Below are 51,951 nucleotides of genomic sequence, written 5' to 3'. Positions count from 1 at the left end.
TCACGGCGGCCCGGCCGTCCGCGCCGAATGCCTCGCCACTTCCAGAACACCAAGTTCGAGCTGGCCGCCTGCCAGGCCGAGGTGGACGCCGCCGAGGCCGTCGCCGACCGCGCCCTGGAGGCTCTCGACGCGGGCGAGCTGACCGCAGCCGAGGCCGCCAGCGCCAAGCTGTTCTGCACCGAGGTGGCCCACCGCGTCATCGACAAGTGCCTTCAGCTGCACGGCGGCTACGGCTACATGAACGAGTACCCGATCGCCCGCCTGTACGCGGACAACCGCGTCAACCGTATCTACGGCGGCACCAGCGAGATCATGAAGACGATCATCGCGAAGGACATGGGTCTGTAACGACCGCGGGGACGGGCGCCCATGCATGAAGGCATGCATGGGCGCCCGTAGCGGTCTCTGACGGCAGTAGAAGGGCCAGGTCACCGCCGCGTGACGGATGACACGCGATCGTCAGGTGATCTTCACCCCAATATCTACTCGCGGGTAACATTCGGGGGCCCGGCGTAACAAGAGGCTGGGAGACTCACAGCATGAGTCAGGCACTTCAGTCTCTCCTCGATCTGCTCGACCTCGAGCGGATCGAAGAGAACATCTTCCGCGGCCAGTCCCGGTCCGCCGTCGTCCCACGTGTCTTCGGCGGACAGGTCGCGGCACAGGCGCTCGTCGCCGCGGGGCGGACGGTCCCCGAGGACCGGCTCCCCCACTCCCTCCACGCGTACTTCCTGCGCATCGGCGACCCCGGCGCGCCCATCGTCTACACCGTCGACCGCATGAACGACGGCCGCTCCTTCACTGCGCGCCGCGTCGTCGCCGTCCAGCACGGGCAGCCGATCTTCGCCCTGTCCGCGTCCTTCCAGAAGTACGAGGAAGGGCTCGACCACCAGGCCCCGATGCCGCCCGCGCCCGACCCGGCCACGCTGCCCACGGCCGAGGAGCGGCTGCCCGTGTACGGGAACCTCGACCCCGAGGTCGTGGAGAGGCTCCTGGAAGCCCGGGCCGCGGTCGATCTGCGCTACGTCGACGATCCGCCGTACGGCAGGTACGGCGAGCCGCGTGCACCGCGCTCCCAGGTCTGGTTCCGCACCAACGGCAAGCTCGACGACGATCCTCCCCCGAACTCCGTCTGGGGGGACCCCCTGCTGCACATCTGCCTCGCCACGTATGTCTCCGACATGACGCTGCTCGACTCCGTGCTGCTCGCGCACGGGCGTGGCGGGTGGGCCGTCGGCGACGTGGTGGGAGCATCGCTCGACCACGCGATGTGGTTCCACCGGCCGTTCCGGGCCGACGAATGGCTCCTGTACGACCAGGAGTCGCCGACGTCGTCCGGCGGGCGGGGGCTCGGGCAGGCCCGGATCTACACGCAGGACGGGCGGCTGGCCATCTCGGTGATTCAGGAAGGGGTCATGCGGGTGCCGAGGCCGAGCTGACCCGGCGGGGGCGGGGCTGTGTCCCGCTCCGCGGCGTCGCTCACATCGTCTCGGTCAGGCCCGCCTGTGCCAGCAGGTACGCCGTCATCGGGTCGTAGTGGCGCGGGCTCGTGACATGGTCGTCCAAGGGGACCGTGACCTGGACGGTGCCCTCGGCCTCGCCGATGAACAGGGCCGGGTCGTTGCAGTCCGCGTAGCCGACGGAGTCGAGGCCGCGCTGGCCCGCGCAGCCCGCCCAGCCGTGGTCGGCGACCACCAGGTCGGGCAGCGGGCGGCCCTCCCGCTCCAGGCCGTCGAGGATCGCCGCCATCGGTTCGGGGGAGTGCGTGTGCCAGAGGGTCGCACCCCGTTCCAGCACCGCGACGTCCGCGAACTGCCAGACGTAGCCCCCGTCCGCCTCAAGCCCCTCAGGGATCACCACGATCTCGCACCCGGCGGCGCGCAGGGCGTCGGCCGTCGCACGGTGCACGTCGAGCAGGCCGCCCGGGTGACCGGTCGCGAACAGTACGCGCTGCTTGCCCACGGCGGCCTTGCGCAGCCGCGCCGCCATACGCTCCAGGGCGTCGACCGTGAGCTCCGGGTCGATGGTGTCTTGCCCGTGCCGGTGATGCGGGTCGTCGATGACGCCGCACCGCTCGGCCATCACCGCGAGCACGTCCTGCTCGTCGGTCCAGCGGTCGCCGAGCTCCAGGCCGAGCCAGTAGTGGCGGTCGCCGTTCGCGAGCTTGCGGTAGTGGGAGAGGTTGTTCTCGCGGGGAGTGGCGACGTCGCCCGCTATACGGGTGCGGACGAGGTGGCCGACGATGTCGGCGCGGCTGGGTGTCCCGGGTATCGGCATGGGGCCCATTGTGCCGTCGAGGGGCCGGATCGGCGGCGATGTCCCGAGCGCTGGGACGCGCCTCACGTCCGGGCCGCGCCCAGCTCAGCTCTGGCCCGTCTGCCGGAGCGCGAACCAGAGCTCCATGCGTACGTCCGGGTCGTCCAGGTCCCTGTCCAGCAGTGCCGCGCAGCGGGCGATGCGCTGGCGGACCGTGTTGCGGTGGACCGAGAGGGCGACCGCCGTGCGGTCCCAGCTGCCGTGCAGGGAGAGCCAGGTGCGCAGCGTCTCGGTCAGTGCGGGGCCTTGCGGGGTGCCGGTGAGCGGGGCGAGCAGCACGCGCGCGTGGGCGTCGGCTTCGTCCTGAGGGACGAGCGCGGCGAGCCCGGAGCGGTCGCTGTGCGGCACGAGCGCGGAACGGGTGGCCAGGGCACGGGTCAGCGCCCTGGCTGCCTGCGTGTCGGCGACGGCGAGTTCGTGTGCGCCGGACGGCGCGCTCACCCCGAGCGTCCAGCCGGGTTGCGCGGTGACCTGGTGGTCGGCGGGGACGAGGAGCCGTACGACGTCGTCGTGGGCGTCCACGAGGGCGGTGCCGAGCGCGGCGCCCAGCGCTGCGGCGCTGACCGGGTCGGTGGCTGCGCCCGCTGTGGCTGTGCCCGCTGGGGCTGTGCCGATCGCGCCTGGTGCGGCCATCGCGCCCGCTGCGCCGATCGTACTGATCGCGGCTGCCGTGTCTGCTGCGCGGCCGCCGGGTTCGCTTCCGGTAGCGCCGCACGCGCCTTCCGTACCGCCGCGTCGGCCGCTCGTACCGCTGCCTTGGCCCCTCGTACCGCTGCCGCTGTCCGGTCGCGCGTGCACCACCACCCACCGTTCGCCACCGAGCAGCGGCGCCACTTCCTCCGCTGCGGCGCCCAGCAGCAGTCGGACCAGCGCCGTCGAGCGGGCGGTCCCCGTGGTGCCCTCGTGTTCCCCGGTGAGCAGGGAGAGGAGGACCACGGCGACGCCCGCGATCGTGTGGTCGCCGGGTTCGCGGCGGTCCGTGGCGATGCCGAGCGTGAAGCCCTGGCCGCCGCCGAGCGCGTACGCGGTGAGGTGCGTGCCGGACACGGTGTCGGCGGCCGAGGACGGGCGCGTACCGGGGCTTCGTTTCCCGGGAGACTCCCCGGGCCCCGACGCCGCCCTGCCGGTGCCGGTATCGACCGCCGGCCGTACCACTCCGGCCAGCTTGGACAGGGCGTGCAGCGCCTCGCCGGTGGGCGGGCGTCCCGCCGTCGCCGCCTCCGTCCCGTCCGGGGCGAACAGCACGGACCAGCCCCCGAGGCGCTGCGCCAACTGGCGCAGAACCGCCGGTACCGGGTCGGGTCGGGCCGCCGCGACCGCGAGGCCCTGCTGGGCCTCGGTCACCCGGCGCAGTTCCGCGTGCCGCACCTGGGCCATCAGGCCCCACACGGCGCGGGCGACCGCACTGAACGTCGTCCGCGGAGGCACCTCGATCAGCGGCAGTCCGTACCGGTCGCAGGCCGCGATCAGGGCGCGCGGCACGGTGTCGTGCACCGGCGCCACGCCGAAGCCGAGCGCCGCGCCGCCCGCCTCGACGATCCGCGACACGTAGTCGTCGAAGTACGACCCCGTGCCCGCAGCCTCCGTGGCGTGCACGCCCGCCGTGAGCAGCAGCTCGCCGCCGAGCAGATACGGATAGGGGTCGGCCATCTCGGAGGTGTGGGCCCAGAGGATCATCGTCGGCTCGTCAGCGGGCGCGGGACCGGCGATCTGGCGCAGCCCGAGGTCCTCGCGGGCCAGCAGGGCGGCGAGCGGGACGGGCGGGGTCGGTGGGGCAGCGGGGTCCGGCACGATGGACGTTCCCTCCATTTCGTTTCGGAGGAATGGATGAAACGTACACTTCAGCGTCGTGTTCCGCCCACCTAAGGTCAACCCACGAACGACCCAAGCCATTAATTGAGGAACCACCGCGGCGCGTGACCAGGTCCGCGAGAGCGGGTGGGGGTACCTCCCAGCGGTAGCTGGGGGAGGGTTAGCCGCAAAGGAGTGTGGGCCGCATGGCCGTCGACTACACAGTGATCGTGGTCTATCTGGCCGGGATGCTGGCCATGGGCTGGTGGGGCATGCGCCGTGCCAAGTCCAAGAGCGAGTTCCTGGTGGCGGGCCGCCGGCTCGGCCCGACCATGTACTCCGGCACCATGGCCGCGATCGTTCTCGGCGGCGCGTCCACCATCGGCGGCGTCGGCCTCGGCTACCAGTACGGTCTTTCGGGCGCCTGGATGGTGTTCACCATCGGGCTCGGCCTTCTCGCCCTCTCGATCTTCTTCTCGGCCCGTATCGCGCGGCTGAAGGTCTACACCGTCTCCGAGATGCTCGACCTGCGCTACGGCGGCCGGGCCGGGGTCATCTCCGGCGTCGTCATGTGGGCGTACACGCTCATGCTCGCGGTGACGTCCACGATCGCCTACGCAACGATCTTCGACGTCCTCTTCGACATGAACCGGACGCTTGCGATCATCCTCGGCGGCTCGATCGTCGTGGCCTACTCGACGCTCGGCGGCATGTGGTCGATCACGCTCACGGACATGGTGCAGTTCGTCGTCAAGACCATCGGCGTGCTGCTTCTGCTGCTGCCCATCGCGGTCGTCAAGGCCGGCGGCTTCAGCGAGATGAAGGCCCAGCTGCCCACCGAGTACTTCGACCCGCTGGGCATCGGCGGCGAGACGATCTTCACGTATGTCCTGATCTACACCTTCGGCATGCTGATCGGGCAGGACATCTGGCAGCGCGTTTTCACCGCGCGCAGCGACAAGACCGCCAAGTGGGGCGGCACGGTCGCGGGCACGTACTGCCTCGCGTACGCGCTCGCCGGTGCCGTCATCGGTACGGCGGCCAAGGTGCTCTACCCCAAGCTGGAGAGCGCGGACGACGCCTTCGCGACCATCGTCAAGGACGAGCTGCCCATGGGCGTGCGCGGCCTGGTGCTGGCCGCCGCCCTCGCCGCCGTGATGTCCACGTCCTCCGGCGCGCTGATCGCGTGTGCGACCGTCGCCAACAACGACATCTGGTCGTGGCTGCGCGGCGCGGTGTCCCGTAAGGGCGAGGACCACGACGAGGTGAAGGGCAACCGCGCCTTCATCCTGATCATGGGTGTCGCCGTGGTCTGCATCGCGATCGCCCTCAACGACGTCGTCGAGGCGCTGACCGTCGCGTACAACCTGCTCGTCGGCGGGCTGCTCGTGCCGATCCTCGGCGGGCTGCTGTGGCGCCGCGGCACGGTGCAGGGCGCGCTCGCGTCCGTCGTGGTCGGCGGCCTCGCGGTCATCGGACTGATGTGGGGCTACGGCATCCTCGCCAACGAGCCCGTGTACTACGGCCTGCTGTCCTCGCTCGCCGCGTACGTCGTGGTGTCCCTGGCCACGAAGCCGACGGACGCGGCGGTCCTTGCGCACTGGCGTGAGCGGCTGGCGGGGCGGGGCGGCGAGGCCCCGGCGGAGGCCGAGGCGGCCGCGCCGAGCGCTGCGGGCGCCTGACCGCCCGACCAGTACGGCTCGCACCCCGCGGCCCCTGGTGCCCGATCCGTGCCGACCGGGACCGGCACCGGGGACTGTCAGTGGGCCGCGCAACACTTGACCAAGCAGATCCGTAAACCCGGATCCGCACGACCTGGATCCGTACCCCTGGGTCCGTACCACTTGGAGGAGTTCGACCGATGAACAGCACCGACTACCCGGTAATCGGCGGCGACGGCCAGCCCCGCGGCCCCGTCGACTCCTCCCGTGTGCCGCGGTACGCCGGGCCCGCGACCTTCGCGCGGCTGCCGCGCATCGACCAGGTCGAGGCCGCCGATGTGGCCGTCGTAGGTGTGCCGTTCGACACGGGTGTCTCCTATCGGCCGGGCGCCCGCTTCGGCGGCAACGCGATCCGGGAGGCCTCGCGCCTGCTGCGGCCGTACAACCCGGCGCAGGACGCGTCGCCGTTCGCGCTCTCGCAGGTCGCCGACGCCGGTGACATCGCGGCCAACCCGTTCAACATCAACGAGGCCGTGGAGACGATCGAGGCCGCGGCCGACGAGATCCTCGGCACCGGGGCGCGGATGATGACGCTCGGCGGCGACCACACCATCGCGCTGCCGCTGCTGCGCTCGGTCGCGAAGAAGCACGGCCCGGTGGCACTGCTGCACTTCGACGCCCACCTCGACACGTGGGACACGTACTTCGGCGCGGAGTACACGCACGGCACGCCGTTCCGCCGGGCCGTGGAGGAGGGCATCCTCGACACCTCCGCGCTCTCGCACGTGGGCACGCGCGGTCCGCTGTACGGCAAGCAGGACCTGACCGACGACGAGAAGATGGGCTTCGGCATCGTCACGTCCGCCGACATCTACCGGCGCGGCGCGGACGAGGTCGCCGACCAGCTGCGCCAGCGCATAGGCGACCGCCCGCTCTACATCTCCATCGACATCGACTGCCTCGACCCGGCGCACGCCCCCGGCACCGGCACCCCCGAGGCCGGCGGCATGACCTCGCGCGAGCTGCTGGAGATCCTGCGGGGGCTGGCCTCCTGCAACCTGGTCTCGGCGGACGTCGTGGAGGTCGCCCCCGCGTACGACCACGCCGAGATCACCGCCGTCGCCGCGTCGCACACCGCCTACGAGCTGACGACGATCATGTCCCGGCAGATCGCGGAGGCCCGCGAGGAGGGTGGGGCGAAGTGACCCACGACCACGACCTGGAGCTGCGCCCCACCGCGGCCCAGACCGAGGCCGCGCTCAACCCTCCGGCGGGCCGCAACGGCGGTGACCTCGTCATCGAGACACTGCAGGGCCTCGGCGCCACCACCGTCTTCGGGCTGCCCGGCCAGCATGCGCTGGGCATGTTCGACGCGCTGCGCCGCTCCTCGCTCCAGTACGTGGGGCTGCGCGTCGAGAACAACGCGGGCTTCGCCGCCGACGCGTACGGCCGGATCACGGGCGAGGCGGCGCCGCTGCTGCTGTCGACGGGTCCGGGCGCGCTGACGTCCCTGGCCGCGCTTCAGGAGGCGGCGTCGGCGAGCGCCCCCGTGCTGGCGATCAGCAGCCAGATCCCGGTGGCCGGGCTCGGCGGCGGGCGCCACGGCTATCTGCACGAGCTGCCCGATCAGCAGGCGTCGTTCCGCGGGATCGTGAAGTCGGTGCACACGGTGCGTACGCAGTCCCAGATCCCCTCGGCGATCGCCGAGGCCTGGGAGTCCGCGCTGACCGCCCCGCACGGGCCCGTCTGGGTGGAGATCCCGCAGGATGTGCTGCTCGCCGAGACGGCTCTGCCCGTCGTCACGGCGGTCGACGCGACGCCGCACGACCTGGTGCCGCGTCCCGAGCTGACCGCGGTGGCGGCCGACCTGCTGTCGCGCGCAGAGCGTCCCGTGATCATCGCGGGCGGCGGTGTCGTACGGGCCGACGCGTCCGGGAAGCTGCGCGCCCTCGCGGAGAAGATCCAGGCCCCGGTGGTGACGACCTTCGGCGGCAAGGGCGCCTTCCCCTGGGAACACCCGCTCTCGCTCCAGTCCTGGCTTGAGGACCGCCACACGACCGACTTCCTGGAGGACGCTGACGTCCTGCTGGTGGTGGGCTCGGGCCTGGGCGAACTCTCCTCGAACTACGGCACGTTCAAGCCGCGCGGCCGCGTCATCCAGATCGAGGCCGACCTCGGCAAGCTCGAGTCCAACCACCCGGCCCTCGGCATCCACGCGGACGCCCGCCTGGCGCTGTCGGCACTCCTCGAGACGGTGGAGGAGCGCCACGACCCGTCCGCGCCGGAGCGCGTGGCCACAGTGCTGGCGAAGGTCCGCGACCGGATCGCGTCCCAGGACCTCACCCTGGAGCAGCAGACGCTCGCCGCGGTGCGCGCCGCCCTGCCCGATGGGGCGCCCTCCTTCTGGGACATGACGATCCTGTCGTACTGGGCCTGGTCCGCCTTCGACGCCCGCCGGCCGAACACCATGCACTCGGCGCAGGGCGCGGGCGGCCTCGGGTACGCCTTCCCGGCGGCGCTCGGAGCGGCGGTGGCCGACCCGACACGCCCGGTCCTCGCTGTCTCGGGTGACGGTGGCGCGCTGTATTCCATAGCCGAACTGGCGACGGCGAAGCAGCACAACCTCAACGTCACGTGGCTGATCGTCGACGACGGCGGCTACGGCATCCTGCGCGAGTACATGACGGACGCCTTCGGCGAGGCCACGGGGACCGAGCTGACGCGCCCGGACTACGTGGCGCTGGCGGAGTCGTTCGGCGTCACGGGCATACGCACGACACCGGCCACTCTCGCGGACGACTTGGCGAAGGCCTTGTCGACCCCCGGCCCTTCGGTGGTGGTGCTCCCGGCGCTCCTGAGGATGTTCGCGCCGACGCATCTGTGACGACGCCAGGGCGGTTCCCCGGGGCGGAATCCACACCTAGGGGTCACGCGGCGGAGTGCGCCTTGAACTCGACGACGGAGGTCTCCCCGTCGAGTTCAAGGCTGAGCGCAGCGTCGAGCGCCCTGGCGAGCCGGGCCAGCAGCGGCAACGTCGGCACGGTCCCGCCCAGCTCCAGCTTGGAGACCTGCGGCTGGGTCATACCGGCGCGCCGGGCGAGCTCGGTCTGGGAGATACCGAGCGCGGTGCGGCGGTCGTAGACGGCCTGGCCGAGGTCGAACGCGAGCCGGATCTCCTCGCGCATGCGCTCGGTCTCGGGGCCCTCGGCGATGCCTTGGGCGATCTTCTTGTCCCTGCTGAGCTTCCACTGTGAGTGGCCGACCATCGCAGCTCTCCTTCTCGAAAGTCGCGGCTGAATTCCTCGTGGGCGGGCGGGTGCTCGGCTTGGCAGATCGACTTCACATGCTTCGCACGAGCCACCTCGGATACCTCGCGTTGCCTCGTCTTACGGAACACCGTCAGCAGAACGATCCTCCGCCCTGGCGCGATCCAGTACGGGATCCGTACGGCATCGCGGTTGTTCCCGAGATCGAAGCGCAGCTCACGCAATCCCTCGCCCAAGTGGCGCGAGTATGGCTCACCGAGGGTTGTCGGGTGTTCCGCAAGCCGCTCAACGACATGCTCAGCAGTGCGGTAGTCCCGTTCGTTCAAGTTCATCAGCCACAACCGGACCTCCGGTTCGATCTCGATCACGTACGGCTCGTTCATACAGCTGAACGTATATATCTCCGAGTGTATGGTGGATGGGTTCGACTTGGAAGCCGTCCGATCTGGTGAAACCGGAGATACAAGCTGACTCGGACGTGTCCGGACGGCCCGGGCCACTCGCCAACGTTCACGAGGAGTCCGCTCCCGCTCAACCCGGGCCGCCCTACCGTGCCCCCATGCGTCTGAGATCCGTACTCGCCACCGTCACCGCCACCCTGGCCGCGGCCACCTGCCTGACCGCCACCGGGCCTGCCGTCGCCGGGTCCGCCACCGCCGACCCCGGCAAGTCCCCTTCCAGCGCCGCCTGTTCGCCGTCCGTCTCCATAGACGGCTACTCCGACGCCCTCGACAAGACGACCTACAACGGCACCTTCGTCGGTAACTTCTCCGCGCTCGCCGTGGACCGTGACGGTGCGATCGCCGCGCTGTCCGACCGGTCCCAGCTGTTCGCGCTGGACCCGACGACATACCAGCCGCGTTCCGTGCAGGCCCTGACCACCGAGAGCGGGGCGGAGCTGGACTCCGAGGGGCTCGTCATAGACCGGGACGGCACCCGGCTCGTCTCCTCCGAGACCGAGCCGTCCGTCCGCAGGTACGGGCTGGACGGCGCGCTGCTCGACCGTCTTCCGGTGCCGGAGGCGCTGCAGGTCGCGCCAGCCGGGCGCGCCACCCGCAACGCGACCTTCGAGGGCCTGACCCTCCTCCCGGGCGGGCGCACCCTCCTCGCCGCCATGGAGGGCTCGCTGAGCGGAGACGCCACCGGCATCGTGCGCTTCCAGACCTGGCAGCGGCACGGCAGCGACGACTTCCGGCTCTCCGCCCAGTACGGCTACCGCGCGGACTCCGGGCTCGGCGTCTCCGAGACCACCGCCACGCCCGATGGCCGTCTACTCGTCCTGGAGCGCGGCTTCACGTCCGGCGTCGGCAACACCGTCCGGCTCTACCTCGCCGATGATGTCCGGCACGCCACCGACACGAGCGCCATCGACACCCTCAACGGGCAGGACGACGGCGTGCGCCTGGCCCGTAAGACGCTTCTCGCCGATCTCGTCGACTGCCCGTCCCTCGGCGCCACGGCCAGGCAGCCGCAGCCCAACCCGCTCCTTGACAACATCGAGGGCCTGGCCGTCACCGGCCGCACCCACGGCGGCGCGCTGAGGCTGCTGCTCGTGAGCGACGACAACCAGAATCCGGCACAGATCACCCGGTTCTACCGGATGACCGTCCGCCTGCCGCACGGCGGCTGATACCGCGGTCGTCCAGCTGCCCGAGAGCGGCACCTCCCACAGGGACGTAGGACCAAGGGCGGGGCGCCCTCGGTCCTTGGTCCCCTCTCGGCCCCGGAACTGTTGCGCCGGGATGAAATCCGCAGCCTCCGGCGTTGGGATCTTCCGGCGGGACAGGACGAACGAGAGGCGCCGGCGTGGCAGCGGACAAGGGTGCGGTCGGGCAGGGGCAGGAGCCCGGCTGGGCGCGTCGGCTTGCCGGGTATGCGTGGCGGTACCCGAAAGACGTCGTGCTGGCGCTCGGCTCTTCGCTCGCCGGTATGGCCGTCCTGGCGCTCGTACCGCTGATCATCAAGGTGATCATCGACGACGTCATCGAGGACAGGACGCGGTCCATGGGCGTCTGGGCCGGTGCGCTGGTCGGGGCCGCCGTCCTCGTCTACGTCTTCACCTACATCCGCCGCTACTACGGCGGCCGTCTCGCGCTCGACGTGCAGCACGACCTGCGTACCGAGATGTACGGGACGATCACCAGGCTCGACGGGCGGCGGCAGGACGAGCTGTCCACCGGGCAGGTCGTCGGGCGGGCCACCAGCGATCTCCAGCTCATCCAGAGCCTGCTCTTCATGCTGCCGATGACGATCGGCAACATCCTGCTCTTCCTGATCTCCCTGGGGATCATGGCGTGGCTGTCCCTGCCGCTCACCCTCGTCGCGCTCGCCGTCGCCCCCGCCCTCTGGTACATCGCCAGGCGCAGCCGCTCCCGGCTGCACCCCGCCACCTGGTACGCGCAGGCGCAGGCCGGGGCCGTCGCGGGCGTCGTCGACGGGGCCGTCTCCGGCGTGCGGGTCGTCAAGGGCTTCGGGCAGGAGGACCAGGAGACCGGGAAGCTGCGCGAGGTGAGCCGGCGGCTGTTCGCGGGGCGGCTGCGCACCATCCGGCTCAACTCCAAGTACACCCCGGCCCTGCAGGCCGTCCCGGCCCTCGGGCAGGTCGCGATGCTGGCGCTCGGCGGCTGGCTGGCGGTGCGCGGGCAGATCACGCTCGGCACGTTCGTGGCCTTCTCCAGCTATCTCGCCCAGCTCGTCGGGCCCGTCCGCATGCTCGCCATGGTGCTCACCGTCGGCCAGCAGGCACGGGCGGGTGTGGAGCGCGTCCTCGAACTCATCGACACCGAGCCGAGCCTCGAAGACGGCACCACGGAACTGCCCGCCGACGCCCCCGCGACCGTCGAGTTCGACGACGTGTCCTTCGCGTACGCGGACGGCAAGCCCGTCCTCGACGGGCTGTCGTTCGAGATCAGGCCCGGCGAGACCGTCGCCGTCGTCGGCGCGTCCGGCTCCGGCAAGTCCACCGTCTCCCTGCTGCTGCCGCGCTTCTACGACGTGACGCACGGCGCCGTCCTCGTCGGCGGCCGTGACGTACGCGAACTGACCCTGGACTCCCTGCGCGCCGCCATCGGCCTCGTACCGGAGGACAGCTTCCTGTTCTCCGACACGGTGCGCGCCAACATCGCGTACGGAAAGCCGGACGCCACCGACGAGGAGATCCTCCGGGCCGCCCGCGCCGCCCAGGCCGACCGGTTCGTCTCCGAGCTCCCCGACGGCTACGACACGAAGGTGGGGGAGCAGGGGCTCACCCTCTCCGGCGGCCAGCGGCAGCGCATCGCGCTCGCCCGAGCCATCCTCACCGACCCGCGCCTCCTCGTCCTCGACGACGCCACCTCGGCGGTCGACGCGCGCGTGGAACATGAGATCCACGAGGCGCTGGCGCACGTGATGGAGGGCCGGACCACCCTGCTCATCGCCCACCGCCGCTCCACCCTGGGCCTCGCCGACCGCATCGCCGTGCTCGACGGCGGCCGGCTGGCCGACATCGGCACGCACGAGGAGCTGCAGGAACGCTCGGCCCTCTACCGGCGGCTGCTGACAGACCCGGACGAGCTGGGCGGCGTCTCGCCCGGCCACGCCCTGCCCGCGGAGCAGCCCGAGGACACGACGGTCCGGGATGAACTGGACGCGGAGTTCGACGCGGAACGCGGCATCACCCCCAGGCTGTGGACCGGCGACCGCGAGCCGCAGGACACCGCGCTGTCCGGTACCCCCGCCACACCCGAACTCCTCGCCCAGGTCGAGGCGCTCCCCCCGGCCACCGAAACCCCCGACATCGACGAGGCCCGCGCGGTCACCCCGGAGGAGTCGTACGGACTGCGCAGGCTGCTGCGCGGCTTCGGCAGGCCGCTGCTGTTCGCGCTGCTCCTGGTCGCCGTCGACGCGGGCATGGGTCTGCTGCTGCCGGTGCTGATCCGGCACGGCATCGACGAGGGCGTCACACGGATGGCGCTCGGCGCGGTGTGGGCGGCGGCCGGTCTCGGCCTCGTGACCGTGATCGTCCAGTGGGCGGCGCAGATCGGCGAGACACGCATGACAGGACGGACCGGCGAACGCGTCCTGTACGCCCTCCGTCTGAAGATCTTCGCTCAGCTGCAGCGGCTCGGACTCGACTACTACGAGCGCGAGCTGACGGGCCGCATCATGACCCGGATGACCACGGACGTGGACGCGCTGTCCACGTTCCTGCAGACGGGCCTGGTGACCGCCTTCGTCGCCGTCGTCACCTTCTTCGGCATCATGGCCGCGCTCCTGGTGATCGACCTGGAGCTCGCGCTCGTCGTGTTCGCGACGCTGCCGCCGCTGATCGTCGGCACGTACTTCTTCCGCAGGCAGAGCGTGAAGGCGTACGAACTCGCGCGCGAGCGGGTTTCGGTGGTCAACGCCGACCTCCAGGAGACGGTGGCCGGGCTGCGGATCGTGCAGGCGTTCCAGCGCGAGCGGTCCGGTGGGCGGCGGTTCGCGGAGCGCAGCGACAGCTACCGCCAGGCCCGGATCCGCGGCCAGTGGCTGATCTCCGTGTACTTCCCCTTCGTGCAGATGCTGTCGTCCGTCGCCGCGGCCGCCGTGCTGATCGTCGGTGCGGGACGCGTCGACGCCGGCACCCTCACCACCGGCGCCCTGGTCGCGTATCTCCTCTACATCGACCTGTTTTTCGCGCCCGTGCAGCAGCTGTCGCAGGTCTTCGACGGCTACCAGCAGGCGACCGTCTCACTCGGCCGTATCCAGGAACTGCTCCAGGAGCCGACCTCCACGAAGGCCGCCGACGAGCCGCTCGAAGTGCTGTCGCTGCGTGGCGAGATCGCCTTCCAGGACGTGACCTTCGCCTACGGGGCCGCCGACGGAAACGGAGAGGCCGAAGAGGCCCTCAGCGGCGTCACGCTGCACATCCCGGCCGGACAGACCGTCGCGTTCGTCGGCGAGACCGGCGCGGGCAAGTCCACGCTCGTCAAGCTCGTCGCGCGCTTCTACGACCCGACGGACGGCCGCGTGACGGTGGACGGCACCGACGTGCGCGCCCTCGATCTGACCAGCTACCGCCACCGTCTTGGCGTCGTCCCGCAGGAGGCGTACCTCTTCTCCGGCACCGTGCGCGACGCCATCGCCTACGGCCGCCCGGACGCCACGGACGCCGAGGTGGAGGCGGCGGGCCGCGCTGTCGGCGCGCACGACATGATCGCCACGCTCGACGGCGGCTATCTGCACGAGGTTTCCGAGCGCGGCCGCAATCTCTCCGCCGGACAGCGCCAGTTGATCGCGCTGGCCCGCGCCGAACTCGTCGACCCGGACATCCTGCTCCTCGACGAGGCGACGGCCTCCCTCGACCTGGCCACCGAGGCCCAGGTCAACCAGGCCACCGACCGGCTCGCCGGCAAGCGCACCACACTCGTCGTCGCCCACCGGCTCACCACGGCCGCCCGCGCGGACCGCGTCGTGGTGATGGCCGACGGCCGGGTCGCCGAGGACGGCACCCACGACGAACTGCTCGCGCGGGGCGGGCGGTACGCGGAGCTGTGGCGGACCTTCATCGGGGAGCCGGAGGAGACCGTGGAGGTCGGTACGGCGACGTGAGGCCGGGCGATTTCCGGGGTTCCGGGGCCAGGCGGCTCCCGGTCCGCCCGTTCGGCGAGTGAACGCAACCAGGGCCCAGCGCGGCGCGTCCGTTCACCAGTACGGTGATGCAGACGTGACCAGAGGGGCTGCTGTGGACAATGGTGCGATATGCCGGATCTTCGGGCGCGGTAGCGCGCTCGGTACGGCCGTACTGACGGCGACAGTGCTGCTGACCCTCGCGGGTCCGGGCAGCGGCACCGCCGAAGCCGCCGCCCTCTGTCCCGGACGCAAGGTCCGCACACTCCCCTTCTCCACCGGTGACGTGCGCGTCTACAAGAGCCGCGGCTACCTCTGCGCCGTGACGTTCGCCAAGCGGCCCGGCACGCGCAAGCAGATGTCCGTCAGCGTGCAGGCACGCGGCAGCCGTCCGGTACGCGACAGCGGGCGCTACACCCATCACGCGGGCCCGGTCACGGTGCATGCGGGCCACCGCTGCGTATGGATCAAGGGAGCAGTCGGCTCGGGCTCGGTCAGCTCGGGCTGGATCCTCTGCTGAGGGTGATCCCTCTTCGTTCCCTCTCCTTCCCCATAAATCCCAACTTCCCCTGGTGTCAGGCCGGTTGCTCCGCTAGGTTCCGGCGCACATCCGTGTTCCACCAGGGGAGGGTGCATGCGCAAGGCAGTCAGATGGCTGCTGTCGCTCGTGGTGCTGATCGGCACCCTGAGCACGGCCGGTGCGGCCACCGCCGCAGAACCGGCGGCCGCCGACACCGACATCAAGGACCGGCTTCTCGCCGTTCCCGGCATAAGCCTCATAGAGGAGAAGCCGTACGCCGGCTACCGCTACTTCGTCCTCGACTACACCCAGCCGGTCGACCACCGGCACCCGTCCAAGGGCACCTTCGAGCAGCGCATCACGGTGCTGCACAAGGACACCAGCCGCCCGACCGTCTTCTCGACCTCCGGCTACAACGTCTCGACCACGCCCAGCCGTTCCGAGCCGACACGCATCGTCGACGGCAACCAGGTGTCGATGGAGTACCGCTTCTTCACGCCGTCCCGGCCCGACCCGGCCGACTGGTCCACGCTCGACATCTGGCAGGCCGCGAGCGACCAGCACCGCATCTTCAAGGCGCTGAAACCGATCTACGGCCAGAAGTGGCTGGCCACCGGCGGCTCGAAGGGCGGCATGACCGCCACGTACTACGAGCGGTTCTATCCGCGCGACATGGACGGCGTCGTCGCATACGTCGCGCCCAACGACGTGGTGAACAAGGAGGACTCGGCGTACGACGAGTTCTTCGAGCGGGTCGGCACCGAGGAGTGCCGCGAGGGGCTGAACGCGGTGCAGCGCGAGGCGCTCGTGCGGCGTGAGCCGCTGGAGGAGAAGTACGCCGCGTACGCCGAGGAGAACGGCTTCACGTTCACGACCGTCGGCTCCCTCGACAAGGCGTACGAGGCCGTCGTCCTCGACCTGGTGTGGGGCTTCTGGCAGTACCACCTCGAGGCCGAGTGCGCCGACGTGCCGGACGCGTCGACCGCGACGGACCAGGAGCTCTTCGACTACGTCGACGCCATCTCCGGCTGGTCCTTCTACACCGACCAGGGCCTCGAGCCGTACACGCCGTACTACTACCAGGCGGGCACCCAGCTCGGCGCGCCCACCATCCAGCAGCCCTGGCTGGGGGACCTCTCCCGCTACGGATACCAGCCACCGCGGAACTTCGTGCCGCGGTCCATTCCGATGACGTTCCAGCCGTGGGTGATGCGGGACGTCGACAGCTGGGTGCGGCACAACGCGCAGCGGATGCTGTACGTGTACGGGGAGAACGACCCGTGGGGTGCCGAGCCCTTCCGGCTCGGGAAGGGGGCGCGTGACTCTTATGTCTTCACGGCGCCCGGTGCGAATCACGGGGCGCGGGTCGCGGGGCTGAGCGAGGCCGATCGCGACGTTGCGACGTCGCGGATTCTCGCGTGGGCTGGGGTTCCGGCAGCAGCTTCGGCTGAGGCGAAGCCGCTGGCCGCGTACGACGCGAAGCTGGACCGCCAGCAGCTCCGGCGAGAGCCGGCACTGCGGCCGTAGGCGGCCGCGCCGCCGCCCCCTGTGGCGGCGGCGCCGCCGGTTTGTGGGCAGGCGTTCCGCAGGGCGATGGGGGTACCTCCCATGTCCTTAAGGCAATGGGGGAGGGTGGGCACAAAGCGGCCACTGCCCGCACCCGCCGACGAAGCCCCGCCCCCGGTCGTGGTGGGCGGGGGTCCGAGGGCGCAGCCCGGCGCCGCGGGGCTCCGCTGTGCCCACCCGTTCCGCCCTGGGGGCACCTCCCAGGCCCTTAAGGCACTGGGGGAGGAACGACTGCCCCCAGCGCAGCAGTGCGTCAGACGCGCTTCGCGCAGCCCACCGGCTTGGGCCCGCCCAGGTCGACGTAGAGGGACGTCGACGGTGGGCACTTGGGGCGAGATGTGACCGCCTTCGTCACCCGGTATTCGGGTGCCTCCTCGCCCTTGCCGTCGCAGGACGTCTCGCGGACCTCCCCGCGCCCCGCGGAGTACACGCAGTCGCCCACGATCGTGCGAGGCCCGCCCCCGCCCCCGGGATCCCCGGGATGCGGTGCCTCGAGGTTGCGCATGCAGGCGTACCCCTGCGGCACGGTCCCGTCGCCGTCCTCGTCCAGTGCCGGACTGTTCTCGCTGATGTGCAGCACGAAGTCCGTGCGCTCAGGACACGTCGGCCCCTCCGACACACTGCCGTCGTAGCGCGCGACGACCCGCGCCGCCGCCTTCTCGCTGGTGCAGGACACCTCGGTGAACGTCTCACGCCCCCGCGAGCTGCACTCGTCGAGGGCGAGGAACATCGCGCCGTATCCCGACGGCCGGGTCGGCGACGGTTGTCCGCCGAGCCTGCCGTCCTCCGAACCCGTCCCCGAAGACGGGGACTTCTGACATCCCGTGAGCGCCGCTGCGGCGATCAGCAGCGACGCGCACACCACCCCCGCGGTCCGCGCGTTGTGCATGCCCAACCCCCCATAGATCCACCCAGCGTGACCTGCCGGAACGGGCACACGCCAGATGTACAGGGGATTTGCGTCTCTTGGGGGTGGCGCGCCGGGTGTCCGGCGTACGTCGCGTACGCCGGACTGCGCAGCTAGTACGTCAACCCGTAGCCGATCGGATACAGCACCTGCGCCGGGTCGTCGGCCTGCTGCACCGGCACCGGCAGGGTGCCCTCGGGCCTGGCGCGGCCCGCGATCACCCGTACCGCGGCACGCAGTTCGACGTCCGTCCAGGAGTACGAGGCGAGGTACGCGCCGACGCCGGGCAGCTGTGCCACGTCGTACGGGTTGCGGATCGCCACCGCGACGACCGGCGCGCCTGTCGCGACCAGCGCGTCGACGAGGGTGCGCTGGGAGCTGGCGGCCGAGACGTTGTACGTGCCGACGACCACAGTGTCCTTGCCCCGGGCCGCCGCCACCGCCTCGTCGATCTTCGCCTGCGAGGGTGCCGTACCGGTGGAGAGTGCGGTGGCGGAGAACCCCAGCTCGGTGAGCGCGCCCGCCAACACGGCCGTGGGCGGGCCGGTCGTGCCGGAAGGGGAGGCGGGATCCGCGCCCACGACCAGCACGTTCTTGTGGGTGAGGCGCGACAGCGGCAGCAGGCCCTGCTCGTTGACGAGCAGCGTCGTCGTCTCCTCGGCGATCTGGTCCGCGGCCGCGAGATGCGCCTCGGTGCCCACGGCCCGGTCGACGCCCTCATGGGAGACGTACGGATCCTTGAAGAGACCCAGTTTCGCCTTGAGCCGGAGGATGCGAAGGATCGACTCGTCGAGCCGCGCCTCCGTCAGCTCCCCGCTCTTGACGGCGTTCAGGACCGCGTTCCAGGCGATGTCGAGGCTGGGCGGGTTCAGCAGCTGGTCGACGCCCGCCTTGAGGGCGAGGACGGGGACGCGGTCGTCGCCGTACTTCTGGCGTACGCCCGCCATGCCGAGCGAGTCCGTCACCACGACACCGTCGTAGCCGAGCTGTTCGCGCAGGATGCCCGTGAGGATGGGTCGGGAGAGCGTGGCCGGGTCGCCGGACGGGTCGAGTGCCGGGACCATGATGTGCGCGGTCATGATCGAGTCGATGCCGGCCGCGATGGCCGCGCGGAACGGCGGTGCGTCCAGCTGCCCCCACTGCTCCGTGGTGTGCTCGATGACCGGGAAGCCGTAGTGGCTGTCGGTCGCGGTGTCGCCGTGCCCCGGGAAGTGCTTGGATGTCGCGGCGATGTCGGAGGTCTGGTAGCCCTTGACCTGAGCGGCGACCAGTCCGGCCACGGCTTCCGGGTCGGCGCCGAAGGAACGTACGCCGATGACGGGGTTGGCCGGGTTGACGTTCACGTCGGCGACCGGCGCGTAGTTCTGCCGGATGCCCATCGCCCGCAGTTCGGCTCCGGCGATCTGCGCGGCCCGGCGGGCGTCGGACCGCGATCCACCCGCACCGAGCGCCATCGCGCCCGGGAGCAGCGTCGCGGGCTTGCCCACGCGCGCGACTATGCCGTGCTCCTGGTCGGTGGAGATGAGCAGGGGCAGGCCGTTGGGGAGCGAGAGCCCCGCCTGCTGGATGCCGTTGGACAGATCCGCGATCTGGTGCGGATCACGGGTGTTGTGCGCCCAGGCGAAGTAGATGATGCCGCCCACGCGGTACTCGGCGATGAGCTCGGCGGCCGTCCTGACCCCGATCTCCTTCAGGTTGGCGTCGATGTCGGCCTGGTCGGGTTCGGTAGCGGAGTGGCCGTACACCCGCATCACGAAGAGCTGGCCGACCTTCTCCTCGAGGCTCATACGGGATATGAGGGCCTTGAGCCTCTCGTCCTGGCCGCTTCCGGTGTTTGCGTCGGCGTCGGCGTCGGCGTCGGCGTCGGCGTGCGCCGTGCCGGCGCCCGCGGCAATGGCCGCAGCCGCGCCCGCGGTGGCGGCGAGGAGAGTGCGTCTGGAGGTTCCGGAGTGTCTGTACTGCACGTGCGCTCCTTCCGGAGGAGATCCCGGGGATCCATGGAGGGGCGTGGTGAAGAAGGCGATGAAGGAAACTTCCGCGACGCCACGGATATCCTGACAATTTCTTACAGTCAAGAGTGCGCGCGATCTCCCGGGCAGCACTGCACAGGTGTACAACTGCATTCGTGTGACTGCGCCAACGCGGCGCGGACTTACCTGAGATGAGGGGCCGTCACCGGCGCAGTTGGAGGGGGGCGCGCCGGTGACGGCGTGCTGCCGGCCGCAGGCGGTGGAGAGGGTGGTCAGCGATCGCAGCCAGCAGCGAGGCCGACACCGCCCTGCGGAGACTCATCCGTCAGCATGCCGTTTGGACGCGGGCGTGTGGGCACAGGTTCCCCGTATCACGGAGATTCCGCGAAGTTGGTGCGCCGGCGCTCACCGGGGCGCGTGTGCAGAGACTTTCGGCCAGTGGGCCTGCAGGGCGCGGACCGTCTCAGCGATCGCGGGCCGCCGGGCGGCCCCGGTCCGCCACAGTGCGTACAACCGCCGTACCGGCCTGGGGTCGAGCCGTACCTCGACGACACCGTCCGGCAGCGGACCGCGCCCCAGGCGGGTACGCCCGTGCGACGGGCGGTCGTCCATCCCGTGGATATCGTGGCGCGCGAGGCCACCGTCGGCCGATCATGAGGCATGCCCGTAGTCGACATCCCCGGTTCCAAGTCCATCACCGCCCGCGCGCTCTTCCTGGCCGCGGCGGCCGACGGCGTCACCACGCTCCGGCGTCCCCTCTGCTCGGACGACACCGAGGGCTTCGCCGAGGGCCTGGCCCGGCTCGGCTACCGGGTCGGCCGGACGCCGGGGGCCTGGCAGATAGACGGCCGCCCCCAGGGCCCGGCGGCGACGGAGGCAGACGTGTACTGCCGTGATGGCGCGACCACGGCCCGCTTCCTGCCGACGCTGGCCGCCACCGGCCACGGCACATACCGCTTCGACGCCTCCGCCCAGATGCGCCGCCGCCCGCTCCTCCCACTGACGCGAGCCCTGCGCGACCTTGGCGTGGATCTGCGGCACGAGGAGGCGGAGGGCCACCACCCGCTGACGGTGGAGGCGGCGGGCGTCGAGGGCGGGGAGGTGACGCTGGACGCAGGCCAGTCCTCGCAGTACCTGACGGCACTGCTGCTCCTGGGCCCGCTGACGCGCAAGGGCCTGCGGATAAGGGTCACGGACCTGGTCTCGGTGCCGTACATCGAGATCACGATCGCGATGATGCGGGCGTTCGGGGTCGAGGTGCGGCGCGAGGGCGACGTGTTCCTCGTACCGCCCGGCGGCTACCGGGCCACGACGTACGCCATCGAGCCCGACGCCTCGACCGCCGGCTACTTCTTCGCGGCCGCCGCCGTCACCGGCGGCGAGGTGACGGTCCCAGGGCTGGGGGAGGGGGCGTTGCAGGGCGACCTGGGTTTCGTGGAGGTACTGCGCCGCATGGGCGCGCACGTGGAGATCGGTTCGGCCGGTACGACGGTCAGGGGAACGGGGGATCTGCACGGGCTGACGGTCAACATGCGGGACATCTCCGACACCATGCCGACGCTGGCGGCCATCGCCCCCTTCGCCTCCGGCCCGGTGCGGATCGAGGACGTCGCGAACACACGCGTGAAGGAATGCGACCGGCTGGAGGCCTGCGCGGAGAACCTGCGGCGGCTGGGGGCAGAGGTGGCCACGGGCCCCGACTGGATCGAGATCCGGCCGGGTGCCGCTCCGTTGTCGGGTGCGGAGATCAAGTCGTACGGCGACCACCGCATCGTCATGTCCTTCGCGGTCACCGGACTCCGGGTGCCGGGTATTTCGTTCGACGACCCCGGATGCGTGCGGAAGACTTTCCCGGGCTTCCACGAGGCGTTCGCGGAGTTGCGAAGGGACATAGGGCGTTGAACTTCAAGCTGGAGGGGCCAGTCCTTGAGGGCGCGTTGGTGCGCCTGGAGCCGTTGGAGCATCGGCACGCGGCCGACCTGGCGGTGGCGGCGGAGGAGGACCGGGGCACGTACGAGTTCACCTGGGTGCCGATGGCCGACGAGGTCGCCGACTACATCGACGCGCAGCTCGCCCGCGCGGCGGCGGGGAAGCTGGCTCCTTACGCCCAGGTGTCGACGGCCACGGGACGAGCGGTCGGCGCCACGTCCTACTGGGAGCCGCGTTCGTGGTTGTCCGACGACCAACTCGACGCCGTCGAGGTCGGTTTCACCTGGCTTGCGGAGTCGGCCCAGGGCACCGGCGTGAACGCCGAGGCCAAGCTCCTGCTGTTCCGGCACGCATTCGAGAGCTGGGGCGTGTCCAGGGTCGACCTCAAGACGGACGCCCGTAACAGCCGTTCCCGTGCCGCGATCCAGAGCGTGGGCGCGCGCTTCGAGGGCGTGCTGCGGAACTGGTCCCGGTCGTGGGCGCCGGGTGAGGAAGGTCGGCTGCGTGACTCCGCGATCTACTCGATCACAGCGGCGGAGTGGCCTCAGTGCCGGGTGCGGCTGGAGGAACGGGTGGCCGGGTGCGTGAGGAAGGCGACCCAGGCTTCGGAGGAGACCGTGAGGTAGGGCCGATCTGGGGCCTTGGAGTCACGGATGTGGACGGCGGTGGTGGTGGCCACCTCTAGGCAATCGCCGCCGCTGGAGTCGCTGTAGCTGCTCTTGAACCAGTCGAAAGCCGCTTCGACGCAGTCGCCACCTCCCGAGTCGCTATAGCTGCTCTTGAACCAGACCAGATCGCTCATAGCTCACCCGCCAACTGCTCGATCAGCTCTACGGATTCCTCCGGTCGGAGGGCCTGGCTTCTGATCATTGCATAGCGGCGGGCAAGCACACCGACCTCTGCGGGCTTGGAGATGAGCAGGCTCTTGCCGAGCGCTTCCGTGTATACAAGCGTGGTTTGCTCGGGTGTTTCGACGAGCTTCATCGGGCCGCGCAGCCCGGCATGTGCACCTCGGTCTGCCGGCATGACTTGGACGACTAGGTTGGGCCGTTGTGAGCACTCAATGAGGTACTCGTACTGTCTGTGCATCACCTCGACCCCGCCGATGCGTCGCCTGAGTGCGGCCTCTTCGAGGATGACATTGATGACGCAGACCGGTTTCCGCTCGAACAGTGCCTTGCGCTCCATTCGCGCAAGTGTCAGTTGCTCGATTTCTGCTTCATCAAGGGGCGGGAAGTCGCAGCTCAGCAGCGCGCGGGCGTACGACTCGGCCTGCAGTAACCCTTCGATCAGCTGGCTGCAGTACGACGACACACTCAATGCCTCCTGCTCCAACTGCACGAACCCTTGGAAGTACTCCGGATACCGCTCCAACCGCAGATACTTCGCCGCCGCCGCGACCAACCCCCCGGCATCCAGCGCCTTCTCCGCCGCCTCGATGAACTCGTCGGTCGCGGGCTTGGCGCAGGTTTCCACGGCGCTCACTGCCGCGCCCGTGTAGTTCATGCGTTCGCCCAGCTCGTTCTGCGACAGCCCGGCCTTCGTGCGCAGCATGCGCAGCACTTCCGCGAAGTACTGCGCGGCGGGTGAGGACGAGTTCTTCTTGGCCTGCCCCAACGCAGCCACCCCTTCAACACGGCTCAACGCCAATCAACGTCCGCCCAGGGTGAATTGCCCGACTCGGGCGTCGACGCTCGGTCACTGGTGACGGTAGCGAGGTGGGCCGACAGTGTTCCCATGAACACGGAAAGTCACGGCGCATGCGCCACCTCGCGCTCCTGGCGGCGGAGATTCACGCCGGTTCCCCGGTCCGTACCCGCGGCCCGCCGGGAGGTGCTGGCCAGGCTGGCCGAGTGGTCCGTATCCGCCGACGCCTCCTACGCGATCGCGCTGATCGTCTCGGAGCTGTCCACGAACGCGGTGCGCCACGGCCGCGTGCCGGGCCGGCTCTTCGAGGTGGTCCTCGCCTACGACGGGGAGAAGTCGGTGGAGATCGAGGTCTCTGACGCCTCGCGCTGCCGCCCGGTCCTGCCCGTGCTGCCCGGGTCGCCGCCCGCCCTCGACTCGGAGTCGGGCCGTGGTCTCCCTCTCGTGGCGGCGCTGTCCGACGCGTGGGAGGTCCGGGACCGCGGAGTCGGTAAGACGCTGTGGGTGCGTGTGCTCACAGCGTAGGGGCACTACACCTGCTCGCCAGAATGTGACAGTCGCCGGTCAACTGTCACATTTCGGCGGCCAGGTGACATGCCCGCCGAGGGTCAGGCCGACTCGTTGAGCAACCGTGCCAGGTGTTCCCGGCCCGGCCTCAGCAGGCCGGGCAGCGGCGCAGCCGCCTCGTACCAGCGCTTCTCGTACTCCCAGCACAGCCAGCCGTCCCAGCCGTTCCGCATGAGTACCTCCACGCACTCGGTGAGCGGCAGGACGCCCGAGCCGAGCGGCAGCGGTGTCGTGTCCTCGGCGGACGCGATGTCCTTGACCTGGACGTAGCCGAGATACGGCGACAGTGCGGCGTACGTCTCGGAGGGCTGCTCACCGCCGAGCCAGGTGTGCATCACGTCCCACAGGGCGCCCAGGCGGCGATGGCCCACCTGGCCGAGGACGCGGGTGGCGGCGGCACCCGTGCGGTGCGAGTCGTGGGTCTCCAGGAGGATGCGTACGCCCAGGTCGCCGGCGTACTCCACGGCGGTGCCGAGCCGACGGGCGGCCGTCGCGTCGGCCTCCTCGGCAGTCTGCTTCGTGCCGCCGCCGGGGAAGACGCGGATGAAGGGCGCGCCGAGGTCCCGGGCGAGTTCCAGCAGTCCGCGGATCTCCGTGAGCACCGGCTCGTCGGCGCCGGGGGCCGCCACGCGCGCATACCCCGCGATTCCCAGAATCTGGATGCCGGCCGACTTGAACTCGGCGGCGACGTCGGCCCGTTCGGTCAGCCCGATGCCCGGGTGCACCGGCTCTTCCTCGTGGGCGCGCAGTTCGACGCCGTGATAGCAGTGCTCGGCGGCGAGCCGCACCACGTCGGCGATGGGAAGCCCCGGCACGCCGAGGGTCGAGAAGGCCAGTTTCACTGCTTTTCACCTCGCTGGGGCGGGCCGGGCGTGCGCGTCGACGGGCATGCCCGGCCGGAGTCCGTGAGCCCCGGGAAGGGCGGGCCCGGTGCGGACCCTACCCGTCGCCCGGCGTCCTCGTGCAGAGGCAGTCGCCAGTCCTGTCCGACCAGATCGGCCCCGAACGAGCGGTGCGGCTTCTCCGCGACAAGGACGAAGCCGTGCCGCTGGTAGATCCTGCGGGCCGCGGTCAGGACGTCGTTCGTCCACAGCACCAGGTCCCGGTAGCCCACGCCCCGCGCGAAGTCGACGCACGCGCGCACCAGCCGGTCGCCGATGCCGAGACCGCGCGCGTCCGGCTCGACGAGCAGCAGCCGCAGCCGCGCCGTGGCGGGCGCCTCATCGCGTACGCACATCACACAGCCCACCGGGCGCCCGTCGAGCTCGGCGATCCACACCCGCTCCAGATGCGGGTCGTGGTCCTCGGCGAAGTCGGCGACGATACGGGCCACCAGGCCTTCGTAGTCGGTGTTCCAGCCGTACTCGGCGGCGTACAGCGCGGCGTTGCGCTGCACGATCCAGCCCAGGTCGCCCGGGCCGGGCTCGCGCAGCACGACGTCCTCGGCCGTCGGCGGGCGGCCGCCGGACAGCAGCCCGCGGACGGTCCGCATCGCTTCGGCGAGCCTGGGCCGCTCGTCGGCCGGCACGGTCGCCAGCAGCGACGCCACGGCCTGGCTCGAACGCTCCTCCAGCATCGCGGCGGTCTCGCGCCCGCGCGCGGTCAGCGTCACCCGTCGGCGCCGCGTGTCCCGCTCCGACGGCGCCCGTTCGATCAGCCCCTCGTTCTCGAATCTGGCCAGGATCCGGCTCAGGTACCCGGCGTCGAGGGAGAGCTCGGCGCGCAGATCGGCGGCATCGGTGCGCGGGGAGTGCGCGAGCTCGTACAGCACACGGGCCTCGGTGAGCGTGTACGGCGTGTGCAGCCGGGGGCCGTAGTCCAGCGCGCCGATGAGGTTCGTGTAGAAGCGGTTGAACGAGCGGATGTCTTGCACGGTCATGGGACACCTGCCCTGCGAGGCACCGGTGGCCGGTCTGCCGTCGTCCCGGACGGCCCGGCCCGGCGAGAGAACAGTTGACTGAGTCAGAGATTACGGCGCCCGTGCCGCCGCGTCCATGCGACCCGGACGCCGCCGTCAGAGCACCTTGGACACGAGAACGCGTCACAGCACCTTGGACAAGAACGCCCGCGTGCGCTCGTGCGACGGATCCGCCAGGACCTCCCTGGGGGCTCCGGACTCGACGACCGTGCCGCCGTCCAGGAAGACGAGGGAGTCGCCGACCTCGCGGGCGAAACCGATCTCGTGGGTGACCACGAGCATCGTCATGCCGGAGGTCGCCAGGTCGCGCATCACGTCCAGGACCTCGCCGACCAGCTCGGGGTCGAGCGCGGACGTCGGCTCGTCGAACAGCATCAGCTTGGGCTCCATGGCCAGGGCCCGCGCGATCGCCACCCTCTGCTGCTGCCCGCCGGACAGCTGGGCGGGGTAGGCGTCGCCGCGGGTGCCGAGGCCGACCCGGTCGAGGAGGGCGAGCGCACGTTCACGGACGACGGCCTTGGGCTCACGGCGGACCCGGCAGGGTGCCTCCATGATGTTCTCCAGCGCGGTCATGTGCGGGAACAGGTTGAAGCGCTGGAAGACCATGCCGATGTCACGTCGCTGCGCGGCCACCTCCCTCTCGCGCAACTCGTAGAGTCTGCCGCCGTGTTCGCGGTAGCCGACCAGCCGGCCGTCGACCTCGAGGCGACCGGCGTCGATCTTCTCCAGGTGGTTGACGCAGCGCAGGAACGTGGACTTGCCGGAGCCCGACGGCCCGATGATGCAGGCCACCGCGCCGGGTTCGACGTCCAGGTCGATGCCGGACAGCACCTCGGTGTCGCCGTAGCTCTTGCGCACCCCGCGTGCGCGGACGACCGGTGTCATCGCTGGACCCCCTTGGAGTAGCGCCGCTCCAGGAAGCGCTGGAGCACCGTGGCGACGGTGGTCAGGACCACGTACCAGATCGAGACGGTCAGCAGCAGCTCGACGATCATCAGGTTGTTGGAGTAGATCTTCACGGCGGACTGGAGCAGTTCGCCGTACTGGATCGCGTACGCCAGCGAGCTGGTCTTGAGCATCCCGACGAACTCGTTGCCGGTCGGCGGCACGATGACCCGCATGGCCTGCGGCAGCACGACCCGGCGCAGGGTGAGCAGCCGGGACATGCCGAGGGCCTGCGCGGCCTCCGTCTGGCCCTTGTCGACCGAGTCGATGCCGGCCCGGACGATCTCGGCCATGTAGGCGCCCTCGTTGATGCCGAGGCCGAGCAGAGCCGCGACGAACGGGGTGATCAGCTCGTTCGTCTGCCAGCTTCCCAGGCCCGGGAGCGTCACGGTGTCGATGACCAGCGACAGGTTGTACCAGAGCAGCAGCTGGACGATGACGGGCGTGCCGCGGAACAGCCAGACGTAGCCGGCCGAGAACGCGCGGATCTCGGCGTACCGGGACCGCCCGAGGATCGCGAAGACCACGCCCAGCGCGATGCCGAGGGCCTGGGCGAGCACACTGATGACGATGGTGTTGCCCAGGCCGCTCAGCACGGTGTCGGCGGTGAGGAAGTGGAGGGTGACCGAGTAGTCGATGTCCGCGCCCGCGAACGCCCACACCGCCAGCGCGAGGAAGGCGACCAGCGCGACCAGGAACACCAACCGTCCGTAGTGGCGGACCGGGACCGCCCTGATCGGCTCGCTCATGTGCCCGAGTTGATCTTCGCCTCGGTGACCGCGCCCGCGGGGATCTCCCACTTGTCGATCAGCTTCTTGTACGTGCCGTCGTCGATGATCGCGTCGAGAGCCTTCTGGATGACATTGCGCAGCTCGGTGTCCTGCTTGGCGACCGCGATACCGAGCGGCCCGGCCTCGATCTGGTCGCCTGCCACCTCGAAGTCCGCGCCTTCGCCGGACGTACGGGCGTTGTAGCTGGCGACCGGGTAGTCCTCAAGGCCGGCCACCGCGCGTCCCTGCTTGACCTGGAGCAGCGCCTCGGTCTCGCGGTCGAACGAGAGGATCTCGATCTCCTTCTCGCCGTCCTTCTCGCAGGCTTTGCTCTGCTCCTCGGCGTATCCCTCCTGGGTGGTGGCGCGCTGCACCGCGATGGTCTTGCCGCACAGGTCGGCCAGCGTCTTCAGGTTCTCGGGGTTGCCCTTCTTGACCAGGAGCATCGCGCCGGCGGTGTAGTAGTCGACGAAGTCGACGCTGGCCTGGCGCTCCTTGGTGTCCGACATCCCGGATATCACCACGTCGATCCGCTGCGACCTCAGCGAGGTGATCAGACCGTCGAAGGAGGCGTTCTTGAACTCGAAGGGGACGCCGAGCTGCTTGCTCAGGGCGTCGGCGAGCTCCTTGTCGAAGCCGAGGACGGTGGTCCCGTCGGTGTCGTAGTACTCCATCGGCGCGTAACTGATGTCCGAGCCGACCACGATCTTGCCGGCCTTGCGCTGCTGCTGCGGCAGTTCGTCGTAGAGCAGGGCGGAGGAGTTCGCGGTGCTCTTGGCGGCGGGTTCACCGGAATCCGCGGAGCCGCCGCAGGCGGTGGCCGATGCGGCGACGACCGCGGCCGTCAGGGTCGTGATGAGGAGCTTTCCGGGCTGGGAAGTCATGTCCTCTTCTCTTTTCAGGCGTTCGGGGCGTGTCTGAGGGCGTGAGGAGGGACGCGCCGGGGCGACGGTGACGCGGCGCAGGCGTTTCTCGAGGTGGTTTCTCGGGTGGCGCAGGGGTCTTGAGGCCGTGGAGCAGCGGCTTTCAGGCTGTGAGGCATGGGCCTTCAGGCCGTGGAGCAGGCGGCATCAAGGCCATGGGGCGGGGATTCTTCAGGCCGTGAGCAGATCGCGCCGGGCGACGGTGACGCGGCGCAGGGCGTCCGGCAGCACGGTGGCGCCGGTTCCGGGTCCGTCGGGGACGGTCAGATGGCCGTCGTCCAGGACGAACGGGGCGGTGATATCCTCCGCGTAGTAGCGCGAAGAGGCCGAGGTGTCGCCGGGCAGGACGAAGCCGGGGAGCGCGGCGAGCGCGAGGTTGGCCGAGCGGCCGACGCCGGTCTCCAGCATCCCGCCGCACCAGACCGGCACGCCGTGGGCGACGGCGAGATCGTGGATGCGGCGGGCCTCCAGATAGCCGCCGACCCGCGCCGGCTTGATGTTGATCACGCGGCAGGCGCCGAGCGCGAGCGCGGCGGCGGCGCCCCGGGCCGAGGTGATCGACTCGTCCAGGCAGACGGGGGTCCGGATGACCTTGGCCAGTTCGGCGTGGCCCATCAAGTCGTCCTCGGCCAGCGGCTGTTCGATCAGTACGAGGCCGAATGCGTCCAGGCGGCGCAGATGCTCGGCGTCGCTGAGGGAGTAGGCGGTGTTCGCGTCCACCTGAAGCAGCAGATCGTCGCCGAACTCGGCGCGCACCGCGCGGACGGCCTCCACGTCCCAGCCCGGCTCGATCTTCAGCTTGATCCGCAGATAGCCCTCGGCGAGATAGCCCTCGACGGCACGCAGCAGCTCGGGGATCGTGTCCATGATCCCGACGGAGACGCCCGCGGGAACCTGGTCCTTCACGGCGCCGAGGTACGTGCCGAACGACATGCCGTACGAGCGCAGTTCGGCGTCGAGGATCGCGGTCTCCAGCACGGCCTTGGCCAGCGGATGGCCCTTGATCTCCTCGACGGCGGGGCCGACCTGCGCGGCGGTGACCTCGCGCAGCGCCGCCACCCGGGGGATCAGGTGGTCGCGCAGCGCCAGTTCGGCACCGGCGGCGAATTCCGGGCAGTACAGCGGGTCGGGGTCGCCCGCGAACTCCGCCCAGCCCTCGCCGCCGTCGGTGACGACGCGCAGCAGGAAGGTGTCCCGGACGGTGTCGGTGCCGAAGGAGGTACGGAACGCGCCGACCAGCGGCAGCCGGACGTGGATCAGTTCGATGCGCTCTATCTTCACGGGGTGTCCTCGCGGTCGGAGCGGGTCAGGTGGTACCAGCCGTCGCGGGTCATCGATGTGGCGGTGAAGCCGTCGGCCAGCGCGTCCGCGAGCACATCGCGTACCGCCGTGCGCCAGGCCAGGGCCAGTTCGGGCCGCTGCCGCCGGATCGCCGTGATGTCCTCGGGGACCCGGCACCACAGGGAGCGGCCGTCGCGGGCGGTGAACGGCTGCCCGTCCGGGCCGGGCGGCGGATCGGGCTCCGGCCGCGCGGGCGCCTCGGCGCTGCCGACGGTGTCCAGCCGCCAGACGGCGGTCAGCCGGTCGGTCTCGTCTCCCGCGTTGAAGCCGTCGTCCATCGGACCGTAGAAGTCCACGGTGTACTCGCCGGCCACCGCGCCCAGCTTGACCAGGTTGAACCAGGCGTTGCGCCGGACCAGCGGGTCGAACGTCCAGGTGATCGTCCGTGCGCCCTGCTCCAGCGCCCAGGCGCGCTGCGCCAGCTTCAGCGCGTATCCGACGCCCTGGCTGATCCGGGTGGTGCCCGCGATCAGGCTGTAGAGATCCCCTTTCCGCGGAGGGCCGAACACGGCGGCACTCGCGCCGAGCAGCCCGGTCGGCCCGAAGGCGGCGTGCACCGCGCCGCCCGCATGGGCCAGCGAGCGCAGAACGTCACCGGCGAACGGCTCGTGTCCGGGATCGGTGCCCCATACCTCGGCGAACAGATGGGACACGACCCCCAGCCGCTCGGGAGCCTCGATGGTCTCGATCCGGACACCCGCAGCCCCGGCGGCGGCCTCGGCCTGCCGGGTCGCGGAATCGAATGACGGGGTGGTGGTGAACACCCTCCAAGCCTTGGGGACGCACCCGCCGTCCCGCTTCGGCCGATCCCCCAAGGTCACGAATCGGGGACTGGGAGAACGGCCAAATTCGATCTAGCATCCCGGCCATGCCCTCGTCCCTGCGGCACCTCTGCGACGCCCTCGGCCCGTCACCCGTCCGGCTGGTGACCGCCCCGCGCGGCGCGGAGGGCCGGGTCTCCGGAACTCTGGTGTACGAACCGCGCGGCCCGCTGCCGCACCGGGACGACGCCCTGCTGCTCGCGGTCGGCGTCCCGCCCTCCGAGGCTCCGCCGCTGGTCGATGCCGCTGCGGCGGCCGGGCTCGCCGGGATCGTCGTCAAGCAGTACGGGGAGCCGGTCGCCGATCTCGCCCTGGCCGCCGAGAAGGCCGGAGTGGCCCTGCTGACCGCCGACGACGACCTGGCCTGGCAGCAGCTCGACGCCCTGGTCACCTCGGCGCTGGCCGCCGTCGCGGGCACCGGCCAGGGCACCGCCGGGCCGGACATCGGCGACCTGTTCTCGCTGGCCAACGCCATTGCTGCGGCCGTCGGCGGAGCCACCGCGATCGAGGACCCGTACCAGCGGATCCTCGCCTACTCCACCCTGCGCGGTCAGGAGATCGACGAGGAGCGCCGCCAGGGCATCCTCGGTCTGCACGTCCCGTACGCGCCCATCAACGTGCCCCAGTACCGCGAACTCGCCCGCGCCACCCGGGTCCTGCGGTTCGCCGCCAGCCCCGGCGGTCTCGCCCGGATCGCGGTGGCGGTCCGCGCGGGCAGCGAACTGCTCGGCTCCATCTGGGTCGTCGACGCGCACGACGACCTCGGCGAGGAAGCCGTGCGGACGCTCGACGACGCGGCACGCATCGCCGGCCTCCATCTGCTGCGCGCCCGTACGTCCCACGACCTGGTCCGCCGGCAACGCGGTGACCTGCTGCGCCGGCTCCTGGACGACCCGGCCAGCGCCCCTCTGGTCGGTCCGCAGCTCGGACTGCCGGTCGACGCACCGGCCGTGGTGGCCGCCTTCCACCTCACCGCGGCCGGCCCCGACGACGCGCTCACCGCCCGGGCCGCGCTCCAGCTCACCGACCTGGTCAGCCTGCACTGCGAGGCCCACTACAGCCACCACGGCTGCGCCCTCATCGACGGCACCGTCTACGCGCTGCTGCCCGCCGACGCCCACCGCGACTTCGTGGCCGACGTCGCCCGCCGCGCCCACCGCGCGCTGCACCTGCCCGTCCGCGCCGCCCTCGGCTCGGTGGCGCCCTCACTGCGCGCCGCCCCTGCATCGCGCCGCGACGCCGACACCGTGCTGCGCACCCTCGCCCCCGCCGACACCGCCGTGGCCGCCATAGACGACGTCCGACCCACGGTCACCCTCGCCGAACTGGCGGAGCAAGCCCATCTGATACCCCGCCTCGCCGAGGGCGCCGGCCCCGCCATCCGCGCCCACGACGCCGCCCACCGCACCGCCTACGCCGAGACCCTGCTCGCCTACTTCGCCGCCGACAGCGACATCTCAACTGCCGCCCGCGCCCTCAACATCCACCCCAACACCTGCCGCTACCGCCTCTCCCGAGCCGAGTCCCTGTTCCACCTCAGGCTCTCGGATCCGGACACGCGGTTGGTGCTGTGGTTGCAGTTGCGGCTGGCGGAAGGCTCGTAAGGCTCGCAAGGAGGAGACGGCCGGCGGCGTTCAGCCGGCCTTGGGGAAGCCGCCGGTGTTGATGGTGATCTGGCGGCCGTCGGTGAGCGGCAGGACGAGATCCTGGCCGAACGGCACCTCGGCCTCGTCCTCGTAGGTGCCGATCCTGGTGGGGCGCCTGCGGACGGTGCACATGCCCTGCGAGGGATCGATGATGACGTAAACGGGGATGCCGCACTCGGCGTACATGTGGAACTTCTTCGCGAAGTCGACGTCCCGGCTGCCCTTCGAGACGACCTCGAGGACCGCCTCCAAGCTGTGCCATTCGTAGCGACCGCGGCTGTTGTGCTCGGAGCCGGGGGCGACGATCGCGAGGTCGGGTGCGTATCCGTACTCGCTGGACGGGAAGTCGATCGCGACATCGGACAGGATGTCGCCGTGCTCCGCGAGCTGCCCCTCGATCTGGGGAGCGGCTGCCAGGACGACCTTCCACCGGTCCTCGCCGTGCGGCGTCATGATGATCTTCCCCGCCGTGATCTCGACACGGTATCCGCGGGGAAGATCGACGCCGTCCAGCACACTCCAGGCACTGGGCCCGTTCATGACCACCCCTGCCACAACGAGCCTCCGTTTCCGGCGTGCTTCAGCGACAGCGAGACGTCACCGCCCCGGCGCCGCCGTAGACCCCCGAACCATCAGTTCCCCCTGCACCGTCGCGATCCCGCCCGGCGGCGGATTCTCCCGCCCCATCGCGATCCGCCCCGCCCGCGCCCCCGCCGCGGCCAGCGGCAGCCGTACCGTCGTCAGGGCCGGCACCGCGTCGATCGCGAACGGCAGGTCGTCGAAGCCCGCCACCGACACGTCGTCCGGGATGCGCAGGCCCTCGTCGCGCAGGGCGGCGCAGGCGCCGAGGGCGACGGTGTCGTTGGCGGCCACGATGGCGGTCAACGAGCGGTCGCGGCGCAGGAGTTCGAGCGTCGCGTCGTAGCCGGAGCGGCGGTCGTACGGCCCGTGCACGGCGAGCCGGGGGTCGTCCTCGATGCCGTGCTCGGCCAGCGCGTCGCGGTGGCCCTCCAGCCGGTGCCGGGTGGTGGTGCGCTCCTCGGGGCCCGCGATGTAGGCGATACGGCGGTGCCCGAGCGCGATCAGATGCTCGGTGAGCCGCTGCCCGCCGCCGCGGTTGTCGAAGGTGATCGCGACCGCGTCGGTGCCGGGGACCGGCGGCCGCCCGCACAGCACGACACGCGTGCCCGCGTCCGCGAGCCTCCGCAGCTTCGCGGACACGGCCTCGACGTGCGCCGCGTCCTCGACCGCGCCACCCGTGAGGACCACGGCGGCCGCCCGCTGCCGCTGCAGCAGGGTCAGATACGTGATCTCGCGCTCCGGTGAGCCGCCCGTGTTGCAGACGACGGCCAGCCGCTCCCCGCCCGCGCGCCCGTCCGGCTGGCCGCCGATCTCGGACTGCACCGCGCCCGCCATGATCCCGAAGAACGGGTCGGCGATGTCGTTGACGAGGATGCCCACCAGGTCGGACGTGGCCGCGGCCAGCGAGCTCGCGGGACCGTTGAGGACGTAGTCGAGCTCGTCGACCGCGCGGAGCACCCGCTCGCGCGTCTTCGCGGCGACCGGGTAGTTGCCGTTGAGCACGCGGGAGACGGTGGCGGGGGACACCTGCGCGCGCGCCGCCACGTCCGCGAGGGTCACAGTCATCTGGTCGTCCTCCGGTACTTGTCCGAGCCCATGTGCACAGGTCGCCCTCCGGTACTTGTACGAGGTACTTGTCCGAGCCGCTGTGCAGAGGCTAGCTTCTTACCGTATAGAAAGCGCTTGCTACGGACGCTCGCCGTGCGCGGACAGGGCGTACGGGGCCGTACGGAGGGAAACTCGTGACACGCAAGACGGTGCGCATCGCCATGAACGGCGTGACAGGACGCATGGGCTATCGCCAGCACCTGGTCCGCTCGATCCTCGCGATCCGCGAGCAGGGCGGCCTCGACCTGGGCGACGGCACGGTGCTGTGGCCCGAGCCGGTACTCGTCGGCCGCCGCGAGCACGCGCTGAAGGCGCTTGCCGAGCAGCACGGCCTCGATCCGGCGAACATCTCCACCGACCTGGACGCCGTCCTCGCCGACGAGACGATCGAGATCTACTTCGACGCCCAGGTCACCTCGGCCCGCGAGGAGGCGATCAAGAAGGCGATCGCAGCGGGCAAGCACATCTACACCGAGAAGCCCACCGCCACCGGCCTGGACGGCGCCCTCGAGCTGGCCCGCTTGGCGCAGGCGGCCGGCATCAAGCACGGCGTCGTCCAGGACAAGCTGTTCCTGCCGGGCCTGCTCAAGCTCAAGCGGCTCATCGACGGCGGCTTCTTCGGCCGGATCCTCTCCATCCGCGGCGAGTTCGGCTACTGGGTCTTCGAGGGCGACTGGCAGGAGGCACAGCGCCCGTCCTGGAACTACCGGTCCGAGGACGGCGGCGGCATCGTCGTCGACATGTTCCCGCACTGGGAGTACGTCCTGCACGAGCTGTTCGGCCGGGTGACCTCCGTCCAGGCCCTCACCGCCACGCACATCCCGCAGCGCTGGGACGAGCAGGGCAAGCCCTACGACGCCACGGCCGACGACGCCGCGTACGGCATCTTCGAGCTCGACGGCGGCACCATCGCGCAGATCAACTCCTCCTGGGCGGTCCGCGTCAACCGCGACGAACTCGTCGAGTTCCAGGTCGACGGCACCGAGGGCTCCGCCGTCGCGGGCCTGCGCAACTGCCGCGTCCAGCACCGCAGCGCAACCCCGAAGCCGGTCTGGAACCCGGACATCCCGGCCACCGAGGTCTTCCGCGACCAGTGGCAGGAGGTCCCGGACAACGCCGAGTTCGACAACGGCTTCAAGGCCCAGTGGGAGCTGTTCCTCAAGCACGTCTACGCCGACGCGCCCTACCACTGGGACCTGCTCGCCGGCGCCCGCGGCGTCCAGCTCGCCGAGCTGGGCCTGAAGTCGGCGGCCGAGGGCAGCCGCCTCGAGGTTCCGGAGATCTCGCTGTGACCATCCGCCTGCCCGACGCGACCGGCGCCCTGCGCGCCTACGAACCGCGCACCGAACCCTCCGTGTTCACGGCGGGCGGCGCCCCGCTCGCCTCCCGTACGGTCTTCTCCGCGGCCCACGTGGTCGCGGACCCGTACGCCGACGTCTCGCCGGACTCCCCGGCGGCCGTCGACTGGGACGCCACCCTCGCCTTCCGCCGCCATCTGTGGTCCCACGGCCTGGGCGTCGCCGAGGCCATGGACACCGCCCAGCGCGGCATGGGCCTGGACTGGGCCGGCGCCGCCGAACTGATCAAGCGGTCCGCGGCCGAGGCGAAGGCCGTCGGCGGCCGGATCGCCGCGGGTGTCGGCACCGACCAGCTCACCGCGCCCGCGACCTCGCTCGACGAGGTCGTGGCGGCGTACGAGGAGCAGCTGGGCGTCGTCGAGGAGGCCGGTGTCCAGCCGATCCTCATGGCCTCGCGCGCCCTCGCCGCGGTGGCGAAGGGGCCCGAGGACTACCTGGAGGTCTACGGGCGGCTGCTGCGCCAGTCGGCGGAGCCCGTCGTCCTGCACTGGCTCGGCCCGATGTTCGACCCGGCGCTCGAGGGCTACTGGGGCTCGTCCGACCTGGACGCGGCCACCGACACCTTCATCGAGGTGATCGCGGCCCACCCGGACAAGGTCGACGGCATCAAGATGTCCCTGCTGGACGCCGGCCGCGAGATCGGCGTCCGCCGCCGACTCCCGAAGGGCGTGCGCTGCTACACGGGCGACGACTTCAACTACCCCGAGCTGATCGCCGGCGACGAGCAGGGCTTCAGCCACGCGCTCCTCGGCATCTTCGACCCGCTGGGCCCGCTCGCGGCCGAGGCCGTACGCGTCCTGGACACGGGCGACGTGAAGGGTTTCCGGGAACTCCTCGACCCCACCGTCGAGCTGTCCCGCCACCTCTTCCAGGCACCCACCCGCTTCTACAAGACCGGCGTGGTCTTCCTGGCCTGGCTGGCCGGGCACCAGGAGCACTTCACCATGGTCGGCGGCCTCCAGTCCGCTCGCTCCCTGCCGCACTTCGCCCGAGCCTACGAACTGGCCGACTCCCTGGGCCTGTTCCCGGACCCGGCCCTGGCCGAGGCCCGTATGAAGTCCCTGCTCAACGTCTACGGAGTCCAGCAGTGACCGAACCGCTGACCGACCTCAACCGCTTCAGCATCAACCAGATGACGGTCAAGCAGCTCACGCTGCCCGAGCTTGTCTCGGCCTGCGTGGAGCTCGGCGTGCCGGGCGTGGGCCTGTGGCGCGAGCCGGTGCAGCAGTACGGCGTGGAGGCGGCCGCCAAGCTCGTACGGGACGCGGGCCTCACCGTCACCACCCTGTGCCGGGGCGGATTCTTCACCGCGATCGACCCCGGCGAGCGGGCCGCCGCCCTGGCCGACAACAGAGCGGCGATCGACGAGGCCGTGACCCTGGGCACGGACACGCTGGTCCTGGTCTCCGGCGGACTGCCCGCCGGCAGCAAGGACCTCCACGGGGCGCGCGAGCGTATCGCGGACGCGCTCGCCGTGCTCGGCCCGTACGCGGCCGAGCAGGGTGTCCGCCTCGCCATCGAGCCGCTGCACCCGATGTTCGCGTCCGACCGCTGCGTCGTCTCGACGCTCGCCCAGGCGCTCGACATCGCGGAACGCTTCCCCGCCGAGCAGGTCGGAGTCACCGTCGACACGTACCACATCTGGTGGGACGACCAGGCGCCCGCCCAGATCGCCCGGGCCGGGGCCGCGGGCCGGATCCACACCTTCCAGCTCGCCGACTGGACGACTCCGCTGCCCGAGGGCGTCCTCAACGGCCGCGGCCAGATCGGGGACGGTGCGATCGACATGCGGGAGTGGCGGGGCTACGTCGAGGCCGCCGGCTACACCGGGCCGATCGAGGTGGAGCTCTTCAACGACGGGCTGTGGGCGCGGGACGGGAAGGAAGTCCTGGCCGAGACGGCGGAGCGCTTCATGCGGTACGCGTGACAGGCGTCGCGCCGGGACGGCGGTGACCGGGAGCGTCAGTAGTAACCGGTCTCGCCGTCCAGCAACTCACGGATGGCGTCCAGGTGGCCGGCGTGCCGGGCTGTCTCCTCGATCATGTGGATCACCATCCACCGCAGGTTGGCGGAGGCCGAACGGAAGTCGGGATGGCGGCCCACCTCGTCCAGGGAGTGGGCCGCGATGATCTTGTTGGAGACGGCGCACTGGCGCTCGTACTCATCGAGCAGCTGGTCGAGGGGGATGCCCTCCACACGCATGTCGGCGTCCTCCGGCTCCTCCAGGAACTGGGGGCCGTCGGCGGGCCCGCCCAGGAACAGCACCTCGAACCAGGTCTGTTCGGTCCACCGCAGGTGGGAGATGACGCCCGCCATCGTCATCAGCGGAGACGAGGGGAGGACGGCGCGGTGGGCGTCCTCGTCCGACAGGCCCTTGCACTTCCATCGCACGATGGAACGCTGCAGGTCAAGCCAGCCGACCAGGGCGGTTCGCTCGTCCGCGGTGAAGGGGGGACGCTCATGGGAAGGCGACATGGGCGTCGACGTTACCGAGGCCCCGTCTCGGGCGCAGTGGGTTTTTCGCCTCCTGCGGGCTCGACGGAATTTTCTTGCGGACCTGTGCAACCCTTCCCGGCGGTCGCGGGTCTACTTGGCGTCAGGACTTCCGGGAGGGGATCTGGGGGGATCGGGGGGTTCTGATATGGGGGTGGGAACGAGGGGGTCTGATCGACGGATCAGGCCCCCTCGAGAGTTTTCCCCGACAACTCGGTGATGCAGTGGTCAGAAGAAGACACCGCAGCGCAGCAACACATTCGCGTACGGCCGCGCCTCGCCGGTGCGGACCACCAGGCGGGCGTCCGCCGACATCGCCTTCAACTCCTCGTGGGAGACCAGCTCCAGCTCGGGGAACGACGTCTCCAGCAGCCGCGTCGCCGACGGGTTCGCGTCCCGTACCTCGCGCGCGGCCACCGCGCCCTCCACGACCAGCTCGGCGAGCAGGCCGTCCAGCACCTCCGCGAAGGAGGGGACGCCGGCGCGGAAGGCGAGATCCACGACCCGGGGGCCCGCGGGGATCGGCATTCCGACGTCGCAGACGAGGACGCCGTCGCCGTGGCCCAGCTCGGCGAGGGCGCCGGACAGATGGCGGTTCAGGATTCCTGCCTTCTTCACAGGGCTTGGGTCTCCTCAAAGGTGGGGAAGGACGCCTGCGCGCCCTCCTTCGTGACGGCCGCCGCACCCACGCGCACCGCGAAGGCGGCGGCCGTCCGCAGGTCCTCGCCGAGTCCGAGGCGCCAGGCCAGCGCCGCCGTGAAGGCGTCGCCCGCACCTGTGGTGTCCACGGCGGCGACCTTCACGGACGGCACGCGGGCGGCCGACCCGCCGTCCGCCACCAAGGCGCCCTCGGCCCCCAGAGTGATGACGACCGAGCGCGGGCCCAGGGCCAGCAGGCCGGCCGCCCACTCCTCGGGAGCGTCGCCAGCCGAGCCGCCCAGGATCACGCGCGCCTCGTGCTCGTTGACGACCAGCGGATCGCAGGCCGCCAGCACATCGGCGGACAGCGGCGCCGGGGGCGAGGGGTTCAGTACGAAACGGGTGCCGTCGGCGAGGCTCCGTACCACTTCGGTGACCGTCTCCAGCGGGATCTCCAGCTGCGCCGAGACGACCCGCGCCGAAGCGAGCAGGACCTTCGCGGCCCGCACGTCCGCGGGCGTCAGGCGGGCATTGGCGCCCGGCGACACCACGATGCTGTTGTCCCCCGACGGATCCACCGTGATCAGCGCGACCCCGGTGGGCGCGCCGCCGGTGAGGACACCGACGGTGTCGACTCCGGCGGCGCGCTGTGAGTCCAGCAGCAGCCGTCCGTGTCCGTCGTCCCCGACGCGGGCAAGCAGGGCCGTACGGGCCCCGAGCCGGGCGGCGGCGACCGCCTGGTTCGCGCCCTTGCCACCCGGGTGGACGGCCAGGTCGGAACCGAGCACCGTCTCACCGGGGCCTGGACGGCGCTCGACACCGATCACCAGGTCGGCGTTGGCCGACCCTACGACCAGCAGGTCGTAGTCGTACATGAACCCTCTCCCTACACAGGTCAGTTCAGCTTGCCGTCGGTTGCGCCCGCTGATCGGTCGAGCTCGCCGGGCAGGCGGCCCGCGGACGTCGCCGCGGACCGCCCGTGGCCGTCATCCGCTGAAGGCGTCCACGTTCTCCGACGTGACGACCTTCACCGGCACCTTCACCGTCTCCGAGACCTTCTCGCCCTCGGCCGCCTTCAGCGCGTTCTCGACCGCGATCCGGCCGAGTTCCTTCGGCTGCTGGGCAACGGACGCGTAGAGCGTGCCCGCCTTGACCGCCTTCAGGCCGTCCGGGGTGCCGTCGAAGCCGACGACCGCGACCGACGTGCCGGCCTTGCCGCCCAGCGCCTTGATCGCGCCCAGCGCCATCTCGTCGTTCTCGGCGAAGACGCCGTCCACATCGGGGTGGGCCTGGAGCATGTTCGTCATCACGTCGAGGCCCTTGGTGCGGTCGAAGTCCGCGGGCTGCTTGGCCACGACCTTGATGCCCGGGTAGTCCTTGAGACCCTCGGCGAACCCGGCGCCGCGCTCACGGCTGGCGGACGTACCCGCCTGGCCCTGCAGGATGACGATCTCGCCCGTGCCGCCCAGCTTCTCGGCGAGCGTCTTCGCGGCGAGCCTGCCGCCCGCGACGTTGTCGGAGGCGACGAGTGCGGCCGTGTCGGCCTTGTTGACGCCCCGGTCGACGCCGATCACCGGGATGTCGGCCTTGTTCGCGGCCCGCACGGCCGGGCCCGCGGCGTCCGAGTCCACCGGGTTGACGATGATCGAACCGAGGCCCTCGCTGGTGAAGTTCTGCAGCTGGTTGGCCTGCTGGGACGCGTCGTTCTGGGCGTCCGTGACGGTCAGGTCGGCACCCGCCTTCTTCGCGGCCTCCTGCGCGCCCTCCCTGATCTGTACGAAGAACGGGTTGTTGAGGGTCGACAGGGACAGGCCCAGCTTCTGGTTCGCCGGGGACGAGCTGTTGTTGAAGAGGGACATCGCACCCAGGACGGCCGCTACGAGCACCGCGGCGAGAGCGAACTTCACCGCCTGCGGGCCCTTCTTGCCGGAGGCACCCGTACCGGCCGCGACCGGCGTCGCCCCGGCCTTGCGCCGCACCGTGTCGAGGAGCACCGCCAGCGCGATGACGACACCGATGACGACCTGCTGCCAGAAGGCGGACACCGAGAGCAGGTTGAGGCCGTTGCGCAGCACCGCCAGGATCAGCGCGCCGATGAGGGTGCCGGACGCCTTGCCCGTACCGCCCGCCAGGCTGGCGCCGCCGATGACGACCGCGGCGATCGCGTCGAGCTCGTAGCCCTGCGCGGCCTGCGGCTGCGCGGAGGACAGACGGGAGGCGAGCACGATGCCCGCGGCGGCGGCGAACAGACCCGACAGGGCGTAGATCGCGAGCTTCTGCTTCTTCACACGCAGACCGGAGAGGCGGGCCGCCTCCTCGTTGCCGCCGATCGCGTACATGGAGCGGCCGATGTACGTACGGCCCAGGATCACGGCCGTGATCAGGCCCATCACGATCATGATGAGGACCGGGACGGGCAGCCAGCCGCCGAGCGTGTCACCGAGGTGCGAGACCGAGTCGGGGAAGGCGATCGGGCTGCCCTGCGAGATCACCAGGGACAGACCGCGGCCCACCGACAGCATGGCCAGCGTCGCGATGAACGGCGGCAGCTTGCCGTACGAGATCAGGACGCCGTTGACCAGGCCGCAGGCGATGCCCGTGGCGATCGCGAGTATCACCGCGATCCAGACCGGCACGCCCTCCGAAGTCGCCGTCCAGGCAAGGACCGTGGCGGAGAGGGCGGCCACGGAACCGACCGACAGGTCGATGCCCGCCGAGACGATCACGAAGGTCACGCCGAAGGCGAGGATGGCGGTCACGGCCGCCTGGACGCCGACGTTCAGCAGGTTCTGGGTGGTCAGGAAGTCGCCGGAGAGCAGCGACATCGCGATGACCAGGACGATCAGGGCGCTGAGTGCGCCGTTGTCGAGCAGGAGGCGGCGGACCGCCGAGGCGCCACTCGCGCCCGTTGTTCTCTTGAGCGTGTCAGTGGCCACGGGGGGCCTCCTTTTCGGTGTCGCTGCTGTTCGTGCTGCCCGTGTTCGTGCTGACGGCGAGCGCCATGACCGCGTCCTGCGTGGCCTCGTCCCCGGCGAGTTCGCCCGCGATCCGGCCCTGGGCCATGACCAGCACCCGGTCGCTCATGCCGAGCACCTCGGGCAGGTCGCTGGAGATCATCAGGACGGCGGCGCCCGCGGCGGTCAGTTCGTTGACGAGCTGGTAGATCTCGACCTTGGCGGCGACGTCGATGCCGCGCGTCGGCTCGTCGAGGATCAGCACCTTGGTGTTCGCCAGCAGCCACTTGCCGATGACGACCTTCTGCTGGTTGCCGCCGGACAGAGTGCGGACGTGCTGGCCGAGCCCCGCCATACGGACGCCGAGCTGCTCGGCGACCCGGGCGGCCGCGGTGCGCTGGGCCTTGCGGTCGACCAGCCCGCCGCGGGTCGCGGCACGCATCGTGACCAGGCCGAGGTTCTCTTCGACCGATGCGTCGAGGACGAGGCCCTGCCCCTTGCGATCCTCCGGGACGAGGCCGATGCCGGCGGTCATGGCCGCGTTGACGTCATGGCGGGGCACGGGTGCGCCCGCGACCAGCACGGAGCCCGAGTCGTACGGGTCGGCGCCGAAGACGGCGCGTACGACCTCCGTACGACCCGCGCCCACGAGCCCCGAGATACCGACGACCTCGCCGGCCCGCACCTCGAAGCTCACGTCGTGGAAGACGCCGTTCCGGGTCAACCCGCGGACGGACAGCAGGGCGTCGCCCGCGTCGGCACGCGCGCGTGGGTACTGCTGCTCGATGCTGCGGCCCACCATCAGCCGTACGAGCTCGTCCTCGGGGGTCGACGCGGGCACCTGGCCGACGCTCTTGCCGTCGCGGATGACGGTCACGCGGTCGCCCAGGGCGGCGATCTCCTCCAGGTGGTGCGTGATGAAGACGATGCCGACGCCGTCCTCGCGCAGCTGGCGCACGATCCGGAAGAGCTTGTCCACCTCACCGGAGGTGAGGACGGCGGTCGGCTCGTCCATGATCAGCACGCGCGCGTCGAGGCTGAGCGCCTTCGCGATCTCCACCATCTGCAGGCGTGCGATGCCGAGTTCACGCACCCGCGCGCGCGGGGAGACGTTCACACCGACCCGCTCGAGGAGTACGGCGGCCTCGGCCTCCATCCTCTTCCGATCGATCATCCCGAAGCGGCGCGGCTGGCGGCCCAGGAAGATGTTCTCGGCGACCGTGAGATCGGGAACCAGGTTGAACTCCTGGTAGATCGTGGCGATACCGAGGCGTTCCGCGTCCTGTGCGCCATGGATACGGACTTCCTTGCCGTCCACCAGGACGCGGCCGGAGTCCGGGCGGTAGGCGCCGGAGAGCATCTTGATGAGGGTGCTCTTGCCCGCGCCGTTCTCGCCGAGCAGGACATGCACTTCGCCGCGGCGCAGATCGAAGTCGACACCGTCGAGTGCGACGACGCCGGGAAACGTTTTGCGTATCCCTTCGATACGCAGCAACTCGTCCGGGTTGCTCACGCGTTGCTCCTTCATGCTGGGGAGTTCTCTGAGGAGTTCTCTGAGGAGTTCTCTGGGAAGTTCTCGCCGCAGGAGCGGCGTACGACGAGACGGGCGGGGAGGGTGACCGACTCGGGAGGCCGGCCCTCGATGCGGTCGACCAGCGCGCGGACCGCGGCCCGGCCCAGCTCGCCGGTCGGCTGCGCGATCGCCGTGATCGGGGGATCGGTGTGCACGAACCACGGGATGTCGTCGAAGGCGGCCAGCCCGATGTCCTGCGGAACGCGCAGCCCGCGCGCGCGGATCGCGTCCAGCGCGCCGAGCGCCATCAGGTTGTCCGCGGCGAAGACGACGTCGGGCGGTTCGGGGAGTGCGAGGAACGCCTCGGTGACACGGCGTCCGCTGGCGGCCTGGAAGTCGCCCTGGCCTATCAGTTCGTCGGGCAGCGGCAGTCCGTGCTCGCGCAGCGCCTCGCGGAAGGCCTCGACGCGCTCGCTGCCGGTCGTGGTGGCCGCGGGGCCCGCGATGATGGCGAGCCTGCGGTGCCCGAGCCTGTGCAGATGACTGACCAGATCCCGCACGGCCTGCTGGCCGTCAGCCCGTACGACGGGTACGTCGACACCGGCGATCCAGCGGTCGACGAAGACCATCGGTGTGCCCGCCCGCGCCGCCTCCAGCATGAGCGGGGAGCCGCCGTCGGTGGGGGAGACCAGCAGCCCGTCGATCCTGCGGTCGAGCAGCGTACGGACGTGGTGGTCCTGCAGGTCGGGCCGCTCGTCGGCGTTGCCGATGATGACGCTGTAGCCGAGCGCGCGGGCCGCCTCCTCGACGGAGCGGGCCAGTTCGGTGAAGTACGGGTTGAGTACGTCGCTGATGACCAGGCCGAGGGTGCGGGTCTGATCGGTGCGCAGCGACCGGGCGACGGCGTTCGGGCGGTAGCCCAGCGACTCGACGGCGGCCAGAACGCGGGCGCGGGCATCGGCGCTGACTGACGGGTGGCTGTTGAGCACACGGGACACCGTGGCGACGGACACGCCCGCCTCGGCAGCAACGTCCTTGATGCTCGCCATCGCGGTTCCACCTCCTCGTGGAATCGATTACACAGAGGATTGGAATCGATTACACGAGGGGGAGGCAAGACCTAGGGGGCGTCGAGATCGGATCGTAATGGATCGCGCTCAGATGAGCGTCATGGTCCGGTGAGCTGAATGGGTGCCGTGGCACGGGCCGAAGGGACGCCGTTCATCAGCTTGGCCGTCGAGCTCGGAGGAGATGCTGTTGGCGACCGCTTAGCCGCCCCGTGTGGTCTCGGAGACGGCTCGGTGGATGCGGGCGGACCGGCGGACTACTCCTCCGTGAAGATGTCGTTCACGGAGGAGGCCGTGACGGCGCGGTCGATCCAGTGGACCAGGGTGTCGAGGTCGGTGCAGGTCAGGATGCATTCGCGGTCGCTGTCGGAGAGGCGGATGCCGCGGCGGTCCAGGATCCGGAGGAGGGCTGAGGCCATCCCCAGGACTTCGCCCTCGGCCCGCAGCTCTTGGGCCAGAAAGGACTGGAAGAACGAGGTATCGACGGCCACGAGGTTCCTCCAGTGATTGGCGGCCGAGCCGGTGACCCGGATCCTGTGTGGTGAGTTCGACGCTGTTGCTGTGGGCGGACCCTGGGCTACTCGCCCGTGAAGATCTCCTCGATGGAGGAGGCGGTGACGGCGCGATCGACCCACTGGTTAAGGGTGTCGAGGTCGGTGCAGGACAGGATACGTTCGCGGTCGCTGTCGGAGAGGGTGATGCCGCGGCGGTCCAGGACCCGGAGGAGGGTTTTGGCCTCTCCCTTGGCCTCGCCCTCGGCCCGGCCTTCGGCCCGCAGCCCCTGTGCCAGGGGGGACTGGAAAAATGAGGTGTCCACGGTCAACAGTTGCCTCCAGTAATCGGCGGCCGAGCCGGTGCCCAGGCCCTGTGCGGTGAGTTCGATGAAGGTGTTGGCGGTGTCCTCGTCCCGTAGCTGCAGCCCACCGAGGGCGGCTGCCAGCGCCTTCAGTATGGCATCGGAGTTCCGGTCACGGCCGTGCAGAATCGCGGACAGAACCGCCAGCGGGATGTCGCGGGCCGCTGCGTCCGGGGTGTCGATCACGGGGACGTTGTCCGGTCCCAGGACCAGGGGCCGCAGCGTGAGCGAGGGCCACTGCGGCGGGCCGATGTGCACGTGACGGGTGGCCCAGGAGGCGGTGGTCCGGTCCCTGCAGACGACGACCAGCAGCGGGGGCAGCCGGTATTTGGCGTAGAGATGGGCCAGGTAGTAGGCCCAGCTCGAGGGCTTTCCCGGATCCTTCTTCTCCTGGGCCTCCACAGCCAGGACGAAGCTCGTCCCGTCGGCGGCGTCCATGCGGAGCAGCGTGTCCACACGCCGTTCCAGAGGGCGGTTCTCGGTGAGGTCGGTCGGCAGCGGGGAGGCCGAGACGGGATCGTCGAAGGGGATTCCGAGCTCCCTGACGGCGCGGGCGAAGACACCGGGGTCCTGCTGGAAGACCCGGTGCATCGCCTCGTGAGGCGAGCTGACCATGCGGCTCCTGTCATGCGAGGTGGCGCGGAGGTGAGCAGGCGGAATGCCTGTGACACATGCCTGGGGCGTGTCCTGTAAGAGCCAACCGCACAACTCGTCCTCTTTTCATTTGAGTTGATCGGATTCACTCTGCAGGGGTGACAAGGTCCGCCCGTTGACGCCGCTGAGCCGGGCAGCCGACACCTGTGACCCAGGCGAGTGGTCCCGTTGTCACTCCCCGGCGATACCGTCGGATCATGGCGAGTCGAGGGGCAGGCGGCGGCGCGGAGAGCGGGCCGCGCATGGCGGTGCTCGAGGGGGTCCTCGAGCGGATCACGTACGCCAATGAGGAGAACGGCTACACGGTGGCGAGGGTCGACACCGGCCGCGGCGGCGGCGAGTTGCTCACGGTGGTCGGGTCGCTGCTGGGCGCCCAGGTGGGGGAGTCGCTGCGGATGGAGGGCCGCTGGGGCTCCCATTCGCAGTACGGACGCCAGTTCACCGTGGAGAACTACACGACGGTGCTGCCCGCGACCGTCCAGGGCATCCGCCGCTATCTGGGATCCGGGCTGGTCAAGGGCATCGGACCGGTCTTCGCCGACCGGATCACGCAGCACTTCGGGCTGGACACGCTGAAGATCATCGAGGAGGAGCCCAAGCGCCTGATCGAGGTGCCGGGGCTCGGCCCCAAGCGGACCAAGAGGATCGCCGAGGCCTGGGAGGAGCAGAAGGCGATCAAGGAGGTCATGCTCTTCCTCCAGACCGTCGAGGTGTCGACGTCCATCGCGGTCCGGATCTACAAGAAGTACGGCGACGCGTCGATCTCGGTCGTCAAGAACGAGCCGTACCGGCTGGCCGCCGACGTCTGGGGCATCGGCTTCCTCACCGCGGACCGGATCGCCCAGTCCGTCGGTATTCCGCACGACAGCCCGGAGCGCGTCAAGGCGGGCCTGCAGTACGCGCTGTCGCAGTCCGCGGACCAGGGCCACTGCTTCCTGCCCGAGGAGCAGCTGATCGCGGACGCGGTGAAGCTGCTCCAGGTGGATACGGGACTCGTGATCGACTGCCTCGCCGAGCTCGCGGCCGACGAGGAGGGCGTCGTACGGGAGCAGATCCCGGCACCGGACGGAGGCGGCGAGACGGTCACGGCCGTCTATCTCGTCCCCTTCCACCGCGCGGAGGTCTCCCTCGCCGCCCAGCTCAGGCGCCTGCTGAACACCGGGGAAGACCGGCTGCCCGCCTTCCATGACGTGGCCTGGGACAAGGCCCTGTCGTGGCTCGGGGACCGTACGGGCGCGGAGCTCGCCCCCGAGCAGGAGGCCGCCGTGCGGCTCGCGCTTACCCGTAATGTCGCCGTCCTCACGGGCGGCCCCGGCTGCGGCAAGTCCTTCACGGTCCGCTCGATCGTCGAGCTGGCCCGCGCCAAGCGCGCCAAGGTCGTGCTCGCCGCCCCGACGGGCCGCGCGGCAAAGCGCCTCGCCGAGCTCACCGGCGCCGAGGCGTCCACGGTGCACCGGCTCCTCGAGCTCAAGCCCGGCGGCGACGCGGCGTACGACCGGGACCGCCCCCTGGACGCGGACCTCGTCGTGGTCGACGAGGCGTCCATGCTCGATCTGCTGCTCGCCAACAAGCTGGTCAAGGCCGTGCCGCCGGGCGCTCATCTGCTCTTCGTCGGCGATGTCGACCAGTTGCCGAGCGTCGGCGCCGGCGAGGTGCTGCGCGATCTGCTCAGCGAGGGCAGCCCCGTCCCGGCCGTCCGCCTCACCCGCATCTTCCGGCAGGCCCAGCAGTCCGGCGTCGTCACCAACGCCCACCGCATCAACTCCGGCATACCGCCCGTCACGCAGGGCCTGAAGGACTTCTTCCTCTTCGTGGAGGAGGACACCGAGGCGGCGGGTCGCCTCACGGTGGACGTGGCGGCCCGGCGCATCCCCGCCACCTTCGGCCTGGACCCACGCCGGGACGTGCAGGTCCTGGCCCCGATGCACCGAGGGCCGGCGGGAGCCGGCAATCTCAACGGCCTGCTGCAGCAGGCCATCACCCCGACCCGCCCCGACCTGCCCGAGAAGCGCTTCGGCGGCCGGGTCTTCCGCGTCGGCGACAAGGTGACCCAGATTCGCAACAATTATGAGAAGGGGCGCAACGGCGTCTTCAACGGCACGGTCGGCGTGGTCACCTCGCTCAGCCTGGACGACCAGCGCCTGACGGTGCTGACGGACGAGGACGAGGAGGTTCCGTACGACTTCGACGAGCTCGACGAGCTGGCGCATGCCTACGCGGTGACGATCCACCGCTCCCAGGGCAGCGAGTATCCGGCGGTGGTGGTTCCGGTCACCACCGGCGCATGGATGATGCTGCAGCGGAATCTGCTCTACACAGCGGTGACCCGCGCCAAGAAGCTGGTGGTGCTGGTCGGTTCACGCAGGGCGCTCGGCCAGGCGGTGCGCACGGTGTCGGCCGGGAGGCGCTGCACTGCTCTCGATTTCCGCCTCTCGGGCGGGTGACTGTCGGCACGTGAGTGTTCAGTCGCGCAAGCGGCGTCAGGCGATACGTTTCTGCTGACACTCTCCGCCTAAAAGCACCCGTACCGACCGGCCCCATGGCGGTGATCCGGCAGGCATCCAGAATTTTGATCGATCAAACGAGTCGCAAAGGTCACACAAGGCTTCCAGAAGCAGGGCGAAGGGGGCAGGATGAGCAGGTTGGCGGCACTCAGTGCCGCTAACGGGCCTAACGGTCGACCCCGAGTGCACTCTCCTGAGCCAAATGGGGGAAGGTAGAGACAGTCAGGGCACCTCGAAGATGAGGCACTACGTCGGTGAGGGAAGACGTGAGCGACAACTCTGTAGTACTGCGGTACGGCGACGGCGAGTACACCTACCCGGTGGTCGACAGCACCGTTGGCGACAAGGGCTTCGACATCGGGAAGCTCCGCGCACAGACCGGTCTGGTGACCCTGGACAGCGGTTACGGGAACACCGCTGCCTATAAATCCGCGATCACCTATCTCGACGGCGAGCAGGGCATCCTCCGCTACCGCGGCTACCCGATCGAGCAGCTGGCCGAGCGCTCCACCTTCCTTGAGGTGGCGTATCTGCTGATCAACGGCGAGCTCCCGAACGTCGACGAGCTGGCCACCTTCAGGAACGAGATCACGCAGCACACCCTGCTGCACGAGGACGTCAAGAACTTCTACCGCGGCTTCCCGCGCGACGCCCACCCGATGGCCATGCTGTCCTCCGTGGTCAGCGCGCTGTCGACCTTCTACCAGGACAGCCACAACCCGTTCGACGAGAAGCAGCGCTACCTCTCCACGATCCGGCTGCTCGCCAAGCTTCCGACGATCGCGGCGTACGCGTACAAGAAGTCGATCGGCCACCCCTTCGTCTACCCGCGCAACGACCTCGGCTACGTCGAGAACTTCCTGCGCATGACCTTCTCGGTCCCGGCCCAGGAGTACGACCTCGACCCGGTCGTCGTCTCGGCGCTCGACAAGCTGCTGATCCTGCATGCGGACCACGAGCAGAACTGTTCGACCTCCACGGTGCGTCTGGTCGGCTCCTCGCAGGCGAACATGTTCGCCTCGATCTCCGCCGGCATCTCCGCCCTGTGGGGCCCGCTGCACGGCGGCGCCAACCAGTCGGTGCTGGAGATGCTCGAGGGCATCCAGGCTTCTGGCGGCGACGTCGACTCCTTCATCCGCAAGGTGAAGAACAAGGAGGACGGCGTCCGCCTGATGGGCTTCGGCCACCGGGTCTACAAGAACTTCGACCCGCGCGCGAAGATCATCAAGGCTGCCGCGCACGACGTCCTGTCGGCTCTCGGCAAGTCCGACGAGCTGCTCGACATCGCGCTCAAGCTGGAGGAGCACGCGCTCTCCGACGACTACTTCGTCTCGCGCAGCCTCTACCCGAACGTGGACTTCTACACCGGTCTGATCTACCGGGCCATGGGCTTCCCGACCGAGATGTTCACCGTGCTCTTCGCGCTCGGCCGTCTCCCCGGCTGGATCGCCCAGTGGCACGAGATGATCAAGGAGCCGGGTTCCCGCATCGGCCGCCCGCGCCAGATCTACACGGGCGAGGTCCTGCGCGACTTCGTCCCGGTCGAGGAGCGCTGACCGCTCCCCGCACCGTATGCGGAAAGCCTGACACTCAGGCGGAAAGCGCCCCGCTACCAGTCCCCCCACGGGCCGGTAGACGGGGCGCTTTCCTATGTCCCGGTGCGGATTCCCCCCACGGGATCCGGCCGGGCGTCTGCGGGGCAGCGCCAGCTGCGTCAGGTGTCGCTGGCTCTGTCAGGTGTCAGGAAACCGGTCGATACCTGTTGCGGTCCGCCGGGACGCGTACGCACGGGAGGGCCGCTCAAAGCTCCCCGGTGCACGTGTCCCGGCCAACGCTCCCCATGGCTTCGGCGCCATGGGGTACCTCCATCCAGGGACGTCCCCCAAGACGTCCCCCCGATGTTCAGAAACGCCCCCCAAGACGTTCCTGGCATCGCCTCTTAGACTCGCGAGCCCCTTCGATGGTTACGTTCGGATTACTGTGACCTGCGTCTCTACTTGCATATGTCCTCTAGCTGCGCAAGAGCGCCGATACGGCAATCCAGGCCCAAGCGTAAGGATGTTGGAGGGGCTCTGTGAAGACCTGATGTGACCTTACCCGCGGTTACGGGCCGGTCCGGTCGCGGGTTGGCAGCGCGTTCTTACGAGCTGCCGGGTCGGGCGACGCGAAGCGGCGCCCTCCGAGCGGGAGCACCCAGGTCCGGAGCACCCCCCGGCGGGACGGGGCCGGTGGTCGGCGCTAGCGTGCGGGCGGTGAGCGTGACCGCGCACCACGGCAGGGTGGCGCGGTCGTGCGCCGGACCGGACGGAAGGCTGGCGGGACGATGCGGGCAGTGGTGTTCGAGCGGTACGGGCAGTCGGCCGAGGTGCGGGACGTGGCGGATCCCGTGCCCGCGCCCCACGGGGTGGTCGTCCGCGTCGAGGCCACCGGGCTGTGCCGCAGTGACTGGCACGGCTGGATGGGGCACGACCCGGACATCACGCTGCCCCATGTGCCCGGCCACGAACTCGCCGGTGTCGTCGAGGCGGTGGGCGACCGGGTGGCCCGGTGGCGGCCCGGCGACCGGGTCACCGTGCCGTTCGTCTGCGCCTGCGGCAGCTGCCCCGCATGCGCGGAGGGCGACCAGCAGGTGTGTGAGCGGCAGACCCAGCCGGGATTCACACACTGGGGCTCCTTCGCGCAGTACGTCGCGCTGGAGCATGCCGACGTCAATCTGGTGGCCGTGCCGGAGGAGATGTCGTTCGTGACGGCGGCCGGGCTGGGCTGCCGGTTCGCGACCGCGTTCCGCGCCGTCGTCGCCCAGGGCAGGGTGGCACCGGGCCAGTGGGTCGCGGTGCATGGCTGCGGCGGTGTCGGCCTGTCGGCCGTGATGATCGCGGCAGCCTCCGGTGCGCGTGTCGTGGCCGTCGACATTTCGCCCCAGGCCCTCGAACTCGCGCGGACGTTCGGAGCCGCGGAATGCATCGACGCCTCGGCCGCCGGTGACGTCGCCGAGGCGGTTCGCGAGCTGACCGGCGGTGGCGCCCATGTGTCACTGGACGCTCTCGGGTCGCCCGCCACCTGCGCCGCCTCCGTGGGAAGTCTGCGGCGCCGAGGCCGGCACATCCAGGTCGGCCTGCTCCCCTCCGCTGCGGGCGACCCGGTCGTGCCGATGTCCCGCGTCATCGCCCTGGAGCTGGAACTCCTCGGAAGCCACGGCATGCCCGCCCACGCGTATGCCCCCATGCTGGAGCTGGTGCGCGCGGGCGCGGTCCGCCCCGACCTCCTGGTCACCTCCACGATCCCGCTGTCCGCGGCCCCGTCGGCCCTGGCCGCGATGGGTACCGCGCCTGGTGCGGGGGTCACGGTCGTGGAACCGCAGCGGTGAGGCCGAGCCCTGCCGACGGGACGACGGTGGTGCGAGAGGCGGGGCACGGGATGCGGAGGTATACGGGACGCGGGGGTAAGGGACGCGGGGCACGTCAGGTCAATCGGTTCTGCGGTTGCGGTTGCCGGGCCGGGAGGCCACCCAGGCGCGCACGGTGTCCGCGTACCAGAACGGCTTGCCGCTCTCGACATGGTCGGGCGGCGGCAGCAGTCCGTGCTTGCGGTAGGACCGGACGGTGTCCGGCTGCACCTTGATGTGCGCGGCGATCTCCTTGTACGACCAGAGTCTTCGGTCGGTCATCAGTGGCACCTCCCTGCGGGCGTCGCGCAGCAGCCGGGACGGCCGTCGGGGGAGCTGGACGCGACGCTGGCGATCACTCAGCCTGTGCGTGGTCAACGACACGGGGTGAGCGCAGGAGAACCGCTGTGGATCGCATGTGACACAGGCCCTGCGAACGCGGGACATGTGTGACACAAGAGAGGTATTCGTAACACACGCGATGCGTGCGGACGTGAGGCGCGACGACGCGAGGGCGCAGCGGTGTGAGCCGCAAGTCCCTGTGCATGGGTACCTGATGACGGGGCCACCGGGCCCTCCGCGACCCGGGCGCGCAAGCGTAGTGGACCGGCCCCGCTGCGCCGGTTCCGGTCCACCGCTCCCCGCTACCCTCTGGTTCCCCCCGGTCAGAGGGTTGCAAGGCCCCAGCGTGCCGTCAGTGGTGCCTATCGGTCTTGGAAAAAGGCGCACTTCGCCCCGGTGGCAGC

Annotated in this window: 45 protein-coding genes and 2 pseudogenes (1 of these 47 only partly in view); 19 read left to right on the top strand and 28 right to left on the bottom strand. The window is 70.5% G+C overall.

Features of this window, described 5'->3' with window-relative positions; genetic code table 11:
- The coding region (locus H1D24_RS32670; protein WP_181661342.1) for an acyl-CoA dehydrogenase family protein at positions 1 to 348 on the top strand (348 nt) is incomplete at its 5' end.
- A 191-nt stretch (positions 349 to 539) separates the two neighbouring features.
- On the top strand, positions 540 to 1,439 hold the full coding sequence (locus H1D24_RS32665) for an acyl-CoA thioesterase (protein ID WP_181661341.1): 900 nt from the start codon (positions 540 to 542) through the stop codon (positions 1,437 to 1,439).
- Between the two features lie 40 nt (positions 1,440 to 1,479).
- On the opposite strand, the gene H1D24_RS32660 is transcribed toward H1D24_RS32665, so the two are convergent.
- Both H1D24_RS32660 and H1D24_RS32655 read right to left on the bottom strand, forming a co-directional pair.
- Complete coding sequence (locus H1D24_RS32660; protein WP_181661340.1) at positions 1,480 to 2,277, bottom strand: phosphatase; 798 nt, start codon at positions 2,275 to 2,277, stop codon at positions 1,480 to 1,482.
- A gap of 84 nt (positions 2,278 to 2,361) precedes the next feature.
- The gene (locus tag H1D24_RS32655; RefSeq protein ID WP_309484517.1) at positions 2,362 to 4,107 is read right to left on the bottom strand and encodes a PucR family transcriptional regulator; all 1,746 of its coding nucleotides are present in this window, start codon (positions 4,105 to 4,107) and stop codon (positions 2,362 to 2,364) included.
- 206 nt (positions 4,108 to 4,313) lie between these two features.
- Here H1D24_RS32655 and H1D24_RS32650 point away from each other — a divergent pair, with 206 nt between their 5' ends.
- The 3 genes from H1D24_RS32650 to H1D24_RS32640 all read left to right on the top strand — a co-directional run bounded on the left by H1D24_RS32650 (position 4,314) and on the right by H1D24_RS32640 (position 8,652).
- Positions 4,314 to 5,789 (top strand): sodium:solute symporter family protein, encoded by a 1,476-nt coding sequence (locus H1D24_RS32650; RefSeq protein ID WP_181661338.1) that lies wholly within the window; start codon positions 4,314 to 4,316, stop codon positions 5,787 to 5,789.
- Between the two features lie 179 nt (positions 5,790 to 5,968).
- Positions 5,969 to 6,973 (top strand): agmatinase, encoded by a 1,005-nt coding sequence (gene speB, locus H1D24_RS32645; protein ID WP_181661337.1) that lies wholly within the window; start codon positions 5,969 to 5,971, stop codon positions 6,971 to 6,973.
- Positions 6,970 to 8,652 carry a thiamine pyrophosphate-binding protein gene (locus tag H1D24_RS32640; RefSeq protein WP_181661336.1) on the top strand — a complete coding sequence of 561 codons (1,683 nt, stop codon included), beginning with the start codon at positions 6,970 to 6,972 and terminating at the stop codon, positions 8,650 to 8,652. The genes speB and H1D24_RS32640 overlap by 4 nt, the downstream gene beginning before the upstream one ends.
- A gap of 43 nt (positions 8,653 to 8,695) precedes the next feature.
- Here H1D24_RS32640 and H1D24_RS32635 read toward each other — a convergent pair whose 3' ends face one another.
- Together H1D24_RS32635 and H1D24_RS32630 are read right to left on the bottom strand one after the other, a co-directional pair.
- Entirely contained in the window at positions 8,696 to 9,034 is a 339-nt protein-coding gene (locus tag H1D24_RS32635; protein WP_181661335.1) for a helix-turn-helix domain-containing protein, read from the bottom strand.
- Between the two features lie 20 nt (positions 9,035 to 9,054).
- Positions 9,055 to 9,417 (bottom strand): annotated as a pseudogene (locus H1D24_RS32630) (type II toxin-antitoxin system RelE/ParE family toxin); the annotation flags it as partial.
- A 176-nt stretch (positions 9,418 to 9,593) separates the two neighbouring features.
- Between H1D24_RS32630 and H1D24_RS32625 the strand changes: the two are divergent.
- The 4 genes from H1D24_RS32625 to H1D24_RS32610 all read left to right on the top strand — a co-directional run bounded on the left by H1D24_RS32625 (position 9,594) and on the right by H1D24_RS32610 (position 16,670).
- The gene (locus H1D24_RS32625) at positions 9,594 to 10,664 is read left to right on the top strand and encodes an esterase-like activity of phytase family protein (protein ID WP_181661334.1); all 1,071 of its coding nucleotides are present in this window, start codon (positions 9,594 to 9,596) and stop codon (positions 10,662 to 10,664) included.
- Between the two features lie 176 nt (positions 10,665 to 10,840).
- Entirely contained in the window at positions 10,841 to 14,605 is a 3,765-nt protein-coding gene (locus H1D24_RS32620; protein ID WP_181661333.1) for an ABC transporter ATP-binding protein, read from the top strand.
- A gap of 133 nt (positions 14,606 to 14,738) precedes the next feature.
- On the top strand, positions 14,739 to 15,143 hold the full coding sequence (locus H1D24_RS32615) for a hypothetical protein (protein ID WP_181661332.1): 405 nt from the start codon (positions 14,739 to 14,741) through the stop codon (positions 15,141 to 15,143).
- Between the two features lie 114 nt (positions 15,144 to 15,257).
- Positions 15,258 to 16,670 carry a serine protease gene (locus H1D24_RS32610; RefSeq protein ID WP_181661331.1) on the top strand — a complete coding sequence of 471 codons (1,413 nt, stop codon included), beginning with the start codon at positions 15,258 to 15,260 and terminating at the stop codon, positions 16,668 to 16,670.
- A gap of 292 nt (positions 16,671 to 16,962) precedes the next feature.
- Here the strand turns inward: H1D24_RS32610 and H1D24_RS32605 are convergent, their stop codons facing one another.
- The 3 genes and pseudogenes from H1D24_RS32605 to H1D24_RS42880 all read right to left on the bottom strand — a co-directional run.
- Positions 16,963 to 17,598, bottom strand: coding sequence for a hypothetical protein (locus tag H1D24_RS32605; protein WP_181661330.1), 636 nt, complete (start codon positions 17,596 to 17,598; stop codon positions 16,963 to 16,965).
- A 131-nt stretch (positions 17,599 to 17,729) separates the two neighbouring features.
- On the bottom strand, positions 17,730 to 19,739 hold the full coding sequence (locus H1D24_RS32600) for a glycoside hydrolase family 3 protein (protein WP_374064456.1): 2,010 nt from the start codon (positions 19,737 to 19,739) through the stop codon (positions 17,730 to 17,732).
- A 252-nt stretch (positions 19,740 to 19,991) separates the two neighbouring features.
- Positions 19,992 to 20,168 (bottom strand): annotated as a pseudogene (locus H1D24_RS42880) (LysR family transcriptional regulator); the annotation flags it as partial.
- A 78-nt stretch (positions 20,169 to 20,246) separates the two neighbouring features.
- Between H1D24_RS42880 and aroA the strand changes: the two are divergent.
- Entirely contained in the window at positions 20,247 to 21,488 is a 1,242-nt protein-coding gene (gene aroA, locus H1D24_RS32595; RefSeq protein ID WP_181661328.1) for a 3-phosphoshikimate 1-carboxyvinyltransferase, read from the top strand.
- Positions 21,485 to 22,141, top strand: a complete 657-nt coding sequence (locus tag H1D24_RS32590; RefSeq protein WP_181661327.1) for a GNAT family N-acetyltransferase — start codon at positions 21,485 to 21,487, stop codon at positions 22,139 to 22,141. The genes aroA and H1D24_RS32590 overlap by 4 nt, the downstream gene beginning before the upstream one ends.
- Here the strand turns inward: H1D24_RS32590 and H1D24_RS32585 are convergent.
- Together H1D24_RS32585 and H1D24_RS32580 are read right to left on the bottom strand one after the other, a co-directional pair.
- The gene (locus H1D24_RS32585; protein WP_181661326.1) at positions 22,060 to 22,317 is read right to left on the bottom strand and encodes a DUF397 domain-containing protein; all 258 of its coding nucleotides are present in this window, start codon (positions 22,315 to 22,317) and stop codon (positions 22,060 to 22,062) included. The genes H1D24_RS32590 and H1D24_RS32585 overlap by 82 nt on opposite strands.
- Positions 22,314 to 23,141 (bottom strand): helix-turn-helix domain-containing protein, encoded by an 828-nt coding sequence (locus H1D24_RS32580; protein WP_309484518.1) that lies wholly within the window; start codon positions 23,139 to 23,141, stop codon positions 22,314 to 22,316. Before H1D24_RS32580 ends, H1D24_RS32585 begins: the two co-directional genes overlap by 4 nt.
- A 111-nt stretch (positions 23,142 to 23,252) precedes the next feature.
- On the opposite strand from H1D24_RS32580, the gene H1D24_RS32575 reads away from it, so the two are divergent.
- Complete coding sequence (locus H1D24_RS32575) at positions 23,253 to 23,687, top strand: ATP-binding protein (protein WP_181661324.1); 435 nt, start codon at positions 23,253 to 23,255, stop codon at positions 23,685 to 23,687.
- 83 nt (positions 23,688 to 23,770) lie between these two features.
- On the opposite strand, the gene H1D24_RS32570 is transcribed toward H1D24_RS32575, so the two are convergent.
- From H1D24_RS32570 to H1D24_RS32540, 7 genes are all read right to left on the bottom strand, one after another.
- Entirely contained in the window at positions 23,771 to 24,571 is an 801-nt protein-coding gene (locus tag H1D24_RS32570) for a sugar phosphate isomerase/epimerase family protein (protein ID WP_181661323.1), read from the bottom strand.
- On the bottom strand, positions 24,568 to 25,608 hold the full coding sequence (locus H1D24_RS32565; protein WP_181661322.1) for a bifunctional helix-turn-helix transcriptional regulator/GNAT family N-acetyltransferase: 1,041 nt from the start codon (positions 25,606 to 25,608) through the stop codon (positions 24,568 to 24,570). Before H1D24_RS32565 ends, H1D24_RS32570 begins: the two co-directional genes overlap by 4 nt.
- A gap of 162 nt (positions 25,609 to 25,770) precedes the next feature.
- Positions 25,771 to 26,532: an amino acid ABC transporter ATP-binding protein gene (locus tag H1D24_RS32560; RefSeq protein WP_181661321.1), complete on the bottom strand. Its 762-nt coding sequence runs from the start codon at positions 26,530 to 26,532 to the stop codon at positions 25,771 to 25,773.
- The gene (locus H1D24_RS32555) at positions 26,529 to 27,341 is read right to left on the bottom strand and encodes an amino acid ABC transporter permease (RefSeq protein WP_181661320.1); all 813 of its coding nucleotides are present in this window, start codon (positions 27,339 to 27,341) and stop codon (positions 26,529 to 26,531) included. Before H1D24_RS32555 ends, H1D24_RS32560 begins: the two co-directional genes overlap by 4 nt.
- Positions 27,338 to 28,246, bottom strand: coding sequence for an ABC transporter substrate-binding protein (locus H1D24_RS32550; protein WP_181661319.1), 909 nt, complete (start codon positions 28,244 to 28,246; stop codon positions 27,338 to 27,340). Before H1D24_RS32550 ends, H1D24_RS32555 begins: the two co-directional genes overlap by 4 nt.
- 210 nt (positions 28,247 to 28,456) lie before the next feature.
- The gene (gene menC, locus H1D24_RS32545; protein ID WP_181661318.1) at positions 28,457 to 29,566 is read right to left on the bottom strand and encodes an o-succinylbenzoate synthase; all 1,110 of its coding nucleotides are present in this window, start codon (positions 29,564 to 29,566) and stop codon (positions 28,457 to 28,459) included.
- Positions 29,563 to 30,390, bottom strand: coding sequence for a hypothetical protein (locus H1D24_RS32540; RefSeq protein WP_181661317.1), 828 nt, complete (start codon positions 30,388 to 30,390; stop codon positions 29,563 to 29,565). Before H1D24_RS32540 ends, menC begins: the two co-directional genes overlap by 4 nt.
- Before the next feature lie 104 nt (positions 30,391 to 30,494).
- On the opposite strand from H1D24_RS32540, the gene H1D24_RS32535 reads away from it, so the two are divergent.
- The gene (locus H1D24_RS32535) at positions 30,495 to 32,051 is read left to right on the top strand and encodes a PucR family transcriptional regulator (protein ID WP_181661316.1); all 1,557 of its coding nucleotides are present in this window, start codon (positions 30,495 to 30,497) and stop codon (positions 32,049 to 32,051) included.
- Between the two features lie 30 nt (positions 32,052 to 32,081).
- Here the strand turns inward: H1D24_RS32535 and H1D24_RS32530 are convergent, their stop codons facing one another.
- Both H1D24_RS32530 and H1D24_RS32525 read right to left on the bottom strand, forming a co-directional pair.
- Entirely contained in the window at positions 32,082 to 32,633 is a 552-nt protein-coding gene (locus tag H1D24_RS32530; protein WP_181661315.1) for a Uma2 family endonuclease, read from the bottom strand.
- 57 nt (positions 32,634 to 32,690) lie between these two features.
- Positions 32,691 to 33,740: a LacI family DNA-binding transcriptional regulator gene (locus H1D24_RS32525; protein ID WP_181661314.1), complete on the bottom strand. Its 1,050-nt coding sequence runs from the start codon at positions 33,738 to 33,740 to the stop codon at positions 32,691 to 32,693.
- Positions 33,741 to 33,916: 176 nt separating this feature from the next.
- Here H1D24_RS32525 and H1D24_RS32520 point away from each other — a divergent pair, with 176 nt between their 5' ends.
- The 3 genes from H1D24_RS32520 to H1D24_RS32510 are packed head-to-tail and all read left to right on the top strand — an operon-like array spanning position 33,917 to position 37,067.
- Positions 33,917 to 35,074 (top strand): Gfo/Idh/MocA family protein, encoded by a 1,158-nt coding sequence (locus H1D24_RS32520; RefSeq protein ID WP_181661313.1) that lies wholly within the window; start codon positions 33,917 to 33,919, stop codon positions 35,072 to 35,074.
- Positions 35,071 to 36,231: a dihydrodipicolinate synthase family protein gene (locus tag H1D24_RS32515; RefSeq protein ID WP_181661312.1), complete on the top strand. Its 1,161-nt coding sequence runs from the start codon at positions 35,071 to 35,073 to the stop codon at positions 36,229 to 36,231. The genes H1D24_RS32520 and H1D24_RS32515 overlap by 4 nt, the downstream gene beginning before the upstream one ends.
- A gap of 8 nt (positions 36,232 to 36,239) precedes the next feature.
- Complete coding sequence (locus H1D24_RS32510) at positions 36,240 to 37,067, top strand: sugar phosphate isomerase/epimerase family protein (RefSeq protein WP_181661352.1); 828 nt, start codon at positions 36,240 to 36,242, stop codon at positions 37,065 to 37,067.
- A 35-nt stretch (positions 37,068 to 37,102) separates the two neighbouring features.
- Here the strand turns inward: H1D24_RS32510 and H1D24_RS32505 are convergent, their stop codons facing one another.
- From H1D24_RS32505 to H1D24_RS32470, 8 genes are all read right to left on the bottom strand, one after another.
- On the bottom strand, positions 37,103 to 37,615 hold the full coding sequence (locus tag H1D24_RS32505; RefSeq protein ID WP_181661311.1) for a DinB family protein: 513 nt from the start codon (positions 37,613 to 37,615) through the stop codon (positions 37,103 to 37,105).
- 246 nt (positions 37,616 to 37,861) lie between these two features.
- The gene (gene rbsD / locus H1D24_RS32500) at positions 37,862 to 38,251 is read right to left on the bottom strand and encodes a D-ribose pyranase (RefSeq protein WP_181661310.1); all 390 of its coding nucleotides are present in this window, start codon (positions 38,249 to 38,251) and stop codon (positions 37,862 to 37,864) included.
- Positions 38,248 to 39,147 carry a ribokinase gene (locus tag H1D24_RS32495; RefSeq protein ID WP_181661309.1) on the bottom strand — a complete coding sequence of 300 codons (900 nt, stop codon included), beginning with the start codon at positions 39,145 to 39,147 and terminating at the stop codon, positions 38,248 to 38,250. The genes rbsD and H1D24_RS32495 overlap by 4 nt, the downstream gene beginning before the upstream one ends.
- A gap of 111 nt (positions 39,148 to 39,258) precedes the next feature.
- Positions 39,259 to 41,208 (bottom strand): ABC transporter permease/substrate-binding protein, encoded by a 1,950-nt coding sequence (locus tag H1D24_RS32490; protein ID WP_181661308.1) that lies wholly within the window; start codon positions 41,206 to 41,208, stop codon positions 39,259 to 39,261.
- Entirely contained in the window at positions 41,198 to 42,739 is a 1,542-nt protein-coding gene (locus H1D24_RS32485; protein WP_181661307.1) for a sugar ABC transporter ATP-binding protein, read from the bottom strand. The genes H1D24_RS32490 and H1D24_RS32485 overlap by 11 nt, the downstream gene beginning before the upstream one ends.
- 11 nt (positions 42,740 to 42,750) lie before the next feature.
- Entirely contained in the window at positions 42,751 to 43,788 is a 1,038-nt protein-coding gene (locus H1D24_RS32480) for a LacI family DNA-binding transcriptional regulator (RefSeq protein WP_181661306.1), read from the bottom strand.
- Positions 43,789 to 44,063: 275 nt separating this feature from the next.
- A complete protein-coding gene (locus H1D24_RS32475) occupies positions 44,064 to 44,297 on the bottom strand; it encodes a hypothetical protein (protein WP_181661305.1) in 234 nt (77 codons plus the stop codon).
- Between the two features lie 86 nt (positions 44,298 to 44,383).
- Complete coding sequence (locus tag H1D24_RS32470) at positions 44,384 to 45,277, bottom strand: RpnC/YadD family protein (protein WP_181661304.1); 894 nt, start codon at positions 45,275 to 45,277, stop codon at positions 44,384 to 44,386.
- Between the two features lie 236 nt (positions 45,278 to 45,513).
- Here H1D24_RS32470 and recD2 point away from each other — a divergent pair, with 236 nt between their 5' ends.
- From recD2 to H1D24_RS32455, 3 genes are all read left to right on the top strand, one after another.
- Positions 45,514 to 47,760, top strand: coding sequence for an SF1B family DNA helicase RecD2 (gene recD2 / locus H1D24_RS32465; protein WP_181661303.1), 2,247 nt, complete (start codon positions 45,514 to 45,516; stop codon positions 47,758 to 47,760).
- A gap of 326 nt (positions 47,761 to 48,086) precedes the next feature.
- A complete protein-coding gene (locus H1D24_RS32460) occupies positions 48,087 to 49,376 on the top strand; it encodes a citrate synthase (RefSeq protein ID WP_181661302.1) in 1,290 nt (429 codons plus the stop codon).
- 767 nt (positions 49,377 to 50,143) lie between these two features.
- The gene (locus tag H1D24_RS32455; protein WP_181661301.1) at positions 50,144 to 51,187 is read left to right on the top strand and encodes a zinc-dependent alcohol dehydrogenase family protein; all 1,044 of its coding nucleotides are present in this window, start codon (positions 50,144 to 50,146) and stop codon (positions 51,185 to 51,187) included.
- A 99-nt stretch (positions 51,188 to 51,286) separates the two neighbouring features.
- Here the strand turns inward: H1D24_RS32455 and H1D24_RS32450 are convergent, their stop codons facing one another.
- Entirely contained in the window at positions 51,287 to 51,487 is a 201-nt protein-coding gene (locus tag H1D24_RS32450; RefSeq protein WP_181661300.1) for a helix-turn-helix transcriptional regulator, read from the bottom strand.
- A 412-nt stretch (positions 51,488 to 51,899) separates the two neighbouring features.
- A protein-coding gene (locus H1D24_RS32445; RefSeq protein WP_181661299.1) for an AraC family transcriptional regulator crosses the window boundary here: on the bottom strand, positions 51,900 to 51,951 show its final stretch. 920 nt of this gene lie beyond the right edge of the window; only the last 52 of its 972 coding nucleotides appear in the window; the start codon falls outside the window, past its right edge — the gene reads right to left on this strand; the stop codon is at positions 51,900 to 51,902.

Origin of the sequence: Streptomyces himalayensis subsp. himalayensis, assembly GCF_013778455.1 — a bacterium.
GTDB lineage: Bacteria > Actinomycetota > Actinomycetes > Streptomycetales > Streptomycetaceae > Streptomyces > Streptomyces himalayensis.
This window is presented reverse-complemented; position numbering and strand designations above follow the sequence as displayed.

Bases quoted from the DNA above. Each gene is read 5' to 3' on its own strand.
- H1D24_RS32665 (WP_181661341.1), top strand. From the start codon at position 540: ATGAGTCAGGCACTTCAGTCTCTCCTCGATCTGCTCGACCTCGAGCGG.
- H1D24_RS32660 (WP_181661340.1), bottom strand. From the start codon at position 2,277: ATGCCGATACCCGGGACACCCAGCCGCGCCGACATCGTCGGCCACCTC.
- H1D24_RS32650 (WP_181661338.1), top strand. From the start codon at position 4,314: ATGGCCGTCGACTACACAGTGATCGTGGTCTATCTGGCCGGGATGCTG.
- speB (WP_181661337.1), top strand. From the start codon at position 5,969: ATGAACAGCACCGACTACCCGGTAATCGGCGGCGACGGCCAGCCCCGC.
- H1D24_RS32635 (WP_181661335.1), bottom strand. From the start codon at position 9,034: ATGGTCGGCCACTCACAGTGGAAGCTCAGCAGGGACAAGAAGATCGCC.
- H1D24_RS32625 (WP_181661334.1), top strand. From the start codon at position 9,594: ATGCGTCTGAGATCCGTACTCGCCACCGTCACCGCCACCCTGGCCGCG.
- H1D24_RS32610 (WP_181661331.1), top strand. From the start codon at position 15,258: ATGCGCAAGGCAGTCAGATGGCTGCTGTCGCTCGTGGTGCTGATCGGC.
- H1D24_RS32605 (WP_181661330.1), bottom strand. From the start codon at position 17,598: ATGCACAACGCGCGGACCGCGGGGGTGGTGTGCGCGTCGCTGCTGATC.
- H1D24_RS32600 (WP_374064456.1), bottom strand. From the start codon at position 19,739: ATGCAGTTGTACACCTGTGCAGTGCTGCCCGGGAGATCGCGCGCACTC.
- aroA (WP_181661328.1), top strand. From the start codon at position 20,247: ATGCCCGTAGTCGACATCCCCGGTTCCAAGTCCATCACCGCCCGCGCG.
- H1D24_RS32585 (WP_181661326.1), bottom strand. From the start codon at position 22,317: ATGAGCGATCTGGTCTGGTTCAAGAGCAGCTATAGCGACTCGGGAGGT.
- H1D24_RS32575 (WP_181661324.1), top strand. From the start codon at position 23,253: ATGAACACGGAAAGTCACGGCGCATGCGCCACCTCGCGCTCCTGGCGG.
- H1D24_RS32565 (WP_181661322.1), bottom strand. From the start codon at position 25,608: ATGACCGTGCAAGACATCCGCTCGTTCAACCGCTTCTACACGAACCTC.
- H1D24_RS32560 (WP_181661321.1), bottom strand. From the start codon at position 26,532: ATGACACCGGTCGTCCGCGCACGCGGGGTGCGCAAGAGCTACGGCGAC.
- H1D24_RS32555 (WP_181661320.1), bottom strand. From the start codon at position 27,341: ATGAGCGAGCCGATCAGGGCGGTCCCGGTCCGCCACTACGGACGGTTG.
- H1D24_RS32550 (WP_181661319.1), bottom strand. From the start codon at position 28,246: ATGACTTCCCAGCCCGGAAAGCTCCTCATCACGACCCTGACGGCCGCG.
- H1D24_RS32535 (WP_181661316.1), top strand. From the start codon at position 30,495: ATGCCCTCGTCCCTGCGGCACCTCTGCGACGCCCTCGGCCCGTCACCC.
- H1D24_RS32530 (WP_181661315.1), bottom strand. From the start codon at position 32,633: ATGAACGGGCCCAGTGCCTGGAGTGTGCTGGACGGCGTCGATCTTCCC.
- H1D24_RS32525 (WP_181661314.1), bottom strand. From the start codon at position 33,740: ATGACTGTGACCCTCGCGGACGTGGCGGCGCGCGCGCAGGTGTCCCCC.
- H1D24_RS32505 (WP_181661311.1), bottom strand. From the start codon at position 37,615: ATGTCGCCTTCCCATGAGCGTCCCCCCTTCACCGCGGACGAGCGAACC.
- H1D24_RS32495 (WP_181661309.1), bottom strand. From the start codon at position 39,147: ATGTACGACTACGACCTGCTGGTCGTAGGGTCGGCCAACGCCGACCTG.
- H1D24_RS32480 (WP_181661306.1), bottom strand. From the start codon at position 43,788: ATGGCGAGCATCAAGGACGTTGCTGCCGAGGCGGGCGTGTCCGTCGCC.
- H1D24_RS32470 (WP_181661304.1), bottom strand. From the start codon at position 45,277: ATGGTCAGCTCGCCTCACGAGGCGATGCACCGGGTCTTCCAGCAGGAC.
- recD2 (WP_181661303.1), top strand. From the start codon at position 45,514: ATGGCGAGTCGAGGGGCAGGCGGCGGCGCGGAGAGCGGGCCGCGCATG.
- H1D24_RS32455 (WP_181661301.1), top strand. From the start codon at position 50,144: ATGCGGGCAGTGGTGTTCGAGCGGTACGGGCAGTCGGCCGAGGTGCGG.
- H1D24_RS32450 (WP_181661300.1), bottom strand. From the start codon at position 51,487: ATGACCGACCGAAGACTCTGGTCGTACAAGGAGATCGCCGCGCACATC.